The sequence below is a fragment of the Kribbella sp. NPDC005582 genome (assembly GCF_040605415.1).
GTDB lineage: Bacteria > Actinomycetota > Actinomycetes > Propionibacteriales > Kribbellaceae > Kribbella.
Window position 1 is genome coordinate 339,544 of record NZ_JBEXCU010000005.1, and the last position, 57,671, is coordinate 397,214.

The window sequence follows — 57,671 nt, forward strand, 5'->3', positions numbered from 1 at the left end:
GACGGTCGGATCGGGGCGCACGAAGTGGCGTGCGGTTCCGGAGTGGCGGCAGGCAGTTGGTCGCTGGGAGTGCCCGGGCGGTCGCGATCTGGTCGCAATCTGGTAGAGATACCGCGTTGATCTGGACGGGGCGCGGGAGCGCCCTTCATGATCTGGAACCGACGTTCTGTCCACTATCTCCCGGACGCACTTCCCCGGCGTCCGGTCGGTGACCACGGAGGCTCGTTTGCCCGACCCTATTCGGCTGTTGCTGGTCGACGACCAGATTCTCAGCCGAGGCGTCCTCAGAAACGGTCTGGAGCGCGAACGCGACCTCAAGATCGTTGCCGAGATCAACAGATCTGACGATGTCGTCGCCGCCGCGAAACGGCATCGGGCGAACGTCGCTCTGCTGGACGCCGCCGGTCCGGGGACCGCGAGCATCGCCGTCACCGCCGAGCTCCGGACGCTGATCCCCGAGTGCCGCGTCGTCATCCTCACCACCTACGGCCGCCCCAACCACCTCCGCCGCGGACTCGAAGCCGGCGCCAAAGGCTTCGCCCTCAAAGAGTCCCCGGCCCCCCAACTCGCCGACGCAGTACGCCGGGTGCACCTCGGCCTCCGCGTCGTCGACGCCAACCTCGCCGCCGAATCCCTCAAGTATTCCGACACCCCCCTCACCCACGAGGAGACCGACACCCTCCGCGCCGCCCGCGACGGCGGCTCGGTCGCCATGATCGCCCGCTCCCTCCACGTCTCCGAACGCGAAGTCCGCCGCCGCCTCTGGTCCGCCATCGGCAAAACCGGCGCCCGAACCCGCTCCGACGCCATCCAAACCGCCGACCACAACGGCTGGCTCCTCGACTGAGAGACTGCTAGGCCCAGGCGCGATCGCCGGGATCCCAGCGGCCACTGGTGCGTCGTCCATCCAGGACCTCGTTCAAACAGTTCCCGCAGAACGCCAGGGCCGCGGGCAAGTCCCAGAACTCTCGTGGGTACTCTGCGTACCCCGCAGCTGCTCGGGGAAAGCCGGTCGCCCACTCGGCGCTCGGAGCCTCGAACATCGGCGGCAGACTCATCCGGCGCCGACCCGCCTCTCGCTCGAGAACAAGCGCGAGGCGAGCGGCGTCGAAGGGGATTGCCCCGACGATTCGAACGATGTCGGCCAGGTCGCGGTGTCGGGTTGACGCCTTTGCCCCGCCGGCTCCGTGGCGCTCGTACAGTGCGCAGATCTTGTCGGCCAGATGGTTCTCGATCGGCGTCGTCGGGACTGCAGGCAGCTCTCGGAGGGTCTCGTGATCGATGATCGGTTTCAGCTGCACCGCGTCGACTGCGCCGTCTACATGTCGGCGAGTTGTGAGATCGATGCTGAACCGCTCGAACTCCTGCCCCGCCAGCAGCGCCGTCGCTTTGATCTTCGCAGTCTCCGCGCCGTAGCCGAACGGATCCGCATCCGCCTGGATCTCCGCCGAGTGCAGATCGAACTCGAACGGATCGTCGCGGTGCGGGCGGCTGGACAGCAGTCGAAGCTCAGCTACTGCATCGTCCAGGCTCGCCCACGGTGTCTCCCGCGCTAGGTCGACGTCCTGGGTGAACCTGCCACCGCCGATGCGGATCAGCAACGCATTGCCACCCAATAGCACCCACGGAGCGGTGTCATCTTGAAAGATGCGGCTGAGGAAGATCGTGAAGATGTACTGCTTACGAACCACGTCCGCGGTCACTCCGCGACGTCGAGCCTCGTTAGCCAGCTTCGCCCCTAGAGACGCTCTGAGCCGGCTCGCCTCGAGGGGCGTCATCGGATGTGCCATCGTCGGAATCCTTGTCCTGCCGGTCCGCGGCATCTGAGAACGGCGCAAGCTGGCGAAGCTGTTCGGCCAAAGCACGCGTCATGACGTTTCGGAGCTGGGGTACTAGCTGCTCGAGGAGCCTCTCTTGCAGCTCGGGAATCATCAGCTCCAGCAGCCCAGGTGGCGGCCGGTAACCAGATGCCTTGAGTGCCGCGTTCAGCACAGCACTTCCGTCTGCAGGACCAGACCTACCGGCTGCTGGTTCGAGAGCACGCATCAGGTCGATGGACGCCGCATCACTCATACTCACAGCGTCGCGAACCGCGACCGACAGGTGGTCGAAATCCGTACCGGCAGCCACTAGGTCTTTGAGTGTCCGGGCAACGGTCGTCACCGGCAGCCCATTGACCCAGGCGACATCCTCGTCCGGCAGATCACGCTTGCGATAGCGGGTATCCGCTTGCGTCGTCTGCCGCCGTACCGCGGACGTGAACTCGTACTTCGAAGGCAATAGGTCGCCAAGCCCGTGAACAGCCGCCGCGGACTCGCCGGACACCACCGCCAGCGGCTGCTGGCCCGACGGTCGGCTACCAGTCGCGATCCATGCGGCACGTAGACCTTGCAAGGGCCCTGCATCAGCTGAGGGAAGCGCGTAGATGCCATGCCGGACTCGCTGGAGCGTGCCGCGCTCAGTGAGGCGTGACAGCTGCATCTTTGTCACACCAGCCTCATCGGCCTGACCGGTAGTCACCAGCCCCCACTGGGTCGAGCCAATACGCTCCAAAGACTCCAACACGTCCAGTGCCTGCACGCCGATCACCTCCTCTGCGCTTCCATAGTAACCATCTACTTCGTTACTATCGAAGCATCTCCTTCAAGTCTTGTTACTTCTAAAGTAACCAGTCTCTAGAGGTTGTCTAGTTGGGTCCATAGCCAGGTGGGGCCGGTGGTGGTGGCGCCTAGGGGTTCTACGCGTTGGCGGAGGCCTCGGTCGGCGGTTACTACGGTGACGGTGGGTGGGGGTTGGGGAGTGAGGGCTTCTGCGGTGACTTCGGTGATGGTGTCGTCGCCGGAGGCGGGGGCGAGGACTACGCGGAGGGGGCCTAGGTCCGGGGTGGGGAGGGCGGCGCGGGCGGCGCCTTCGAGGATGACGACGATGGTGGTGTGGGGGAGTTGTTGTTGGAGGGTGGCGAGTTTGAGCAGGAGGCGGCGGGCGGCTCCGGGGCGGTCGCGCCACCAGCCGTCGGGGCGGGAGCCGATCACGTTGGCGGCGTCGACCACGATGACGTGTTCGTCCGGGGTGCTCATGGCTTCAGTTTGCCCTCGAGCGGACCGCCGCCACTCACCAACGTTCGCTGGACCCGCGTTGCCACGCTCAATCTGCGGCTGGGAACCGCGGCTGGATGAGGTTGGTGAGTGGGGCAGGTCCGCCTCAGAAGCAACTCGACAGGAACTCGCCGTCGTGAGTTACCAGCGTGTGCGGTCCTGGTACGGCGGGGAGGCGGTGGATGGCTGAGGTGACGGGGTGGCGGGTGCAGTCGGGGGACAGGACGAGGGTGTTGGGGGCGTCGAGGGCTAGCAGGGTGTCGTCGACGCGGAGGAGGACGGGGGCTGTGTAGGTGGTGGAGATGGCGGTGCGGCCGGCGGCTAGGGCTTGAAGGGTGGCTTCGACTAGCTCGGCGGGAGTTTCGGCGGCGGCGTCGACGGCGAGCCAGGTGGTGGGGGTGCCGATGGGGGTGGGGGAGGTGGGGTTGTGCCAGTCGCTGCCGCCGATGGGGACGGTGTCGAGGCCCCAGGACTGCCACCAGGCGATGGGCCCGCCCCAGTGGTGGTCGAGCCAGGAGGAGTGCCAGATCTCGGCGAGTGGTGGGTGTTCGGTGAGGGGGTGACGCCAGGAGCAGTCGCCGCCGAGGGGGTGGTTGATCGAGAGGAGACCGCCTTGGCGGGCTACTTCGGTGACCCAGGTGGAGGCGGGTTGGCGGAAGTCGATCGCGGTGAGGTGGCCGAAGGCGTTGGCGTGGCCGGTGTCGGTGGTGACTTCCTGGCCGGGGATCAGGCCGATGCCGAACCGATCGCTCAGGCCGGGAAGCTCGAGGTGGTGGGCGACCGTGTTGTGGTCGGTGATCGCCAGTACGTCGAGACCGGCCGCAACGCCGAGCGCGGCCAAGTTCGCGATCGGGGTGGAGCCGTCGGAGTGCAGCGAGTGCGCATGGAAGTCACCCGCGATCCACTTCAAGCCGGACCCGGCCGGCAGTGTGCGGCGGGTCGGACGGGCCGGTACGGCGATCGCCGCCGAAGCCTCGGCGTACGCGGTGAGACCGGGGATCTCCGCGACCGGCCCGGTGACCGCCTCGACGATGAGTTCGGCGCCCTCGACCGGGAGCCGGTGAAGTCCGAGGACGACCCACCACGTGCCGGCCTCGAGTTCGCCGGCGACATAGCCGGGCGTCGCCGCGGTCGGTGTGATCGCGAACGTCTGCCGCGCGCCGCCGGACCAGCCGCGCCAACCGCCCGCGCCTTGGCAGCCGAGGTCGATGACGACTCCGTCGATCGACGGGATCGTCAACGTGACAAGGAGTCCAGGGCAACCAGCCGGTACGTCGACCGGCAGCGAATGCCAGACGGACTCGGCCCGGTCGTCGAGGGTCCAGCGTCGCCGGTACGACGTGACTGCCATCAGGAAACCGTCTGCCGCGCGAGGAGTTCCCCGGACTCGCGGTCGTAGAGCAACACACGTTCCGGCGGCGCAGTCAGGAAGGCCGGCTGACCCGGCGAAGGCTCCTGCTCCTCAGGAACGGTGACACCGATCAACGTCCCGTCGCAGTCGACGCTCACGAGTGACTGGACACCGAGGTTCTCGGTGACGACGACGGTACCGCGAACGCCGGGGCCGGTCGTGTCGCCGGTGGACAGCGTGAGGTACTCCGGGCGGACGCCGACCGTCACCTCGGCCCCTTCGGGGATGGAGCCGGTCGTCGGCAGTGTTCCGCCCGCGACCGAAACTCCGGTCGGCGAAAGCACGCCGGGGAGGAGGTTCATGGGGGTGGAGCCGATGAAGTTGGCCACGAAGGTGTTCACCGGCCGGGCGAAGACCTCTCGTGGCGTCCCCAGTTGGCGGAGCTTGCCGGATTCCATCACAGCGATTCGGTCAGCGAGAGCGAGGGCCTCAGCCTGGTCGTGCGTGACGAAGACTGTCGTAATGCCCAAGTCGCGCTGAAGCTTCTTCAAGAAGGTGCGCGCCTCCAGTCGCAGCCGCGCGTCCAGGTTGGAGAGCGGCTCATCGAGCAGCAGCACCTTGCCCTGCGACGCGATAGCCCGAGCAAGGGCGACGCGCTGCTGCTGACCGCCCGAGAGCTGCCCGGGACGGCGTTCCAGCAAACCGCCGAGGGACAGTTCGCCGGCCGTGCGCTCGGCGGTCTCGGCCCGCGTGGCGGCAGCGACCCGCCGTACCTTCAAGGGATAGGTGATGTTCTCCGCGACGCTCATGTGCGGGAACAACGCGTAGTCCTGGAAGACCATCGCGACGCCGCGCTTGCCGGGTTCGGTGCGGGTGACGTCGACGGCGTCGATCCGGACCGTTCCCTCGGAGGCACTCTCCAGGCCGGCGATGGTGCGCAGCAGGGTCGTCTTGCCGCAGCCGGACGGGCCGAGCAGCGCGAAGAACTCACCGTCGGCGACGTGCAGGTCGAGGCCGTCGACGGCGCGGACGCCGTTCGGATAGACGGTCGCCAGACCCTCGATGTCGATACCGGCCATCAGGACTTGATCCCTCCGTGGAAGCGGAACCCGTAGCGCGAGTTCACCAGTAGGTACAGCACAACGACCGGAATCGAGAACAGCAGCGAGAAGACCGGCAGCACCTGCAGGTTCACGCTGCCGCCTTCGTCGGTGAGCGTCTGCATCAGGACGGCGCCGGGTTGCAGGTCGATCGAGCGAATGAGCAGGAACGGCACCAGGAAGTTGCCCCAGGAGTTCACGAACGCCCAGACCATGATCGTGGCCAGCCCCGGCCGTGCCACCGGCAGTACGACGTCGCGCAGGATCTGCAGCGTGGACGCGCCGAAGACCCGCGCCGACTCCTCGTACGACTTCGGCACCGCGTCGACGAAGTCCTTCAGGATGAAGATTGCCGCCGGCAACAACCCGCCGGTCATCACCAGCGCGACCCCGAACCGCGAGTCGATCAGGCCGAGCTGGTAGATCATCACGAAGATGGGCACCATCGCCGCCGTACCGGTGACGACCGACGAGAGCAGCAACAGCCCGTACAGCAAGGCATCCCGACCAGGGATCCGCACCCGCGACAAGGCGTAGCTGGCCAGCGCCGCGAACGCCGTCACGGCCAAGGCAGTCGTGATGCAGATGATCAGCGAGTTGACCATCGAGTGCAACGCGTACGGGTGGTCGAGCGTCTTCCGGACGTTCTCGAGCGTCCAGTCCGGCCAGTGCACGCCGAGACCGGGGTTCTTGTCGAACGGCGCGGATGCGATCCACAACATCGGTACGGCGAAGAACACCGTGATCGCGCAGATCAGCACGTAGAAGCCGATCCGCCGTACCACGTAGGCCGGAGTCACGCGCGCCTCCTCAGCAGTCGCAGGTAGACCAGTGAGATCAGCAGATTCGCCAGCAGTAGCAGGAACGAGATGGCCGACGAGTAGCCGAGCTCACCGCCTTGCAGCGCGACGTTGTAGATGTACACAGGCACGGTCTCGGACTCGTGGTTCGGTCCGCCCTTGGTGAGCAGGAACGGCGAGAAGTCGTTGGCTGTCCACAGGGAGATCAACAGGGTGTTGGTAAGTACGTGTCCGCGGATGTGCGGGAACACCACGTCCCGCAACGTCTGCCAGCCCGACGCCCCGACCATCCGCGCCGACTCCAGCTGCGACGGCGGTACGGCTTGCAGTGCGGACGAGTAGAGCATCATCGAGAACGCCGTACCGCGCCAGGTATTGAAGATCACCAGGCACATCATCGGATAGTCGATCAGCCACGCGGTCCCCGTCGTACCGAGGATGCTGTTCAGCGTGCCGGTGTCGCGGTCGAAGAACGCGACCCACAGGTACGCGACCACGGTCGACGGCAGGATCCAGGCCAGCAACGTCAGTGCTTCGACAGTACGGCGTACCGCCGGGCGCGCGCGGCGGAGAATCCACGCAAGCGTGAAGCCGAGGATGTTCTGCCCGATGATCGCGGAGCCGAGGACGAACAGCATCGTCAGCCACAACGCGTTGTGGAACAGGGCGTCGTTCAGCGCCCGGGTGTAGTTCGACAGCCCGACGATCGACGGCGAGACCGCCTCGACGCCGGTCAGCCGGTAGTTGGTGATACCGATGTAGATCGTCCAGATCGCCGGGAACACCAGGAACGCGGCGATCAGCAGCAGCGCGGGCGCGACGAAGGCGAGGGCACGGCCGACACCGAGCCCGGCAACGTCGCGCGCGGGCTGTTTGGCAGCGGTAGCCATCAGTTCGTGGTGACCTTGTCCTTGCCGCCGGCCGCGGTCTCGACCGCCTTCTGGTAAGCGGATGCGGCGGCGTCGGCCGTCTTGCCGCCGATCACGTCGGCGGTCGCCTGCTGCAGCGCGGCTGAGACCTTCGGGTACTCCGCAAGGCCTGGCCGGTACTGCGTGAGCGGCAGCACCTTGGTCGCGACGAAGTTCAGCATCGGGTCACTGGCGAGGACCTCGGTGTTGACGTCGGTCCGCTGGGTGATCTTGGCGGCGCCGTTCAGCGACTCCTTCACCATCTCGGCGGAGTTCATGAACTGCAGCAGTTCCCAGGCCTGCTGCGGGAACTTGGTGTTCGGGTTGATCACGGTCGCGCCGCCACCGGACATCGACACGAAGTCCTGCCCCTTCACGCCGCCACCAGGCTTCGACGCCGGAATCAACGCGTAGCCGACAGCGCTGTCGCGATCCGCCATCTTGGCCACGCCGGCCTTCGGCTCCACCACGCTGCGCCAGAAGTAGTCGCTCTCCAGCAGGATGCCGATCTTGTTCGCGGCGAACTCGGCGAACGACTTGTCCCGGCCCTTGGCCTCGCGCTGCAGCACCGGGTCACCAAGTCCCGTGCTGTAGACCTGGTGGTAGAAGTCGAGCACCTGCCGCAGTTGCGGTGTGTCGCCGAGCCACTTGCCGTCGGTGTTGATCGCAGCGCCGGTGCCGACCAGCAATGGCAGCACGCCCTGCATCGTGGTCGCCTCACCCATCGCGGTGCCGCCGTTGATCTGGATCGGCGTCACACCGGACAGCGCCTTCAGCTTCTGGCCGGCCTGGAGGATCTCGTCCCACGACTTCGGCTGCCAGTCGGCCGGCAGTCCGGCCTGCTGGAACAGCTTCTTGTTGAAGTACAGCACCCGGCCGTCGGTACCACCGGGAACGCCGTACCGCTTGCCCTCGAAGGTGCCGAGCTGCTGGACCGATTCGGGGATCTGGCCCCAGCCGTCCCACCCGTCCACCTTGGCGGCGTCGCCGACGGTGTCGGTGAGCGGCTTGATGTAGCCGGCCTGGGCAAACTCGCCGACCCAGATGCCGTCGATCGAGATCAGGTCCGGGCCGGACTTGTTGGACAGGTCCAGCGACAGCTTCTGCTTGTAGACCTCGTCGTCGGAGCCGTCACCCTGGAACTTCACGGTGACATCGACGCCCTTGGCCTTCTGGTCCGCGACGAACTTCGGGATCAGGACGTCCTCGGTGAAGGTCGCACCGGCGCTGCTCTTCCCGCCCTTGACGGCGTTCGAGCCGATTGTCAGCTCGACCTTCTTGGCGTCGGCGTTGCGGTTGGCGTCCTGGTCGCCGGATCCGGACGAACCGAGGCAGCCGGAGAGCAGCAGGGTGGCCGTGGCGCCGAGGGCGAGTGTGGTGGACAGCCGAAGTGATCGCATCAGGGGGCTCCTTGCGAGGTCGGTACTGCGCATTCCGGTAAAACCTTGACACCGCCAGGCGGGTTTGTGAAGACATTTGACCAAACGGTGTCAAGTCCGGGCCAGGCGGGCAGCATTGCGGGTCGGTTAAAGTGCGCTCAAGGTTCTGTCGCAACCTGTAGTTGAGTAGATACAGAACGTGAAAGTGCGAGGTAGCGTCATGCCCGTTCGGTTCATTCGGATCGGAGGTGACTGCGAATGCTGTACTCGATTCTCGACGCGGTGGACGGCCTGCTCTTCGGGCACCACCACCACTGGCACCACTGGCACGGGTGCTGGTGGTGACCGGCACCGACTGGTGATTCCCTGAACGGAAGGCCGGAACGGTGACGACGGCGTACGGCTCCCGCTGACGCGCAAGCAGCGGAATCCCGCGCAGTCCCCGAGCATCGATCCACCGGACCGACAACAGAACACCAGCCAAAAAGCAGCCGGCCCCGACATCGTCGGGGCCGGCTGTCAGTTGGAGCGAGAAGTTACTTCTGCGCCAGCTGCATCATCTGCTTGGGCAGCACCGTCATCTGCGCCGGGATCGGCAGCTTCGGCCGAACCAGCTCGAGCAGGCTGCCTGCGGCGTTCGCGATCGGCAGCGGCAGGGCCAGGCCCAGCGATGCCAGCAGTGCGTTCACCAGCGCCAGAACTGCGCCCAGGATGTCCAGACCCGGCAGCGGCAGTGCGCTCCAGCCCTGGACCGGCGTGCCGGTCGCACTCATGCTTCCGGTCGGTTGTGCCTGCTTGGCCTTCCCCTTGCCGAGCAGAGAAGTGAGAGCAAGTCCGCTCGCCTGGTTGACGAACGTGCCCGCGCTCTTGTCGTAGTTCCACTTCTGGCCGTCGCCGCTCCGGCACGGCAGGACCAGCAGCGGAGCCGCGGCCGGAACCTTGGCCAGGTCCGCACCGCTGTCCAGGCAGGCTCCGGTCCGGGCAAGGGCGCCACCGACGCTCTTGCTCATCGCGACCTGCAGCTGGCCGGACTCGGTGTAGATCCACTCCTGGGTCTTGCCTTCCTTGCCCGGAGCACAGGCCATCATGACCGCCATCGGGACCTTGGCGGCCGCGACGAAGGTCAGGCAGTACCGGGTGTCGGCGCGGGTGGCGATCTGCTTCGCCACGCCGATCTCGACGCCCGGCGTGGAGGATCCACGCTCGGTGGCGACGTTCGCGGCCTGGGCCGGGATGGCCGTGGCCAGCGCGACGCTGACGGCGAGGACTACGACGCCGGTGCGACTCAAAAGCTTACGGGTGATCAAGACAACCTCCGAAGATCGTGCCTGTCTCTGCTGGCGTCAGGTCGTCGGGACCCCGTTACGAGAGTCGGTCTTCTGTTCCGGGAACCGCTTCGCCACCCCTTGCGCGGTGGGCGGGTTGCGGGTCGATCCCCCGTGAGGAGGCGGTGTGGCCCGGAAGGCCGACAGTGACTCAACGCGACGTTGACGCCACGACCAGTAATGCACAGCTCGGTCGGAGGTGGTTATGGCAAGACGGCGGAACTTGATGCCAATGGCAACTAACTGCCAGGAAAAACTCGTTGCGCAGGGCATCGAAATGCCGCTGCGGGGTGCCCGTGCCCGGGCTGTGTTTCGATCGAGATGTTCTGGCAATCAACGGTAACTGGAGTAGTCCACCGTGCAGATTGATGCCATCGGCAACAGAGTGGTCAGTGGGACTGCTTGTGCTCGGTGGTGTCCGCGACCAGACGTTCTTCGGTCGCCGGACGCTCGGCAACCGTTGTCTCGTCAGCTACCTCTGCGTGGCGGTCCTCGGTGACCTCAGGAGTCTCGTCACGGTCCGTCACCTCGGGCTGGGTGGTGGCGACCTGGGCACGCAGCGCGCGCACCTCGCGGTGCCGGCGCCAGCCGCGGGCCGCGCCCTTCTTCGTCAACCAGAGTCCGGCGACCAGGGCGGCACCAGCGGCCGCGCCGAGGAAGAAGATGGTCGGCACGATCACGCCGAAGTCGATTCCGAAGACGGTCAGCGTGGTGGACTCGGCCGACGAGACCGAGACGCCCAGGCCGAACAGTACGGCGATGACGATCAGAACGATTCCGAGGACGAACATGGTGCACGCTGCCTTTCAGGCCTCACTACTGAGTAGTGCGGTGAGCAGCGCGACCGCGCCGCTCTTGTCGAGTGGGTTGTTCTGGTTCCCACACTTGGGTGACTGTACGCAGGATGGGCAGCCATCCGTGCACTCACAGTGTGCAATGGCCTCACGTGTCGCGGTCAACCACTCACGCGCTGCGGCATACCCGTGTTCGGCGAAACCCGCGCCGCCGGGGTGGCCGTCGTACACGAAAACGGTGAGGCGGCCGGTGTCGGCATGGCGGGCCGTGGAGACGCCGCCGATGTCCCAGCGGTCGCAGGTGGCGAAGAGCGGGAGCAGTCCGATCGAGGCGTGCTCGGCAGCATGAGCAGCCCCCGGTACGTCGTCCAGTCCGAGCGCCTCGACCGCTGCGTCGGGCATGGTCCACCAGACCGCCTTGGTTCGCAGTGTCCGCTCCGGCAGGTCGAGGGGCTGCTCGTCGAGAACGTCTCCGGTCGCGATCAGCTTGCGCTGGAAAGAGATGACCTGACTGGTCACCTGCACCCAGCCGCGGGACAGCTCGGCCGTGCCCCAGCTCCGCGACTCCTCCGTCGCCAGCACGCTGATCTCGGTCACGTCGCGGGCGAAGGTCGTGTAGTCCGGCGCGGCCGGCTCCACGATCGCAGCGTGCCCCTCCAAGTCGAGAGTGCGGACCAGATAGGACTCACCGGCGTGCACATAGACAGCGCCCTCGTGCACTGAGGCGTGCGCGGAGCCGCCGTCAACGGTGCCGAGCAGACGACCGGTCTGGTCCTCCACGATCTGCACTGTCTTCCCACCGGCCGACCGGATGTCGATCGCGTCGACAGCTCGTTCGCGCCGGGTCCAGAACCAGCCATGGGGCCGCTCGCGCAACGCCCCTTGCCGAACCAGCTGTGCGATGACGGTGGACGCCGTACCGCCGAAGATGTCGTAGTCGGCCGGGGTGAGCGGCAGCTCCTGGGCGGCCGCGCACAGCTGCGGCCCGAGAACGTAGGGGTTCTCCGGGTTGAAAACGGTCGCTTCAACCGGTCGTCCGAAGACTGCAGTGGGATGGCGGACCAGATAGGTGTCCAGTGGATCGTCCCGAGCAACCAGCAACGCAAGAGCATCGCCGCCGGCTCGCCCAGCGCGCCCGGCCTGCTGCCACAGCGAGGCGCGCGTCCCCGGCCAGCCAGACAGCAGTACGGCGTCCAGTCCGGCGATGTCGATCCCGAGCTCGAGAGCGTTGGTGGCGGCGACTCCGGTCAGCTCGCCGCTCTGCAGCATGCTCTCGAGCCGCCTGCGCTCCTCCGGCAGATAACCCGCCCGGTACGCCGACACTTGGTCCATCAGCGTGGGGTCGACCTCGGCGAGGTTCTCGCGCGCGGTCATAGCCACTGTCTCCGCACCACGTCTCGAGCGGACAAAGGCAACAGTCCGCACGCCCGACACGACCAGGTCGGTCAGAAGGTCGGCCACCTCGGCCGGAGCAGAGCGGCGTACCGGGGCGCCGTTTTCACCGCGGACAGAAGTCAGTGCCGGCTCCCATAGACCGAAGGCGATGCCGCCGCGCGGGGAACCGTCGTCGACAACCTCCACCATCGGCAGGCCGGTCAGCCGCTCACCCGAGACCGCCGGCTCGGCGACCGTCGCCGATGCGCAGACGAAGACCGGGTTGGCGCCGTAGTGCGCGCAGATGCGTCGCAACCGGCGCAGCACGCCGGCGACATGTGCGCCGAAGACACCGCGGTAGTGATGACACTCGTCGATCACGACGTACTGCAAGCAGCCGAGGAAGCGGGCCCAGCGTTGATGGTTCGGCAGGACCGAGCGGTGCAGCATGTCCGGGTTGCTCAAGACATAGGTGGCGTGGTCGCGGGCCCAGTCGCGCTCGGTGCGCTCGGAGTCGCCGTCCAAGGTCATCGGGCGCAGACCTGGCACGGTGTACGCCGAGACCGCGCGAAGCTGGTCGTGCGCCAACGCTTTGGTCGGAGACAGATAGAGCACCGAGGCAGTGCGTCGATGAGGTGAAGCGGCCTGCGCAATGCTCAGCGTCGCGAATGCCGGCAACAGATAGCCGAGCGATTTGCCGGATGCGGTCCCGGTCGCCACCACCACATGACGACCCGAGTACGCCGCCTCGGCCGTCGCGACCTGGTGGATCCACGGCGCCGAGATGCCGGCGTCGGTGAGCTGGTCGAGCACCTCGGCCGGAACCCAGCGCGGCCACTCGCAGGTCCGGCCGGGACGAGCCGGCACCGACTCGACATGGGTGAGCCGATCGGCTCGACCGGTAGCGAGACGTCGCAGTACGGCGGCTGCCTCACCCTCACGCATGCGCCGAGCCTAGTAGTCCCTCCGGACAGTGCACGGATTCGTGCACGGATCGCCTGCAAGTGCCGATGCACGGGGCATTTTCTGGACGAAGATCGACTTTCGATGCGGCGGGATGAAAGAGTTTTCCACAACGGCCCCTCTCACGGTCCGTACATGGTTGAATGCAGCAGTTCACGGGATCGGAGGCCGAAGTGGATCTGTCGCTGACCGCGCGCGCCGAGGGCGGGCGCACCGTCATCGAGGTGGCGGGGGAGATCGACGTCTACACCGCACCGAAGCTCCGCGAGAAGATCGCAGCGCTCGTCGACGACGGGGCCTACGACCTCGTCCTGGACCTGGAACGCGTTGAGTTCCTGGATTCCACCGGCCTCGGGGTGCTCGTCGGCGGACTGAAACGGGTGCGCACCCACGACGGATCGCTGTCGCTGGTCTGTACCCAGGAACGGCTGCTGAAGATCTTCCGGATCACCGGTCTGACCAAGGTCTTCGACATCCATCCCGATGTCGCCTCGGCGATCTGAGGCCGTCGCCGGGAAGCGAAAAGGTGTCCCTGTCGGCACGCTGCGTGACAGTCCCGCTTGACGGCTGCCGAATGACGTAGACCACCCTGTCGTCAGGTCTGGTCGAGAAGCCGCTAGAGTGACCCACCGCGCCATGTCCTTGGCGCTGTTTGCTATTTTCCCCAACCCTTCGGTTGCGGCAGACGGGGGCCGTCAAGCCTGGATGGGTTGCCTACAAGGAGGACGAATGTCTTCGCTGCTTGCTCAAGCGGTGGATCTTTCGTCGAGCAACACCACACTGGTGATCGTCGTCGGAGTGATCGCGATCCTCGCGGTTGCCATTGCGATGGTTTTCCGGGGCCAGGTGCTTGCCGCGAACGATGGTACCGAGAACATGAAGACGATCGCCGCTGCGGTCCAGGAGGGTGCATCGGCCTTCCTGAGCCGGCAGTTCCGGACGTTGTCGATCTTCGCCGTGGTGGCGTTCCTGCTGCTGTTCCTGTTGCCCGCACACACTGACGGCGACAACGCGACCACGCTGAAGATCTTCCGGTCCGTCTTCTTCCTGGTCGGTGCGGGCTTCTCCGCGCTGATCGGCTACCTGGGAATGTGGCTCGCGACGCGCGCCAACGTCCGGGTCGCCGCGGCCGCGCGCGACGAGGGTCGCGAGCCGGCCATGCGGGTCGCGTTCCGCACCGGTGGAACGGTCGGCATGTTCACCGTCGGCCTGGGTCTGCTCGGCGCCTCGGTCGTCGTGCTCCTGTTCAAGGGTGACGCTCCGACCGTGCTCGAGGGCTTCGGCTTCGGCGCCGCGATGCTCGCGATGTTCATGCGGGTCGGCGGCGGTATCTTCACCAAGGCCGCCGACGTCGGCGCCGACCTGGTCGGCAAGGTCGAGCAGAACATCCCCGAGGACGACCCCCGCAACGCCGCGACGATCGCCGACAACGTCGGTGACAACGTGGGTGACTGCGCCGGTATGGCCGCGGACCTGTTCGAGTCGTACGCCGTCATGCTGGTGGCGTCGCTGATCCTGGGCAAGGCCGCCTTCGGCGAGCAGGGCCTGATCTTCCCGCTGATCGTGCCGGCCATCGGTACGCTGACCGCGGTCCTCGGCGTCTTCCTGACCCGCCCGCGCACCGGCGAGAACGGTCTGCGCACGATCAACCGCGCGTTCTACATCTCCGCGGTGATCTCCGGCATCCTCTGCGCGGTGGCGGCGTTCGTCTACCTGCCGAGCAGCTTCGCCGACCTGACCGGCGCGGCCGGTACGGCGATCGCCAGCACCGACGGCGACCCGCGCGTCATCGCGACCGTCTCGGTCATCATCGGCATCGTGCTGGCCGCCGTCATCCTGGCGCTGACCGGCTACTACACCGGCACCGAGGACAAGCCCGTCAAGGACGTCGGCAAGACGTCGCTGACCGGTGCGGCAACGGTCATCCTGTCCGGTATCTCGGTCGGCTTCGAGTCCGCCGTCTACACCGCCGTGGTGATCGCCGCAGCCGTGTACGGCGCCTTCCTGGTCGGTGGCTCCGGTGTCGTGGCACTGTTCGCCATCGCCCTGGCCGGTTGTGGTCTGCTGACCACCGTCGGCGTCATCGTCGCGATGGACACCTTCGGCCCGGTCTCCGACAACGCGCAGGGCATCGCCGAGATGTCCGGTGACGTGGACGGCGAAGCGGCCCAGATCCTCACCGAGCTGGACGCCGTCGGCAACACCACCAAGGCCATCACCAAGGGCATCGCGATCGCGACCGCCGTACTGGCCGCGACCGCGCTGTTCGGTTCCTACACCGACGCGATCCGGACCTCGCTGGCCGGCAACTACGCCAAGTTCGAGGCCGAGGCACTGGTCTTCAACCCGGGCACGCTGGTCGGCATCATCCTCGGTGCGGCCGTCGTGTTCATGTTCTCCGGTCTCGCGATCAACGCCGTCGGCCGCGCCGCCGGTGCGGTCGTCTACGAGGTCCGTCGCCAGTTCCGGGACATCCCCGGGATCATGGACGGCACCGGCAAGCCGGAGTACGGCAAGGTCGTCGACATCTGCACCAAGGACTCGCTGCGTGAGCTGGCGACGCCTGGTCTGCTGGCGCTCTGCGCCCCGATCGCCGTCGGCTTCGGCCTCGGCGCCGCGGCACTGGCCGGCTACCTGGCCGGCGCGATCGGCGCCGGCACCCTGATGGCGGTCTTCCTGGCCAACTCCGGTGGAGCCTGGGACAACGCCAAGAAGCTGGTCGAGGACGGCAACCACGGCGGCAAGGGTTCGCCCGCGCACGAGGCCACCATCATCGGTGACACCGTCGGTGACCCGTTCAAGGACACCGCCGGCCCGGCCATCAACCCGCTGATCAAGGTGATGAACCTGGTCTCGGTGCTGATCGCTCCGGCCGTCGTCGGCCTGTCGGCCATCGGTGACGACACCAACACCGGCCTGCGGATCGGCATCGCGCTGGCCGCGGTCGTCGTACTGGCTGCCGCTGTCATCGTCTCCAAGCGCCGGGAGTCGGTCATCGCCGACACCCCCGCCGAGGCGAACATCGCCGCCTGATTCACCGCAGTACCCGCAACGGCCCGCCGGACCCTGTGTCCCGGCGGGCCGTTCCGTTTACGGTGGAGTGGTGAGACTTGCGCGAGTGCCGGCGTTCCTGCTGCTCGTCGCGGCCGGCGCGCTGGGAACGGCGCAGCCCGCCGGTGCGGCGACGCAGCCCGATGCCGAGTACCTGAGCCCGGCCCACGGGCTGAACCTGACGATCATCGCTGCCGCACACACCGCGTCCGGCCAGAGCACGTCGTCCTGTATCCGCAAGGTCGCCGCCCGGCTGGAACGCGACCACCGGAAGCTGGCCGCCCAGGAGAACGCGGTCGCCGCCCGGCTCGATCTCGAGCTGGCGACGACGGTGGCGGCCGATCAGCGCCGGCAGCTGGTCGCCCTGGCCGCGAAGGCCGGCAAGAAGGGGTACGACGCCGCCTGGCTGCAGTTCCAGCGGCAACAGCACCAGGAGTACCTGAAGCTGGTCACGAGCGACGTACCGAAGTCGGCGTCCCCTGCGGTCGAGTCGGTGGCCAACGGCGCGAAGCCGGTGATCGAGATGGACCTGCGCATGGTGACGGGCCAGTGCAAGGAAGCGACGCATACGCCGTCCGTCGACACCGGCGCCGGTGGCATGGTCGCGGACGCCCGCGAAACGCGCACGCGGGCCGCGCTGGGCCTGATCGTCCTTGGTCTGTTGCTGTTGCTGGTGGGCAAGTCCGTCCCGGTTCGCCGGCGCCTGCTCGGCATCGGCGCGCTGGGGGTCGGCCTGGTGATGATGCTCGGCGGTGCGGTGCACGACGCCGGCCAGGTACCGAAGGCTGCCGCCGGTCCGCAGGAGCGGGAGGCCGCCGTACCACCTGTCGAGCTGAAGGTGCCGGGCCTGCTCAATGTGCGGGTGCAGCCGGTCGCGGCCGGTGGGGACGGTCGCCTGCAGGTCCCGGCCGCCGCCGACGTGGGGTGGTGGGCCGCCGGTGCAGCGCCCGGTGCGCAGGGTGGGACCGTGCTCCTGGCCGGCCATGTCGACACCGCTCGCGGACTGGGCGTCTTCGCCAAGCTGGCCGAGGTCCCGATGGACACGCGAGTGGCCGTGACGGACGGTGCGGGCGAGCAGCACTGGTACCGGATCGTCGCGCGCCGCACGTACCGGCAGAACAACCTGCCGCCGGACCTCTTCAACGGCTCGCAGAAGCCGCGGCTGGCGCTGGTCACGTGCACCGGCTCCTACGACCACGCCGCCCACCGGTACAGCGACAATCTCGTCCTGTACGGCGTCCCGCTCGACTGACCCAGCTGCTCTCGGGGCCTGCTCAGGGGTTCAACCGATATCGCCCCGCACCCTTCGGCGGCCAGAATCAACCCACGGGTGGACACTCCGGGTCCGCCCCGGGTCCGATGATCTGGACCGGTCGGCCCTCGATACTGGGGGGACACAGCCCGCCCACCACACTGGCGTGCCACCGAACGAGGAGTACGGCGATGATCGAGGCACACGGCCTCACCAAGCGATACGGCGCCACGGTTGCCGTAGACAATCTGTCGTTCGAGGTGAAACCCGGCAAGGTGACCGGCTTCCTGGGCCCCAACGGTGCCGGCAAGTCCACCACCATGCGGATGATCCTCGGCCTCGACACCCCGACCGCCGGCGACGTACTGATCGACGGCAAGCACTACAGCGACCTGAAGCAGCCGCTGACCAAGGTCGGCGCGCTGCTGGACGCCAAGTGGGTGCACCCGAACAGGTCCGCTCGCGCGCACCTGGCCTGGATGGCGGCCTCCAACAACCTGCCGAAGAGCCGGGTCGACGAGGTGCTCGCGATCGTCGGGCTCACCGAGGTCGCGGGCAAGCGGGCCGGCGCCTACTCGCTCGGTATGTCGCAGCGGCTCGGCATCGCCGGCGCACTGCTGGGCGACCCGGAGATTCTGCTCTTCGACGAGCCGGTCAACGGCCTCGACCCCGAGGGCATCGTCTGGATCCGTCAGTTCATGCACCGGCTCGCCGACGAGGGCCGCACGGTCTTCGTCTCAAGCCACCTGCTGTCGGAGATGGCGCTGACCGCCGAGGAGCTCGTGGTGATCGGCCGCGGCCGGCTGATCTCGCAGACCAGCACCAAGCAGTTCGTCGACCAGGCCAGCGGCAGCAGCATCAAGGTGCGCAGCCCGCAGCTCGACCAGCTGCAGACCCTGCTCACCGCCGGCCCGATCACGACCCGGATCGAGGACGTCGAGGACGAGGGCAAGGTCCTGTTCGTCGACGGCAAGATCAGCACCGACCAGATCGGTGAGACCGCCGCGGCCAACAACATCGTCCTGCACGAGCTGACCCTGCAGCGCGGCTCGCTCGAGGCAGCGTTCATGCAGATGACCGGCGACTCGGTCCAGTACCACGCGCACGACCAGGTGGCACCGCCGGTGCCGCCGGCCGAGGTCGTCGTGGCAGAAGAGGAGAAGATCTGATGTCCCTGGTCACCGTGGAGCGGATCAAGCTCTTCAGTACGCGGTCGCCGTGGTGGTGCATGATCATCGCGCTGATCCTGGCCGACGGTTTCATCACCCTGGGCTTCCTCTTCGCGCCGACCGAGGTCAAGGCCGACTTCACGCCGGCCGCGACCCAAGGCACCTACCTGTTCGGGATGATCGTGATGATGGCGATGGCCTGCCTCGCGATCACGACCGAGTACCGGTTCGGCACCATCCGGACCAGCTTCCTGTCGGTGCCGAAGCGGATTCCGGTGCTGCTGTCCAAGACACTGGTCGCTGCCGTGCTGAGCGGCTTCGTCGGTCTCGTCTCCGCCTTCGTCGCCTGGGGACTGGGCTACATCCTGGTTCCGGACGCGGACCTCGCGATCAACTCCGGCGCCGAGTGGCGCGCCGTTCTCGGCGTACCGGTGGTCTACGCACTGGCGGCGGTCCTGGCGGTGGCGATCGGCACCCTGGTTCGCCAGAGCGCCGGTGCGCTGGCGATCGTGATCTGCTGGCCGCTGCTGCTCGAGGGCATCGGTCTGGCCATCCCGAAGGTCGGCGACTTCCTGAGCGACTGGGGCCCGTTCTCGCGGGTCAACTGGTTCCTGAACGGCGACCAGCCGGGCAGCGACCCGTCGGACGCGCTCATGGGCCCGACCTGGTCGCTGGTCTACTTCGCAGCCTGGGCGATCGGCTTGCTGGTGATCGCATTGGCGGTCGCGAAGAAGCGCGACGCCTGACAAGGCTCGGCCGGGCTGAGGGGTCCTGGTCGCTACGGCCCGTGGAACTTCGTGTTCCACGGGCCGTTCCTTTGTGCTGACCTGGTGACTCGTCTAGGGTCCCGCGCATGACTGACTGGGCAGCGATAACTGCTGACGACTTCGCCGTACCGAGTGATCGGCCGCTGGACGAGTTGGTGGGGGAGCTGTCCGAGCTGTTGCGGTCGGGGGATCCGGTGCAGCGGGATCGAGTCGCGTACTCGACGTTGGCGACCTGGATCGGGCGCGGGGTGCTGGCCGAGGCGCAGTTGCGGGAGCTCGGTGACGAAATGGTGCGGCGGTTCGGGGATGCGGAGATTCAGGCGCGGACCTTCGCGCCGTTGATCCTGGACTGCATCGTGTCGGCGGGTGTCTACGAGGCGAGCTGGGTGCCGCCGTTCGAGCGCTGGTACGTCGCTGAGACCGACCTGCGCGGGTACGACGCGGAGCTGGGCTGGCTGCACGCGGTGGCGCATGGGGCCGACCTCCTGGGGACTCTGGGGCTCTATCCGGCGGTGGAGCCGGTGGAGATGCTGCGGTTGGGCATCGGACGGCTTCTGACGCCCACTGAGTACGTGCTGCGGGACATGGAGGACGATCGGCTCAGCTATGCGCTCGCGGCCACTCTGACGCGTCCTGAGCTCACTGTGGAGGATGCGACCGAGTGGCTGGTCCCGGCGTTCACCGGGATCGTTCCGGTCGGCGTTTCGGTCAGTCCGGTGAACACCAACACCACTCGGACGTTGCGGGCGCTCTACGTGTTCGTGGACCGCGGTGTGCGGTTGCCTGATGCTAGTGAGGCCACGCAGATCCCACATGCCGTGGAGATCAAGGCACAGCTGGTCGAGGTGCTTCGGCTGGTGACGCGGAGCTATTTCTGAGGCATCCCGCGCAGCAGGGTCGTGAACTGCTGCAGACAGCTTTTGGCGGCTGAAACGGAGTAGCCGTCCCACCAGGCCGCAGGGTCGAGCCGCGCGACCCGGCCGGCCTTCACTGCGGGCAGGTGGGTCCAGATCGCGTTGCTGGTATACGACTTGAACGCTTGCTCTGCCTGGCCGCCGACAACGAAGAGGATCACGTCGGCGTCCGCCAGCACACCGACGTGTTCATGGCCGATCGGGTAGTACGTGTCGGTCCCGCCGGACGTGGTTGTCGACGGATTCCGCCGTACGCCGATCTCCTCGAGGATCGTGGCGCCGAAGATCGGGCCGCGGAGGATGCGCAGCTCTTCGGGGGTGAAGCGCAGCAGTGCGACGGAATGCTTTGCCAGGAAGGCTTTGTGCTCGGTCTGCACCTGGATGGCCCGCTCACGGAAGCTGCCGAGCGCGGCGTCCTGTTTGCCGGATTCACCGAGCAGGTCGGCGATCTGGCGTACCGACTCCTGCCAGGGCCTGCCCTTGCCGGCGTTCTCGTACGGGACGGTCGGGGCGATCGCGGAGAGCTGCGGGTACAGGTCCTTGATCCGCTGCAGGTTGCCGACGATGAGGTCCGGTTTGAGCTGTACCAGCTTCTCGAGACTGGGCTGGTCGATGCCGAGCGACTGGAAGCCGGCGGCCGGCCGTGGCAGGTAGCCAGGCACCGGTACGCCGCCGTCCAGGGTCTCGGAAGCGATCAGTGGTGCGCCGACCTCGAGGCTGACCTGCAGACCGCCGAGGGCGTCCAGTGAGACCACGCGCTGCGGGGAGACCGGGATGTCGGTGTTGCCGAGCGGATGCTGCACGCTCCGGGTCGCCGCGACCGACGGCCGGATGTCGCCGCCCGAACCGCAACCGGTCAGCCCGGCGAGGACCGCCGCGCTCAGCAGACCGGTGAATCCCCGGCGTCCCAGGAGTGCTTGGCTGTCGACGTCCGGCATGCGCGTAAGGCTACCCTTGCGGAGTGGAGTCCGGATCCCTCACAGGGCATCAGCCGACGGGTGGTTCGCGCATCCGACTTTCGGCTGCCTTTTCCCTGAACCGTCCCTTAGGTACGGTGTGCCGCTGTCCGGGGCCCGGTACAGGTTGATACCGGTGGCTGCAGAACCGTTGTCCATGACAAGGTCTGCACAGGCAGCATCGTGGCCCCCTCCCATGGTGGTGCCAACGCCACTACCCGAAGTAGTGCCAACACCATCAGATCTGGTCCCCGGCAGCGTTAGTTTTTAACTGACGGATGCAGTCGGGGGCAGCAGTTTGCAGAGAGGGCGCGTGGAAGTCATGGTTGCGACATACCTGAAGAGATGGGTCGGCAACCGGATCCTCAACAGGACCAGCCGTAAAGGTGGTCTCGACCTGTTGAAGATGCGGATGTTCCCACAGCAGGTGACGTTGCCGTTGCGCCGGCAGGGCCTGGACCCGTTGCCGGCCCTGGGTGAGGTGCGCGAAACGGATCCGGTGCACAAGCTGGCGACCGTGTTCGGGATCACCGTCTGGATGGTGACCGGGCACGCCGAGTCCAAGGCCGTGCTCGCCGACACCACGAACTTCAGCAACGACATCCGGCCGCTGGTCGGCTCGGACCCGAACAAGCCGTCCGAGGGGATCGGCGGTCTCGGGTTCACCGATCCGCCGGACCACACCCGGCTGCGCAAGCTGCTCACGCCCGAGTTCACCAAGCGCCGGCTGGCCCGGCTGGAGCCGGCGATCGAGAAGATCGTCAACGACCAGCTGGACCTGATGGAGGCCAAGGGCCCGGTCGCCGACATCGTCTCGGACTTCGCGTTCAACGTGCCGTTCCTGCTGATCGCCGACCTGCTCGGCGTCGAGGAGCAGGACCGCGACCGCTTCCGCGCCCTCGGCCCGGCCCGGTTCGACCTGTCCGCGGGCGGGATCGGCGTCTTCGGCTCGGCCAGCGAGTCGCGCGACTTCCTGTTCGAGATCGTCCGCAAGCAGCGCGCGAACCCGGGTGACGGCCTGATCGGCTCGATCATCCGCACCCAGGGCGACGACCTGGACGACGTCGAGCTCGGTGGTCTCGCCGACGGGGTCTTCCTCGGCGGCTACGAGACCTCGGCCAGCATGCTTGCTCTGGGCACTCTCGTGCTGCTCCGCAACCCCGAACACTTCGAGCGGATCCGCACCGAGCCCGGCGCCGTCGACGGCATCGTCGAGGAGCTGCTGCGCTACCTGACCGTCGTACAGGTTGCGTTCCCGCGGTTCGCGCGGCACGACCAGGAGCTGTTCGGCAAGCAGGTCAAGAAGGGCGACCTGGTCGCGGTCTCGCTCTCCGGCGCCGACCGCGACAAGCAGGTCTTCGGCGACGACGCCGAAGACTTCTACCCCCGCCGTGCCTCCTCGGCGGCCCACCTCGCCTTCGGCCACGGCATGCACCGCTGCGTCGGCGCCGAGCTCGCCCGGATGGAGCTCCGCGCCGCGTTCCTTGCCCTCGCCAACCGCTTCCCCGACCTGGCCCTCGCCGTACCGGAAGAGCAGCTCCGCTTCCGTGAACTCTCCATCGTCTACGGCCTCGACTCCCTCCCCGTCCAACTCCACGCCACCAAAACCCAGCAAGCCGTCGGCTGACGTTCGCCGAAGGCGGACCTGCAGGCCATCACAACTGAGCTTGTCGGACGGGCTCACGCGTGAGCCGGGGCGGCGGGGCTATTTGTGATGGCGTGGCGGTCCGCGTTGCTGCTGGAAACGGTGGGTTGTTGGCAGGTGGGCGGCTGGTTGGTGGGGTGGGTTTGGGGTGGAATGGCGAGCATGGTGATGGTTGGGGTTTTGGCGCCTTTGGGGGTGCCGGGGTGGGTTGAGGCGGGGCGGCAGCTGGTGGCGGGGGCGGAGGTGGCGGCTCGGGAGTTGGGGGTTGAGCTGGTGGTGCGAGATACCAGGGGGGATCCGGCGGCGGCTGTGGCGGCGGTGGATGAGTTGGTGGGGTTGGGGGTGCAGGGGCTGGCTGGGGAGTATCACAGTGTGGTGGCTCGGGCTGTGGCTGAGCGGGCGGCTGCGGTGGGGGTTCCTTATGTGTGTTCTTCGGCGGTGTTGGACGAACTGGTGGCGGAGCCTACGGATTGGGTGGCTCGGATTGCGCCGGTGCAGTCGCGGGGGTGGCGGATCTTTGCGGAGTATCTGCTGAGCATTGGGCACGAGCGGGTGGCGGTGGTCGCGCAGGCGAGTGTTTATTGGGCGGCTGGGATTGCGGTGCTGCGGAAGCAGTTGGATGTTGTTGAGTTGAGTTCGGTTGAGCCTGCTGTGGTGTGCGACGAGTTGGCGGCCAGCGGTGCGACGGCGTTGATTCTCTTGGTCGGTACGCCGACGCCCGGCGTACCGATTGCCGAAGCAGTACGGCGGGATCCGCGCCTCAACGACGTGGTGATCGGCGCACCGGCCGGCCAGCCGGAGTTCGCCGAGTGGCAAGGGCTGGCTGGGATTCCGTTCCTGCGTTACCTGCCTGAGGAATTGACGCCCCGCGGCCGCCGGGTCCACAAAGAACTCGGCGATTCGTTCGTCGCCTTCGAGGGGTACGACGCGATCGTCGTACTGGCTGACCGTATACAAGGTGCAGCTTGGAAAGACGTCGATCTCGAAGGCACGCGTGGCCGAATCCGGTTCTCCCAGGTGCTCGGGGTGTGGCAATGGGCCTGGGCCCCGATCCAGGTGGTCGAACGCGACGCGACCGGTTTCCGCGTTCTGCACTCCGGGTGAGGGAAATCTTTTCGGAGTTATAACGCTTTGTATGGAATTTGTGGCACTAAGTGGCACCTGGCCGAATCAGGGCGTGACAGAGAGCCGGGTGCATGGTCACAATGGGCGGTCCGGTTGGGGCTGTGGTGACGATGGGCGGTGATGGGCGACGTGGTGATGAGTGGCCCGCTGACCGGCCGGATCGCGACGGCGATGACCCAAGCCCAGTCGGGCGGCCATGCGACCGCGGCCGCCGAGGTCGAGCTGCTCCGCGCCGAGCTGGGGGACGAGCCCAGCTACCAGTTGGCGGCCGTCGAGTACGTGCGCGGCGTGACCGCACACCATGCGAGTGATGCGGACGAAGCCCTGCGGGCAGTCGATGCGTTGATCGCGGTGGCGAAGGCGATCGACGAGCCGGGGTGGGAAGCGAACGCGCTGCCGATCCGGATCATCAACCTCGCCCGGAGCGGGCGTGGCGGCGACACGGTCAACGATCTGGTCGCTGCGGAGCAGGCGCTGAGCCGGACGCGGGACGCCGGACTGATCGCGTGGGCCCATACCGGCTTGGGATACGCGTACGACGTACTGCGCCTCTTCGAGCTGTGTATCCCGCACTACGAGCGCGCGGCGCAGCTGGAAGACGACGTGTTCGAGCTGGCGGAGTCGACGGCGATCGACCGGCTGAATCTCGCCGAGACGTACTTGCGGTGGTCGCACGAGCTCGAGCGGCTCGGCGATCCGGCCTACGCGCAAGAGATCCGAGAGCGGCAGGCGTCGGCGGCGTACTGGGCTCGCGAGGCCGAGCGGGTGATCGTCGACGACGAGAGCCAGGAGTACTGGCGATTGAGCGCGCGGCTGTGGGTCGCGGCTGCCGCGGCGGAGTCCGATCCGACCGTTGCGGTCAAGGAGCTGACCGAGTGCCGCGATGAGATCAGCAAGCTGGGCGAGACAGAGCGGCTGGCCATCGCCGGCGCCTATCTCGCGCGGGCCTGGGCTGCGAAGGGCGATCTGGAGGCGGCGCGAGCGGCGGCTGAGCGGGCAGCCGCGGATCTGATTCCGCTGGCGGACCCGGCGACGAATCTGCTGGTGTTGCAGACCCAGTCGGAGATCGCGGCGGCGCGTGGTGAGCCAGGAGCCCTTGCAGGCTTGGAGTATGCGCAGTCGGTGACGCGCAGCTGGTGGAAGGAGCGGCAGCGGGCGCTGAACGCCGTTCGGCATGCGCTTACCAGCCACGATTTGTCCGCGCGCCACGATGCCGAGTGGCATGCCGCGCGGCAGGATCCGTTGACCGGCGTGGGAAATCGGCGGGCGCTCGACGAGCGGCTGACGGCCGCGCGGGATTCCGGGCGCGCGGTCACCTTGCTGGCCATCGATGTCGACGACCTGAAGATCGTCAACGACACACACGGGCACGCCTGCGGGGACCAATTGCTGCAGGTTGTGGCCAATCTCCTGGTAGAACAGGCGCGAGCGACCGATGCCGTGATTCGATCGGGTGGCGACGAGTTCTTCGTCGTGCTCGATCAGCCGGATGCCAAGGGCGGCGCGCAGCTGGCCGAGCGGATCCGGATCGCGGTCGCGGCGATCGCGGCGACCACGGATCAGCCGTGGTTGCGGCACCTGGGGCTCAGCATCGGGTACGCCGCAACGGCGGAAGGGGTCGGCGTGGACCACCTGGTGACCACCGCCGACCGGCGGTTGTACGACGACAAGCGCCGGCACAGAGTGAGGCAGTGAAGGAGATTCGGTGCGCGAGACGTCGGGGGTGACGGCGCGGATCGCGGCGGCGATGACCCGGGCTCAGTCCGGCAACCCGGCGGAGGCCGGTCAGGAAATCAATCGCTTGCTCGTCGAGCTGGGGACCGAGCCCAGCCACGAGCGTGCCGCCGCGGAGTACGTGCGCGCGGTCGCGGCGCATCATGCGACCGACGGCGTGGAGGCGCTGGACGCGGTCGACGGCTGTATCCGGGTGGCGCGAGCGATCGACGAGCCGGGCTGGGAGGCGAACGCGATCGCGATCCGGATCGTCACGCTGATCCGGACCGGCGAGGGCGGTGACTCGGTCGCCGACCTGGTCGCGGCCGAGAACGCGCTCTCGCGGACCCGTGACCTCGGGCTGGCCGGCTGGGCCCACACCGGCCTCGGCTATGCCTACGACCTGCTCCGCCTGTACGAGCTGTGCATTCCGCACTTCGAGCTGGCCGCGGAGGGCGATCACGTCCCGCTCGGCCTGGCCGAGGCGCCGGCGATCAACCGGCTCAATCTCGCAGAGTCCAACCTGCGCTGGGCGCACGAGCTCGAGCGGCTCGGCGACACGTCGTACGACGAAGAGATCCGTGAGCGACGGAGGGCTGCGCACCACTGGGCGGGTGAGGCGGTCGAGGTGATCGTCGCCGCGGACCTGCTCGGGTACTGGCCGATCGCCGGGCGGATGTGGCTGGCGGCCAGCAACGACGAGGCGGACGCAGGCGAGGCTGCGGTCGTGCTCAAGGACTGCCGCGATCAGCTGGCCAAGCTGGGTGACCTGGAGCTCGCGGCGATCGCCGGCACGTACCTAGCCCGCTCGTACGCCGCCAGCGGACGACTCGACGAAGCCATCGAAGCCGCACAGCGTGCCGGCAGTGACCTCCCGCCGACCTCTGATCCGCCAGTCGAGGCTCTGGTCCGGCACACTGCGGTCCAGATCGCTGCTGAGACAGGCGATTCCGGAGCGGTGACCGGACTGCAGTACGCGCGCGCGATCTCCAGAGGCTGGTGGGCCGAGCGCCTCCGCGGCCTGTACGCCGTTCGCAGCGCGCTGGCCAACCACGAGCTATCGATCCGCCATGACGCGGAGTGGCGTGCAGCACGGGAGGATCCGCTGACCGGGGTGGGCAATCGGCGCGCACTGGACGAGCGCATGTCCGTCGCGCACGACGCCGGCCGATCGATTGCCGTGCTGGCGATCGACGTCGACAACCTGAAGGTCATCAACGACAGCTACGGCCATGCGTGCGGTGACGAGGTACTGCGCCGCGTCGGGCAACTGCTGCGCGAGCAGAGCCGGGCAGAGGACGTGGTGGCTCGAGCCGGTGGTGACGAGTTCGTCGTCGTACTGGACAACCCGGACGAGCGTGGCGCGCGAGAGCTGGTCGAGCGGATCAAGGCAGCCGCAGAGCGCGTTGCTGCGCAAGCAACGGAGCCCTGGTTCGCCATGCTGCAGCTCAGCATCGGTCAAGCGAGCAGCAAGGACGGTACGCCGGTCAGCGAGCTCATGACTATTGCCGATCAGCGCATGTACGCCGAGAAGCGCCGCCGCCGCAGCTAGTACTCGAGGAAGCCCTCGATGAGCAGCTGCCGGATCTGCGGCAGGTACTCGGTCAGTACGTCGACCAGCTGGCGATCCAAGAGATCGGCCAACGCTGCGAGGATCTGGCCGACGCTCAGCTCGCCGTCACACGCGCCGACGAAGCCCGCCATCACAGTGTCCACCTGCTCGGCTCGCCGCATGCCACGCTGGCGCCGCAGCACGATGGTGGCCGGATCCTCCGCACCTGGCTGCCCGGTCGTCTCCTGGATCACGTCGTCGGCGACAACGAGGTGCAGACCGGTCAGGTCGCTCGGCAGCCCTTCCTGGCGCTCGAAACGACGCAGTACGTGCGGTCCGATCGGACGCTCGATCTCGTACGGCCATTCCTCCGCTTCGAGTACGCCGGGCACGTTGTGCAGGGTGATCCAGCCCATGCCGATCGCCTCGACGTTCTGGTCGTCCAGCCAGCGCATCCACTCGTCGTACCGGCTCTGGTACGCCGGTGTGCCGTGCAGACCCGCGTCGCGCAGCCACAGCTCGACGTACTCGGAGGGGTCGAGTTGTTCGCGCTGGACCACCCAAGCGGAGCGATCGCCGGTCCAGGTCGCGAGGCGGTCGCGCCAGTCCTGTCCGCGGACACAGGTCCAGTTGGCGAGCAGTTGGCACCAGCCGCCGTCGGTGAGGTGCACTGGCGCCTGCTGGACGAGCTGCTGCACCAGACTGTCGCCGGCAAAGCTCGTCTCGCGGTAGGTGAGCTGTGAGTTCGGTGGTGAGATCACGTACGGCGGGTTGCTGATGATGAGGTCGAAGCGCTCACCGTGGACCGGTTCGAAGAGGCTGCCGGTGCGGACGTCGAGATCGATCCGGTTCAAAGCTGCCGTGGCGCGGGCCAGCTCGAGCGCGCGCGGGTTGACGTCGGTCGCGACGATCTGGTTGACCCGATTCGCCAGATGCAGCGATTGGATGCCGCAGCCGGTGCCGATGTCGAGCGCACGCTCGGCTTTGATCGGGACGGTCAGGTGGACGAGGCTGAGGCTTGCCGGTGCGATCCCGAGGACGTAATCGGACCGCATCACCTCTCGACGACCGTCGAGGCCGGGCGTGAGGTCGGCGACGACCCACCACTGCTGGTCGTCCTCCGCGAACGGGCGGATGTCGAGGATCGCGCGGTCGTCCGCAACGATGCCGAGCGCAACCAGGTCGATGCCCGGGAAAGCCTTGTCTACAAGGGGTTGAGGCACAGTCTGCTGCAGCAGGAACAGCCGGATCATCGTGTCGAGCGCGTCGCCGGTGCCAGTACGCCGTACCGCTAGCGTCGTCTCGTTCCGCGCGAGTGCCGCGTTGGCCTGCGCTCCCAGCCGCTCGGCCACACCCTCAACCGTGTACCCAGCGTCGGTGAACGCCGCCCGCAGTGCCTCAACAACAGTCCCCGTCAGTTCCACCCCCACATCCTCCCACCTCATCACGAGGTGGGAGGCGTGAGGCAGTCCTACGGGTTGCAGCTCACCTTGGCGTCGGCCCAGTCGGCGTGGTCGCTGGTGACACCGTCACCGCCGTCCGTGACCTGGAGGGTGAGGGTTTGGGCGCCGGTCACGTCCACCGAGACGGTGGCCGTGGGGGAGGTGCCCGTGAGCAGGTCGGACGTGTGCTTGGCGACGCCGTCGGTGAGGACCTTAAAGGAGACCTTGCCGCGGTCCTCCATCTCGTCGTCGACGCCCACCTTGGCGGTGAACGTCGTGCAGTTGCCGCCGAGACGGACGCTGACGACCGAGGGAGCGTGCGTGCCAAGGCCCTTGGCGTACGTCGTTCCGTCGAGGGTCAGCGCGGCGCCGTCGCCAGGCGCGTCTTCGCCGTTGCTGTGGTCCCGTTCGACCGGGCCCCAGCCGTTGGTGGAGTCGAGGAACTCCAGGTCGCTGACCCACTGCTCGCCCTTGGGCGCCGGAGGCAACGGCTTGTCGGCGATCGTGGCGGCGAAGAAACCGAGTCCGCCACCGGGCAGCTTGATCGCCTGCACGGTCTTGCCGGCATCAAGCGGTACGGCGGTGTAGAAGACCCGGTAGTCCGTCGTGGTGTTCGCCAGTCCGGCCGGGGTGTAGCGGCCCTTGACCGCGACCGCCAGATTCGCGCCGCCGGTGGTCGCGTCCTGGCAACACCAGTTGGGCAGCTGGAACGTCGACTGAGACGAACTGCCGTCGGTGTAGAGAATCGTCACCGCGCCACGTGCGTTCAGACTGGCCCCGGCTCCCAGCAGTGCAAGGTGCGAACCGGTGCCCGACACCAGGATCGGCGCTGACTGGTTCTTCACCAGGTTCGGCGTACCGGGTGCTCCGGTCGGCCAGGTGAACTGCGCGTCCTGCACCGTGACCGTTGCTCCGGGCTTGTAGCCTGCCGCGGCCAGCGCCTCGCCGTTGAAGCTGTTTCCCGACCCGTCGAAATTGCCCTTGGCGTACGTCGTCGCGTCGGTGATCCCGACTGTGTTCGCAGCCTGCGACAGTGACCCGTACGGCAGCTGCGCCGTCGCAACCGCGTTCTGCACATAACGTTTGCCGCCAGCAACATAACTGGCCGCGAGTGACAAGGTGAAGCTCGCCGGCTGGACGTCTGCACCCGGAGTCACCTGAAGCTTCGTGGTGACGGTCTGACCCGCACCCACCGACGGGAACGACGTCACGCCGGTAGAGGTCCACCCCGCCGGCAGCTGCAGGTCCAGGTTCACATTGCGAACAACAGAGCCGGTGTCGTTGCGGAAGGTCGCCGTCACCTCAGTGGCCTGCCCCGGGGCGTTCCACAGCGCTGGTGTGTTGAGTTCCGGCGTACCGAAGGTGTTGGCGACGTCCGGCCCGCCGACGGACGAGGTGCCGAGCAGGCGGACCGTGGAGCTCTTCGAGGTGGAGACAGCTGCGGTCTGCACGGTCACCACGCCGTCCTGGTAGCTCCACTTGGCCGGACGGCCGTCGATCAGTACGGCGTGCGGGGCCGAGCCCGTGTGCACAGTCAGCTCGTACGGACGGGAGGCCGGCTTACCGGCGTACGAGCCGTTGAGTGCGCCGATGCGAACGGTCACATCGCCGCGGCCGTTCACCGGAGCGTCGACAGTGAACTCTTGCTGGGCCGACTGCTTGGCCCGCGTGACCCGGTCGTCCTCGAACAGCTTGAACGACGACTTGCCCTGCGGATAGATGTCCACCGTGAGCCGGTCACCGGGCGCCTGCTCGGCGGCCGCGTTGATCCCCGGCTTCCACATCGGTACGACGGCGCCCGCCTTCACGAACAGCGGCAGCGTGTCGAGACCGGCGTGGTACCCGTTGACCGTGGTCGGCCCCTGGTAGACCCGCCCGGTCCAGTAGTCGACCCACCGGCCCGCCGGCAGGTAGATACCGCTCTTGACCTCGTCCGCACCCCACATCGGTGCGACCAGGAACTCCTTGCCGGCCAGGAACTCGTACTTGGTGGTGTCGTCCCACGTCTTCGGGTCGTTCGGGTACTCCAGCACCAGCGACCGGTTGAGCGGAGCGCCGGTCCGGTGCGCCTCAGCGGCGTACGTGTAGAAGTACGGCAGCAGGCGCTCGCGCAGCTTCAGGTACTTGCGGTTGATATCCGTGTACGGCGCTCCGTACGCCCACGGCTGCTTGATCGCCGGAGTGGCCCAGCCCGACATCGTCATGAACGCCGGGTTGAACACCTTCCACTGCAGATCCCGCACGTACGACTGCGCGGAGCCGCCGAAGATGCCGTCGACGTCACCGGCGCTGTAGGCGATACCGGAGTTGCCGGAGCCGGTGATGGCCGGGATCTGCCACTTGATGGCGTCCAGCGAGCCGCTGTGGTCACCGGTCCACTGCACTGCACACCGCTGCGCGCCGGCCCAGCCCTCGACCATCCAGGCGAACCCGCGGGCGTTGCTGTACTGCTCAATACCGTCATGCGCCGTGTCACAGGCGCTCAGTGCGTACCGGTAGCCCGGGCCGACCCAGGCGACGTCCAACTTGCGGACGCGCACTCCGGCGTCACCCACCTCGGCCGGCTGCCGGTCGAGCGAGGACTGCGTCCACAGGCCCATCTCGATGTTCCGCTTGCGCAGCTCGTCACCGGTCTGCTTCAGAGCAGGAATGTCCCGCTTGCCCCAGTAGGTGCCGTCGACCTTCTCGAACTCGGTGTTGTCGGAGTAGCCGCAGCCGTAGTCGTCGTTGACGAGCATCCAGCCGCCAGGCATGTCCTCGTCGCGGAACCGCTGGGCGACCTTCACCGCGTCCAGAGTGGTGACCTTGTCCGGGTTCACCTTCCAGTCGTTGCTCGGGTCCGGGTCCTTCGCGTAGTGACCGCGGTTGTAGCAGTCGGAGTCGCCGTACTCGAGTCCGTAGATCGGCGGCATGAACGGCCGGCCGGTCAGCTCGGTGTAGCGGTCGAGTGAGGTCTTGAGGTCGCCGATGAAGTAGTACGCGTCAAAGCGCTTCTCGTCGTGCGTCACCTCGACCGGGCTGGTGAAGCTGTAGCTCCCGGGGCTGAACGTGTTCCGGAGGACGCCGTACCCGGCGGTGCTCATGTAGTACGGCGACGCGTTCGGGTTGCCGCCGTCCTCCCAGTTGAAGTCCTTGGAGATCTTGATCGTCTCGTCGCGGTGCGAGAAGCGGCCGTTCTGCATGCCGCCGCCGAAGAACTGCTCGTTCGCACCGCGGGTCAGCGACTGGGTGGTGGAGGTGTCGGTCCACGACAGCGGCGCCGCCTCGGCCCAGACCAGCCGGCTGTCGCGGTAGACGCTGAACTTCAGCGGCTTCTTCTGCGCCCGGACCTCGATCTTGCCGGTCGTCAGCGAGTAGTACTGACCGCGGTCGCGCCACGACGTCTTCGGGGTGCCGTAGTCGGTCTTCGTGACGATGGTCGACGCCGGGTCGCCCGGGTTCTCCGGTGGCGCGCTCGCGGGGTCGGTGAAGGTTCCGTCCGGTGCCAGCCAGAGCCGGAACACGTCGTCCTTCAGGAACGCGACCCGCACCTTCGCGGTCCCAGCGCTGAGCGTGTACGTCGCCCTGTCGGCTGAGAACCCGGTGACGTCACCGAGCGTGGTGCCTGCGGCCTGCGCCGAGGTGGTCGTGCTCACTAGTGCGCCCGCAAGGAGCGCTACCGCGACTACTGAACGTTTCATACGAACAAAGATGCTCACTGGGCCTCACTTCACGCATCTATGAACAAGATGCGCTCATTGAAGCTCACCGCGTTCGTCTTGTCACCACGTCGGCCGTCACGAAGTTGAGACGAGGTCTCCATCACAGAGTGAAAACCGGCGGTGACGATGAGTCGCATGGTGAACTCCGGTCACAGCAGTCACATCCGTCACACCCTCGGGCGCCGGGGGCTGCTGGCCGGCGGGCTCGTGGCCGGGCTCGGCGCCGCACTGCCGGGCGTCGCGCAGGCGCGGCTGGTCGACCCCGACCGCCCGCGAGGCGCCGCCCCGCAGCAGGCCGCCGCCCCGGCGCGCGGCGTACAAGCACAGGGGGACCCCAACTTCCACCCCGTGCAGTTCCGGCTGCCGAAGCCGACCGGCCGCAAGTACCTCGGTACGACGTCGTTGCACCTGATCGACGACAAGCGACCGGACCCGACGATGCCCAGCGGCAAGCGCGAGCTGATGATCACGCTCTGGTACCCGTCGTCGCTGGTGGGCGGCTCGCCGCTGGCCAAGTACATGCCGCGGCGGACCGCGATGGAGGTCGACGACAGCTGGACCGGTGAATACGGCCTGGCCCTGCCGACCGGGACGTTCGACTTCGCGAACACCGAGACCCACAGCCGGCTGGACGCGCCGATGCAGAAGATGAAGCATCCAGTACTGCTCTTCTCGCCCGGCTATCAGTACAGCCGGTTCGTGAACACCGCGCTCGCCGAGGACCTGGCCAGTCGTGGCTACGTGGTGGTGGCGATGGACCACACCCACGAGACCCCGACCGAGTTCCCGGGCGGGCGGTTTCTGCCCGGCGTACCGGCGACGCAGTTGCCTGATCCGCTCTTCACCCGCCAGTACGTCGAGACGCGGGTCGCCGACGCGCGGTTCGTCCTCGATCAGCTCACCGAGCTCGCCGCGGGGCGCAATCCCGTCGCGAAGGACAGCGAGCTGCCGTCGGGGTTCGGTATCGGTCTGGACGTGCGCCGGGTCGGCATGTTCGGCGTCGGGCTGGGCGGCTATGCGACCGCTGCCACGATGCGCGCGGACCAGCGGATCTCTACTGGTCTGGACCTGGACGGCACACTCCAGGACGACCGGCGCAAGGGCCCGCTGGCCGAGGCCGCGAAGAAGGGGCTCAAGCAGCCGCTGCTGCTCTTCGGGTCGGATGAGACGCAATTCACCGATCCCAAAAAGGACTACTTCGACCTCTCCTGGGCGACCTTCTGGGCGGTGCAGAAGGGCGGCAAGCTCAACCTCAACCTGGCCGGGGCCAAGCAGAAGGCGTTCACCGACTACCAGTTCGTCTTCGACCAGGTTTTCCGCGACATCTACGGCGACGATCCGATCATCACCTCGGTCATGACCGCGCTGGTCGGCAAGGTCGATCCGGCTCAGAGCGTCCGCGCGCAGCGCGAATACATCGCCGCGTACTTCGACACCACTTTGCGGCGCCGCCCGAACGAGCTGCTCCGCCAGGACTCGCCGGAATTCCCTGAAGTTCACATCCGTTGGTAAGCCTGAACGGCCCGGTCGCGACGCGCGGACAAGCGAGGTTTCCGGCCACTTTCTGAAACCCTGAGAGGGCTGCCCGCCCCCGGACCGGTTACGGTGCGTGGACAAATACGTTGTCGACGGCCGTACTCTGTCTGCGGACGGGCCGATCGGGCACGGGGGAACACGACGGGTGCGAGAGGAGCACGGTGGCAGGGGCAACAGGGACGAAAGCCGCGACGACGGGGACGTCGTCGTCGGGTGGTCGACGTCTGGTGATCGTCGAGTCGCCGAAGAAGGCGCGGATGATCGCGGGCTTCCTGGGCGCCGGGTACGTGGTGGAGTCGAGTTTCGGCCACATCCGGGACCTGCCGAAGGGCGCCGACGAGATCCCGGCCAAGTACAAGGGACTGCCCTGGGCCCGGCTCGGCGTGAACATCGAGGACCACTTCGACCCGCTGTACGTCGTCCCGGCCGACAAGAAGGCCCAGATCCGCAAGCTGAAGGATCTGCTCAAGGAGGCCGACGAACTCTTCCTCGCCACCGATGAGGACCGCGAGGGCGAGGCCATCGCGTGGCACCTGCTCGACGAGCTGAAGCCGAAGGTCCCGGTCAAGCGGATGGTCTTCCACGAGATCACCCCGAAGGCGATCCAGGACGCGGTCGGCGCGGCCCGGGACATCAACGAGTCGCTGGTCGACGCCCAGGAAGCCCGCCGCATCCTGGACCGGCTGTACGGCTACGAGGTCTCGCCGGTGCTGTGGAAGAAGGTCATGCCGAAGCTCTCGGCGGGCCGGGTGCAGTCGGTCGCGATCCGGATGGTGGTCGACCGTGAGCGCGAGCGGATCGCGTTCCGCTCCGCGTCGTACTGGGACCTGGACGCCAAGCTCGACGCCGGCGAGGGCAAGACGCCGCGGATCTTCCCGTCCCGCCTGGTCTCGGTGGACAGCCGTCGGGTCGCGCAGGGCCGGGACTTCGCCTCCACGGGTGAGCTGAAGAACGCGAGCACCGTCCACCTGGACGAGTCGACCGCCACCGCGCTCGCCGCGGCGCTGCGGGACTCCACGTTCAAGGTGCGCTCGATCGAGTCCAAGCCGTACACGCGCAAGCCGTACGCGCCGTTCCGGACCACGACGCTGCAGCAGGAGGCCGGGCGCAAGCTCAACATGTCCGCCTCGCAGACGATGCAGATCGCGCAGCGGCTGTACGAGAACGGCAACATCACCTATATGCGTACCGACTCGGTCACGCTGTCCGACACCGCGATCACCGCGGCCCGGGCGCAGGTCCGCGAGCTGTACGGCGCGTCGTACCTGCCGGACAAGCCGCGGGTCTACACCTCCAAGGTGAAGAACGCGCAGGAGGCCCACGAGGCGATCCGGCCGGCCGGTGAGCACTTCCAGACGCCGGCGCAGACGGGCCTGTCGGGTGCGGAGTACCGGCTGTACGAGCTGATCTGGATGCGCACGATCGCGTCCCAGATGAAGGACGCGGCCGGGAACAGCGTCTCGATCAAGATCGACGCCAAGGCCTCGACCGGGGAGAACTGCGAGTTCACCTCGTCCGGCCGGGTGATCACCTTCCACGGCTTCCTGAAGGCGTACGTCGAGGGTGCGGACGACCCGTCCGCCGAGACCGACGACCGGGAGACGCAGATCCCCGACGTCTCCGAGGGTGACGAACTGCCGGCCACCGAGGTGCTGGCCTCCGGCCACGAGACGAAGCCGCCGGCCCGCTTCACCGAGGCGACGCTGATCGCCCAGCTGGAAGAGCGCGAGATCGGCCGGCCGTCGACGTACGCGTCGATTCTGGGCACGATCCAGGCCCGCGGTTACGTGTACAAGAAGGGCACGGCGCTGGTGCCGGCCTGGCTGGCGTTCGCGGTGGTGCGGCTGCTCGAGCAGCACTTCACCCGGCTGGTCGACTACACGTTCACCGCGTCGATGGAGGACATCCTCGATGAAGTTGCCGCTGGCAACCTTCAGCGCGAGGGCGTGCTCGGGAACTTCTACTTCGGCGACGGCGACACCGAGGGCCTGCAGTCGATGGTCACCGACCTCGGTGACATCGACGCCCGCGAGATGTCGACGTTCCCGGTCGGCGGTGACGACAGCGGTGTGGTCGTCCGGGTCGGCCGCTACGGGCCGTACGTCGAGGACAAGGACGAGCGGCGTGCGAACGTACCGGAGGACCTGCCGCCGGACGAGCTGACCGTCGAGAAGGCCCAGGAGCTGCTGGAGCAGCCGTCCGGGGTCGAGATCGAGCTCGGCGAGGCGCCGGACACCGGTCTGAAGGTGGTCGCCAAGGCGGGCCGCTTCGGGCCGTACGTCACCGAGGTCCTGCCCGAGGACGCGCCCAAGAGCGCCAAGCCGCGGACCGGGTCGCTGCTGAAGTCGATGCAGCTGGACAGCATCGGGCTCGACGACGCGATGAAGCTGCTGTCGCTGCCGCGGGTGGTCGGCAAGGACCCCGAGAGCGGTGACGAGATCACCGCGCAGAACGGGCGCTACGGGCCGTACCTGAAGAAGGGCACGGACTCGCGGTCGCTGGCGACCGAGGACCAGATGTTCGACATCACCCTCGAAGAGGCGCTGAAGATCTACGCCGAACCGAAGCAGCGGGGCCGCCGCGCGGCCGCACCGCCGCTGAAGGAGCTCGGCGCGGACCCGGAGTCCGGTCAGCCGGTCGTGGTGAAGGAGGGCCGCTTCGGTCCGTACGTCACCGACGGGGAGACCAACGCGACGCTGCGCAAGGACGACTCGGTCGAGACGATCTCGCTGCTGCGCGCGGCTGAGCTGCTGGCCGACAAGCGGGCTCGCGGGCCTGTGAAGAAGAAGGCGCCGGCGAAGAAGGCAGCGGCCAAGAAGACGGCCGCGAAGAAGACCACGACGAAGAAGACCGCCGCCAAGAAGACGGCTGCCAAGAAGACGACGGCGAAGAAGACCACCGCCAAGAAGACGACGGCGGCAAAGAAGTCCTGAGGGTCTCCCATGACTGCATCGATGCCACGCCTCCGGCGAGGCGGGTCAAGGGGCCGTGACTCTCTCCCTACGCTCCTCAGTCCAGGTCGGGAGGCCTCATGACCAGTGCGGTTGAGGTCAGTGCGCAGCGGTTGCGGGATCGGGGTGAGCGGGTGACCCCGGCCCGGCTCGCGGTGGTCGAGGTGCTCGCCGGGACCGAGGAGCACCTCAGCGCCGAGCAGATCGGCGAGCGGGCCGAGGCGCTCCGGCCCGGGATTCACCGGGCCACGGTGTACCGGGCGCTGGACGCGCTCGGCGAGTTCGGGCTCGTGACGCACGTCCACCTCGGCCGCGCCGGGACGACGTACCACCTGGCCGGGGATCTGGCGCCGCGGCACCTGCACCTGCGGTGCTCGGAGTGCGGGACCGTGTACGACGCTCCTGGCGACATCTTGGAGTCCGCCCGCAAGAAGGTCCTCCGGGAGCTCGGATTCCACCTCGCGCCCGAGCAGGTCGCGCTCGTCGGCGTGTGCAAGGAGTGCCGACCGTAACGCAAACTGTCCATATCTGTTGATCGGTGTGGATTTGTGCGCAGGTGTGGGCTTAGGCTCATGACCTGTGACCTATGTCGAGGACTTTGCCCCCGGTGAGAACGTGCTGCCGCCGCGCGCCTGGCTGGATGACGACGCCGCGCGCGTCCCGCTGACCGGTGACTGGAGCTTCCGGCTGTCGCCGACCGTGGCGGATGCGCCGGACGACCTGAAGGACCCGGACACCTCCGGCTGGGACACCCTCGCGGTGCCCGGGCACTGGCAGCTCAGCGGGTACGGCGCTCCGGCGTACACGAACATCGTGTATCCGTTCCCGCTGGAGCCGCCGTACGTGCCGACGGACAACCCGACCGGCGACTACGTGCGGACGGTCGCGGTGCCTGCCGAGTTCGCGGGTGCGCGGATCGTGCTGCGGTTCGAGGGCGTCGACTCGCGGTTCGCGGTGTGGGTGAACGGCTCGTTCGTGGGCTGGTCCTCGGGGTCGCGGCTGCCGAGCGAGTTCGACTTGACCTCGCTGGTGACGGCGGGCTCCGAGGCGCGGATCGCCGTCCGGGTGCATCAGTGGTCGGCCGGCTCGTACGTCGAGGACCAGGACATGTGGTGGCTGTCCGGGATCTTCCGTGAGGTCAACCTGCTGGCGCTGCGGCCGGATGCCGCGACCGACGTCTTCGTGCACGCGTCGTACGCCGACGGGGTCGGGACGCTGCGGGTGGACGCCGACGTGGCCGGGACTGTCGTCGTACCGGAGTTGGGTTTGTCGGTGGCGACCGGCGAAGAGGTCACGGCGCCGGTCGAGCCGTGGAGCGCCGAGAGCCCGCGCCTGTACGACGGTGTGCTGCGGACCGACGGCGGTGAGGTTCGGCTGCGGATCGGGTTCCGGACGATCGCGATCGTCGACGGCGTGTTCACGGTGAACGGGAACCGGGTGCTGTTCAACGGCGTGAACCGGCACGAGTTCCACCCCGACCGCGGTCGCGCGCTGACCGAGCAGGACATGCTGGACGACGTACTGATCATGAAGCGGGCCGGAATGAACGCGGTCCGGACGAGCCACTACCCGCCGCACCCGCACTTCCTGTCGCTGTGCGACGAGTACGGGCTGTACGTCGTGGACGAGTGCGATCTGGAGACGCACGGCTTCGGGTACGAGCCGCAGCCGCCGAACCTGCCGAACCCGGTGATGGACCCGCGCTGGCGCGACGACCTGGTCACCCGGATGCAGCGGATGATCGGCCGGGACAAGAACCACCCGTCGATCGTGATCTGGTCGCTCGGCAACGAGTGCGGGATGGGCGAGAACCTCAAGGCGATGTACGACGCGGCGAAGGAGCTCGACCCGTCGCGGCCGGTGCACTACGAGCGCGACACCGAGGCCGAGTTCGTCGACATCTACTCGCGGATGTACACCGACCCGGCCGGGTGTGCGGAGATCGGGGCGGATCGCTCGAAATACCGGAACCTGCCGTTCATCCTGTGCGAGTACGGGCATGCGATGGGTAATGGACCGGGTGGGCTGCTCGACTACCGCGAGGTGTTCGAGAAGTACCCGCGCTGCCAGGGCGGCTTCATCTGGGAGTTCATCGACCACGGTCTGCGGACGACGATCGACGGCCGCGAGGTCTACGCGTACGGCGGCGACTTCGGCGAACCGATCCACGACGGCAACTTCGTCTGCGACGGCCTGCTGTTCCCGGACCGCACGCCGTCGCCGGGCATGCTCGAGTTCAGCAAGGTGATCGAGCCGCTGCGCATCGTTGCCGACGGCAAGGGTGGGGTCACGGTCACCAACCACTACGAGGTGCTCGACACCTCGCATCTGACGTTCCGTCTCGTGACTGAGGTCGAAGGCGAGCGTGTCGGCTCCGGCACGCTGACTGTCCCGCCGATCGCTCCGGGCGAGACGGTCACGCTCGACCTCCCGCCGATCGACGCCTCCCAGCCTGAGACCTGGCTGACGGTGTCGGCCGAGCTCACCGAGTCGACGCCGTGGGCAGAAGCGGGCCACCGAATCGCGTGGGGCCAGGTCCGCCTCGACGAGCCGGCTCTCCGGCCGGCTCCCCGAGCCGGTGCTGCGGGTGACACCCAGGCGGCCGCGGGTGTGCCGGCAGATGTTGTCGCGGGCATGCGTGGGATCAGCTTCGGTTCGGTTGCTGACGCTCGGCTGGAGGTTTGGCGGGCGCCGATCGACAACGACGCACAGCCTGGCGTTGCCGACGCTTGGCGCGAGGAAGGTCTGCACCGCGTGCAGCACCGCGTCGTGTCAGCCGGTGAGCGCGACGGCGCGTGGGAGGTCGTCACGCGGACGGCTCCGCCGGCACTGCAGTGGGGTCTGCGCAGCACCTGGCGCTGGACTTCTGTCGACGGCGGTGTGCAGCTCGAGCTGAACGTGGAGCCGGAAGGCCAGTTCCCGAAGGTACTGCCGCGGCTGGGCATCACGTTCGAGGTACCGAAGGTCGACCGCGTCGAGTGGTTCGGCACCGGCCCCAACGAGGCGTACGTCGACACCCGCGAAGCCGCCGCGGTCGGCAAGTACGCGTCCACGGTCGCCGGCCTGCAAACGCCGTACGTGCGTCCGCAGGAGAACGGTCACCGCATCGACACCCGCTGGGCGCAGCTCGACGGCCTCCGAATCGATGCCGTAGGCACCCTTTTCGGCCTCACCGTCCGCGACTGGACCACCGAGGACCTGGAAACCGCCACCCACACGGCGGCCCTCCAGCCCCACGACAAGACCTACGTGACGTTGGACATCGCCCAAACCGGCGTAGGCACCGCCGCCTGCGGCCCCGCCCTCCCCGACCGCGACAAACTCCACACCGCCCCCGCCACCCTGGTCCTTCGCTTCACCCAGTAGGCCGGCACCGTACGGACCGACTGTTAGTAGTGCTGCAATTCCGCCCGCCTGGGGTTTCTCCAGGCGGGCGGTTCGCTGTGCCGACCGACTACTAACAGTCCTTCGGTACGGGTTCAGATGGCGATGGCGGGGCGGGCGGGGATGGGGGCGGTGGTGGGGGCTCGGTAGGCCTGCCAGGCGTTGGTCAGGCGGGCTACTGATTCGGTGAGGGTGGCCTCCGGGGTGTGGAAGTGGAGGCGGATGTGGTCGGCGCTGGTGTTGGTGATGTCCAGGCCGGCGCCGGGGAGGACGGCGATGCCGTGGCGGAGGGCGGTTTGGGCGAAGGAGGTGCCGTCGCCGGAGGGGAGCTGGATCCAGAGGACCTGGCCGCCGGTGAGGGTCGGGTAGCGCCAGGTGGGGAGGTGTTCCGAGAGGAGCGTTGTCAGGTGGGCGTGGCGGGACTGGAGGGTGGCGCCTACGTTCAACGAGTCCAAGAGAGGGACTAGGTGCGCAGCGGCTAGTTGGGCGGGGACGTTGCCGCCTAGGTCGTGGACGGCGCGGAGGCGTGCCAGGCGGCTGATGAAGGGCGCCGCGGCGCGGATCCAGCCGATGCGAAGGCCGCCCCAGATGCTCTTGCTGAGCGAGCCGATCGAGATCACCGAGGGCCCGTACGCCGCCAGCGCGGTCGGTCGGTCCTGGCCGGGGAAGCCGAGGCCGGCCGGTACCTCGTCCTCGATCAGCGGTACGTCGGCCGCTGCCGCGGCGCGGGCGAGCCGCTGCCGGTCCAGTCGAGGCAGCACCGCTCCAGTGGGGTTGTGGTACGTCGGAATCACGTACGCCAAGGCTGGACGCCGCTCCCGCACCGCAGCCTCGAAGCCGTCCAACCCAACTGGCAGCCCACGCAACACCGCACCCTGCTCCCGGAACACCTCCAGCGCTCCCGGAAACGTCGGCGCCTCCGCCAGCACTTGATCACCAGGCGACACCAGCGCATGCGCCAGCAACGACAGTGCCTGCTGACCGCCGTTCGTGACGAGCACCTGCTCGGCCACGGTCGGTACGCCGTACTGCGTGTAGCGGGCGGCGATCGCCGTACGGAGAGCGAGGTGGCCGTAGGGGTAGTAGCCGATGTCGCCGCTGATCGCAGTGAGCTCCGGGATGATCCGGCTGTATGCCTCGGCCAGCTCCGGCGGTGGTTCACCGGGTGCTGCACAGATAGCAAGCAGTACGCCGTCGTCCCGCGTCTCCAATGAGCCCAAGAAGATCGGATCGGCCGGCAGGTCCTCGGACGCCACCGGCGTACCGGCGACACGCGTCCCACTGCCCTGGCGGCGGGTGATGCGGCCTTCTGACCGCAGCAGGTCGTAGGCGGCGACCACGGTCGTGCGGCCGACGGCGAGTGCCTCGGCCAGGGTGCGGTCGGGCGGTAGCAGTGCGCCGGCTGGCAGTTCACCGTCGTCGATGAGTTGCCGCATCCGGGCAGCGAGCAGCACATACAGAGGCCCTCGACCGGATGACCACCGGCCGAGACGGTCACAGAGCTCGATTGGTCTCATTGCCAAACCAATTCTGCCGGATTGGCTCTGGGGTGACCAGCCCTCGCACCAGACGATGAAAGGCATGGCGACCTTCCCACGCAACCCCATCCAGTCCCTGTCCGATTCGCACCCGCAGTACGACCTCGGTGAGAGCTACGGCCCGGAGCTGCGCCTCTCCGACCTGCTCACACCGGAGCTCGCCGAGCTGGACCTCGGCTATGGCACTGGGCAGGGCGATGAGCGTCTGCGGGCCGCGATTGCTGCTGTCCACAACGTCGACGCCGACCAGGTCGTCGTCACGATCGGCGGTCAGCATGCGATCTTCCTGCTGGCGTACCTGACTGCTGATCATGGACAGGTCGTGACCACTGCACCCCTGTTCCCCGCTGCCCGCAACGTGTCTGAGGCGGTCGGTGCGGAGGTCAGAGTGGTCCCGTTGACCTTCGACAACGGCTACCGGTTGCAGGCGGCCGATGTCGTCGCCCAGCTGACCCCCGACACCAACCTGGTCAGCCTGGCGAGCCCCCAGAACCCTTCCGGTGTGGCCATCCCGCTGGAGGTCTTCCGCGAGATCTATGAAGCCATGGCAACCATCTGCCCAGCGGCGTACCTGCTGGTCGACGACACCTACCGCACCGCCTCGTACGGCGACGATCCGATCGCAGAGTCCGCTCTGTCGCTCGGCGACAAGGTGGTGACGGTGGCATCGCTGTCGAAGTGCCACGGAGCGGCCGGCCTACGCACCGGCTGGGCGATCAGCAAGGATCCGGACCTGATCGAGCGACTGATCACCGCGAAGTTCAGTACCGTGGTGACAGGCTCGCCCTTGACGGAGGCGCTCGCAGTGCGGGTGTTCGACCTGCAGGACGAAATCCTCGCGGTACGTCGGCCTTGGCTCGCGGAAGGCGTGGCCGCGACGGAGGAATGGGTGCGAGCGAACGACGACTTGGTGGAGTGGGTGCGTCCGGATGCCGGGGCGCTGTGCTGCATCCGGCTGAAGCCGGCGGTCAATCTGAACCGGTTCCGCGCGGTGGCGGCGGAGCTGAGCATTCGGCTGGCCGAGGGGGAGTGGTTCACCGACGAGCCCCGGGTCTTCCGCCTGGGGTTCGGCTACCCGCCGCCGGTGGAGCTCAAGACGGCCCTCGACGTACTGACGACTGCGCTGCACAAAGCTGTCCATCCGTCCGACTAGTCTTGGCGGCGTGCCGGAGGTATATGACCCGCTGACCGATCCTGCACCGGCGCACGATGTGCGCGCGGTGTTGCGGATCCGGGCGTTCCGGCGGCTGTGGATCGGGTTCGGGCTCTCCAGTCTGGGTGACTGGATCGGGCTGCTGGCGCTGACCGCGATGGCGAAGTCGTTCGCCGGTGACGATTACCAGGCGGCGAACTTCGCGATCGGCGGCGTGCTGTTCCTGCGGGTGCTGCCGGCGCTGGTGATGGGTCCGGTGGCCGGCTGGGTGGCCGACCGCCTGGACCGGCGCGCGACGATGATCATCGGCGACCTGATCCGGGCGGCGTTCTTCGTCAGTATTCCGATCGTCGGCACGCTCACCTGGGTGCTGGTGGCCACGGTGCTGATCGAGATCGTCAGCCTGATCTGGGGACCGGCCAAGGACGCCAGCGTGCCGAACCTGGTGCCCCGGCACCGCCTCGAGGCGGCCAACCAGCTCAGCCTGATCACGACGTACGGGACGGCCCTGCCGGCCGCGGCGATCTTCACCGCGATCACCCTGGTCAGCCGTTGGGCCGGCGATTTCGCCATCGACCTCGCGGTCTACGTCAACGCCGCCACCTTCGCCATCTCGGCGGTCGCGATCATTTCGGTCTCCGAGATCGGCCGTGCGGTCCACGACCACGAGGACCACCCGACGCTGTGGCGGACCATGGTCGAGGGCTGGTCCTACGTCACCGGTACGCCGGTCGTCCGCGGACTCGTGGTCGGGATCTCCGGCGCGTTCGCGGCCGGCGCGGTCGTGATCGGCCTCGGCCGCACCTACGTCGAGGACCTCAAAGCCGGCGACCCCGGGTACGGCGTTCTGTTCGGTGCTGTCTTCGGTGGTCTCGCACTCGGGATGGGGTTCGCGCCGCGGATCTTCTCCGGACTGTCCCGGCGGCGGCTGTTCGCGGCCGGTCTGGTCGGCTCGGGGATTTGCCTGGCCGGCCTGGCGCTGATCCAGCAGATCGAGATCGCCACGATGATCGCGATCCTGCTCGGCTTCAACGCCGGTGCGTCGTGGGTCTCCGGTTACACGCTGCTCGGTCTCGAGGTTCCGGACGCGGTCCGCGGGCGGACGTTCGCGTTCGTGCAGTCCGCCGTACGGACCGTGCTTGCGGTGACACTGGCGATCGCGCCGTTCGCGGCTGGTGCGATCGGGCGGCACACCTACTCGATCTCCGGTTACTCGGTGACGTACAACGGCGCCTCGATGACGATGCTGATCGCCGCGGTCGTGGCGGGCGTGATCGGCTTGCTGGCTTGGCGGCAGATGGACGACCGGCCCGGCGTACCGTTCTGGCGGGACCTGCGGCGCAGCTTCGGCAAGACGCCCGGGGTCTATCCGACGACCGGGTTGTTCATCGCCCTCGAAGGCGGTGAGGGCGCCGGGAAGTCGACGCAGTCCGCGCTGCTCGTGAAGTGGCTGGAGGAGCAGGGCCAGCAGGTTCTGCTGACCCGGGAGCCGGGTGCGACCGACCTCGGGCAGAAGCTGCGCGAGATCATCCTCGATCCCGCCACCGGTGACATCTCGCACCGCGCCGAAGCGCTGATCTATGCGGCCGACAAGGCCGAGCACGTGGACTCGATGATCAAGCCCGCGCTCAAGTCCGGCACCGTCGTGATCACCGATCGGTACGTCGATTCCGCGCTCGCCTACCAAGGCTCGGGGCGCGACCTGGACCTCTCGGACGTCGAGCGGGTCAATCGCTGGGCCACCGACGACCTGCGACCGAACCTGACCATCGTGCTCGACCTGCCACCGAAGAGCGGTCTCGGCCGGTTCACCGAGCGGGACCGGATCGAGGCCCAGTCCGCCGAGTTCCACGAACGCGTGCGGACGGCGTTCCTCGAACTCGCCGCCGCCGAACCGCAGCACTACCTCGTCCTCGACGCGACCCAGGACCGCGAGCAGATCGCCCAGCAGATCCGCGCCCGCCTGCAACCGCTACTCCCGAAGGTGACCTGACATGACAGTGTGGGACGACCTGGTCGGGCAGGAGCCGGCGGTCGCCGTACTGCGGAAGGCGGTGGGTGGCGCGTCGGCAGCGGTGCGGGGTGAGTCCGGGGCTGCCGTGGTCGGGATGACGCATGCGTGGCTGATCACCGGGCCGCCGGGGTCGGGGCGGTCGAACGCGGGGCGTGCGTTTGCTGCCGCTCTGCAGTGTCCGAACGATGGCTGTGGCGAGTGCAAGGACTGCCAGACGGTGCTCACCGGAGCACATCCGGATGTGTCGCTGATCCGCACCGAGCTGTTGTCGATCCGGGTCAGTGAGATCCGAGAGCTGGTTCGCCGGGCCGCGATGAGCCCGACGCAGGGCCGCTGGCAGGTGATGGTGATCGAGGACGCCGACCGCCTCACCGAGCAGGCCGCGGACGCGCTGCTGAAGAGCATCGAGGAGCCCGCGCCCCGGACGGTCTGGGTGCTGTGTGCGCCGACGGTCGAGGACGTCGTACCGACAATCCGGTCGCGGTGCCGGTTGCTGGTACTGCGGACCCCGCCAGTGAACGCGGTCGCGCAGATGCTGGTCAGCAAGCTAGGGATCGACGCGGACCTGGCCGGGTTCGCGGCGCGGGCCGCGCAAGGGCACATCGGGCGGGCCCGGGCGCTGGCGCGAGACGAAGAGGTTCGGGCGCGGCGGTCGAAGGTGCTGGAGGTGCCGTTCGCGCTGCGGGATCTCGGGGCTTGTCTAAAGGCTGCGCAGCAGCTGGTCGAGGCGGCCAAGGAAGAAGCCAAGGCGAGCGCGGAGAAGGTCGACGAGAAGGAGCGCGCCGCGCTCGAGCAGGCACTCGGCGTCGGGACCAAGGGCGCCAAGCCGCGCGAGGCGAACGCAGCGCTGAAGGAGCTCGAGGACCAGCAGAAGGCCCGCGCCAAGCGCTGGGAACGCGACGTGCTCGACCGGTCGCTGGTCGATCTGATGGCGTTGTACCGCGATGTGCTGGTGGTGCAGACCCGAGCTGGGGCCGAGCTGATCAACGCCGAGCTGACCCGGCAGATCGAGGGTCTGGCCGGTCGTACGACGCCGGAGCAGACGGTTCGGCGGCTGGCCGCGATCACCGGTTGCCGCGAGGCGATCGAGACCAACGTCGCGCCGCTGCTGGCGCTCGAGGCGATGACGATCGGGCTCTTCGAAGGCTGAGATGGCGGTCCGGTGAGCGGACAGCCCTTGTAACACCGGCGCTGGTCGGCGCGATGTCCGTATGTCCGAGCAAAACAGCGCGCTCGGTCGAACGGCCCCGAACGGACACACATGACCCAGCCGCCCTCCCCGATCCAGCCTGCGCGGCCGTCGCTTCCTTCGGCCGAGTCGTGGTTGGCCGGCGTACCGACGCCTGCGCAGCAGCGGCAGGACCGCTATGCCGTCGCGGCGTTGGTGACGAGCCTGCCTGGGCTGGTGCCGGTTGCCGTGGTGCTGGCCGGCATCGCGCTGCGGCGGATCAAGCGCAACGGCGGCCGCGGCAAGCGGTTCGCGTACGGCGCTCTGGTGGTCTGCCTGTGCTGGGGAATCTTCACCGGGGTCGCGGTCGCGCTCGGGTTGTACGGGCAGTTGCGGGACGGGATCGGGCGGACGGTGCCGATCGCGCAGGTCGAGGTCGGGCGGTGTTTCGACGCGGACCTGGAGGCGGCGACGCTGCGGATGGCGCGGATCGCGAACTGCAAGACCGAGCACAGCGGTGAGGCCTACGCGAAGGTGCGGGCCGACCTGGCCGGGCGGACCACCGCGGAGACCCAGACGATCGCGACCGGAGCCTGTACGACGGCCTTCGGGGCGTTCGTGGGCAAGCCGTACGAGCAGTCGGACCTGGACATGTACTACGTCGTCCTGGAAGATCGTGCTGTTGCTGACGGCAACGTGTTGTGCCTGGTCGGGATGCCGGGAACCCGGTTGAGCGGTAGCATGCGCGGGTCGCAGCGGTAACTCGGTGCGCGGGGGAAATCAGCTGGGGGAACTGTGAGTCAACCACCGTACGGTCCGGACCCGGACCGGCCACAGGACACGCCAAGGTCCTTCCCGACCTACGCGCGCCCGGACGACGACAGCACGCAGCCCCTCCCCACCTCCGACCCCACCGTGCCGCTGCCGGTGCAGCCGGGAACGGGTCAGCCGGGAACGGGCTATCCCGGGAGCACGCCGCCCACCTACCCCCGTCCCCACGACACTCCGCCGACCCAGCCTCTGCCCACCCAGTCCGGGTGGGCGGCGCCGGGGCAGCCGGTCGGTTCGACGCCTCAGGTGTCGCCGTACGGGCAGTCGCAGCCGGGCTACGGGCAGCAGCCTCCGGCAGCGCCGTACGGGCAGCAGCCGGTCTACGGTGGTCAGCCGCCCGCGCAGCCGCCGTACGGACTGCCGGTCTACGGGCAGCCGCCGTACGGGCATCCCGCGTATCCGGCGGCGTACGGGTACGGCTATCCGGGCGGCGGCAGGAAGACGAACGGGTTCGCGATCGCCGCACTGGCGTGTGGACTCGGCGGGCTCGCCACCGGGATCTCCGCCCCGTTCGGTGTCGGCTTCGGGATCGCGGCGCTGGTGCAGCTCAAGCGCCGGCCGAACGAGGACGGCAAGGGAATGGCGATCGCCGGCCTGATCACCGGCGGCCTGCTGACGCTGTTCTTCGCCGCGCTGATCGTGGGCTTGATCGCGCTCGGAACCTGGGCCGACGACCAGGACTACGGTGCGTCCGACCCGGGCTCGAGCTCGTCGTCCTCCGGCACGTACGTCGAAGACCTGGCCATCGGCGAGTGTTTCAACGGCGACGACCCCCAGGATGAGGTGACCCGGCAGGACTGCGCGAACGCGCACGACGGCGAGATCATCTCGAACCCCACCCTCCCCGACGGCCCGTACCCGGGTGACCGGCAGGTCGACCGGACCGGGCAGTCCCGCTGTGCCACGGACTTCCGCACCTACGTCGGCAAGTCTGTCGACGACTCCGAGCTCACGCTCGGCTGGACGGTCCCGGACGAGGAAAGCTGGGAGGACGACCACGACCGCCTGGTCGTCTGCGCCGCCTACGCGCCCGAGGACGAGCGCGTCACAGGGACCGTCAAAGGCACCAAACGCTGATCATCCGCAGCCCGGCCCAGTACGCTGACGGCGTGGGCATGGTGATGGCGGTGTCGTTCGAGCGGTACGGGCGGCTGTATTACCTGGACCCCGGTCCGCACCGGCCGCGGGTCGGGGACAAGGTGCTGGTCCCGACCGACGACGGTCCCGAGGTCGCCGAGTGCGTGTGGGCGCCGCAGTACGTGACCGAAGAGATCGGCGGCCTGCCGCTGTGTGACGGGATCGCGACCGCCGCCGACCTGGACCGGGACGAGCAGAACCGGCAGCGCCGGGCCGACGCGCGGGTGATCGCGAAGCGGCTGATCCGGCAGCACGACCTGCCGATGAAGGTGGTCGGGATCGACTTCGTCGACCGGCGGGCCGATGTCGACCAGTTGGTGATCGTGTACTTCTCCGCGCCGCACCGGGTGGACTTCCGTGAGCTTGTGCGCGACCTGGCCCGCGGACTGCGGGCGCGGATCGAGCTCCGGCAGGTCGGCGCCCGCGACGAGGCTCGGTTGCAGGGCGGGATCGGTCCGTGCGGACGGGACCTGTGCTGTGCGACCTTCCTGAAGGACTTCGAGCCGGTCAGCGTGCGGATGGCGAAGGACCAGGACCTGCCACTGAATCCGCTCAAGATCTCCGGTGCCTGCGGCCGGCTGATGTGCTGCCTGAAGTACGAGCACCCGCTCTACCAGGAGTACAACGCCAAGGCTCCGGCTGTCGGGACCGCGGTGGAGACCCCCGCGGGTGATGGAGTGGTGGTAGGGCACAACGTGCCGAGCGACACCGTCGTGGTCCGGCTGGCGGCTTCCGGCCGGCGCTGCGCCTGCAGCCGCGCGGACGTCTGCTCGCCGCGCCAGCAGTACGAAGCCTCCAGTACGACGACACCTGACGCCGTACCGGTGGAGCTCCCGGCCCCCGTCGTACGGCGGGAGCCCGAAGCAGAACCGCACGCCGCCGAACCGTCCGTGGAACCGGCGGCCGAGACGGCCGAGGAGCGACGGCAACGCAAACCCCGGCGCCGGCGCCGCCTGAACACCGACGAGGGAGACACCCCGCAGTGAGATTCCGCAAGACGACCGCGATCATGGCCGCGCTGGCGGTAGTGCTGAGCGGGTGTGGTGTGGCGAGCCGGGCGCAGGACGCGGACGCCGGTGGCTCCGGCGGGACGAGCACCCGCCCGTCGACCGGTCCGGTCGGACCGATCCCGGCCGGGCTGGAGCAGTTCTACAACCAGCGGCCGGACTGGGAGCGCTGCGGCAGCAACCAGCAGTGCGCGACGATCAAGGTGCCGCTGGACTACAGCAAGCCCGACGGCAAGACGATCGAGCTGAGCGCCCGCAAGGTGCTCGCCCGCGACCGCGTCGGCCGGATCGGCACGCTGTTCATCAACCCCGGCGGACCGGGTGGCTCGGGCGTGGAGTTCGCCGCCTCGGCCGGCTTCGTGCTCGGCGCTTCGCTGCTGCGCAAGTTCGACGTGATCGGCTGGGACCCGCGCGGGGTCGGCCAGTCGACGCCGGTGAAGTGCCTGGACACCGAGCAGTTGGACAAGTTCATCGCGGCGGACGGCAGTCCGGACGACGAGGCCGAGATCACCGAGCTCAACAACGAGGCGAAGACGCTGGCCGACGGCTGCCAGCAGCGCGCGGGCGAACTGCTGCCGCATGTCGGCACCAAGGACGCTGCCCGCGACATCGACGTCCTGCGCGGCATCGTCGGGGACGCCCAGCTGAACTACCTGGGCATGTCCTACGGCACCTTCCTCGGTGCGACCTACGCCGAACTCTTCCCGAAGAACGTCGGCCGGCTGGTGCTCGACGGCGCGGTCGACCCGGCGAAGACGTCGGAGGAGAACAACATCGCCCAGGCGAAGGGCTTCGACACCGCACTCGACGCGTTCGCCGAGGAGTGCGCGCAGCGGCAGTGCCGGCTGGGCACCAGCAAGGACGAGATCCTGGCCAAGGTCGACAAGCTGATCAACGACAGCGACGCACACCCGCTGCCGGGCAGCGGCGATCGCGAGGTCACCCAGGCGCTGGTCGTGCTCGGCGTCATCTACCCGCTGTACGCCAAGGACCTGTGGCCGCGGCTCGAGGACGCGGTGCTGGATGGCCTCGACGGCAAGGGCGCACGACTGCTCGCGCTGGCCGACCAGTACACCGAGCGGGAGAAGTCCGGTTACGCGAGCAACCAGAACGAGGTGATCTACGCGGTGAACTGTGTGGATCGCCCGGACATCGCCTCGGTCGCGCAGGCCAAGGCCCAGGAGCCGAAGTACAAGGCGGCCTCGCCGCGGTTCGGCTCGTTCCTGCTCTGGGGTTCGCTGGCCTGTGCGAACTGGCCGGTGAAGCCCGAGGACAAGCCGCACCCGATCAAGGCCGCCGGCGCGAAGCCGATCATCGTGGTCGGTACGACGCGGGACCCGGCCACGCCGTACGACTGGGCCGTCGGGCTCGCGAAGGAGCTGGACAGCGGCGTACTGGTCTCGCGGGACGGCGACGGTCACACCGGCTACAAGGCGGGCAACCCGTGCGTCGACAACATCGTGGAGACCTACCTGCTGCAGGGCCAGGCGCCGACCGCCGACATCAACTGCTAGCTAGTTGGGACGGTTGTCCGGGAGCTGCAGCGTCTTGGTGGCTCGATCGAGCACGGCCCGCAAGGCGGCCTCGTCCTGCGGGCGGCCGCCGACGGTGATCTCGAGGGCGGAGCTCTCGCCGTTGTCGGTGGAGATCCAGTGGGACAGGCCCATCCGCGGGCCGCGGGTGTCGTCGACGTACGTGTAGACGAGGGTGCCGTTGTCGCGGCTGAGCACGTTGAGCTGCTTTTCCTTGATGCTGCGCTCGCGGTCGCTGACCTGACGCTCCGGGGACTTGCTGCTGCCCCGGGTGTCGAAGCGGATCTGCCAGACGCCGGTCGGATCCATGAACCGCGGCCGCTGGCCGTCCTGGGTGGCCTTCCAGGTCGCGGGAACCTCGGCCGTGACCGGTGCCCGGTCGGTGCCGAAGGTCTGCGCCGTGTACTGCAAGGAGTCGGCCTGGAGGCCGTCGCCGCGAGGTGTCGGACTCGAGGGGGTCTGACTGACCACGACGTCGGTCGCACGCTTGTCGTCGTCCCGGTGGCTGTTGATCGCCAGCACAGTGCCGAAGACCGCGACGCCGACGGTCATCCCCGCCAGCGTCATCAGCAGTGCCTGGTGCCTGGGCGTGAGCATCCCGACCTCGCTTTCTTCTCGGTGCGATTATCGTCCACGAAGGGGGCGTCCCCGCAATTGCGCGTACGCTGACACGTCGTGAACACGCCTTTCGAACAGGCCCTGGAGCGGTACGACGCGGGGTCGGCCGAGCGCCCCGACCTGAAACTGCTGACCAAGGAACTGCTGAAACTCCTGGTCGCCAAGGCGCCCGGCCATGCGGTCGAGGTCCGGGTCCCGCCGTACGGCGCTGTGCAGTGCATCGAGGGTCCGCGGCACACGCGCGGGACACCGGGCGCGGTCGTCGAGCTGCCGCCCGAGCTGTGGATCGAGCTCGCCCTCGGCCGGACCACCTGGTCCGAGGCCCGCGGTACCGGCAAACTGCGCGCGAGCGGCGAGCGCACCGATCTCAGCGAATTGTTGCCCTTGGTAACCAACTGATCACCGATCCGGGCCGGCTGCGGACAGAAAGAGGCCGCGACACCCCGCCCCGGGTGCCGCGGCTACTTACAAGACGCACCGAGAAGCCGGAAAGTTCGCTTCTGGACGAAAAAACTTTTCAGCGGCCGGCGGTACCGGTGTGCCAGACCACCGTCCGGCCGAGCACGATCTGGACGTCACCGGTGTTCTGCGCGACCAGGACGGCGCCCTTGCGCGTGGTCTTGCTGGACCACAGCGGCTTCTTGGCGGCGCTGTAGACGACCAGGTTGCCGTCGGTCTGCATGGCCGCGAAGGCGCCCTTGCTCTGCGTCTTCGTGCTCCACAGTGCGGTCTTGCCCTTGTAGAGCACCAGGTTTCCGTCACCCTGCATGGTCAGGCGGTAGGTGCGGTTCACCGAGGTCAGGTACTCCGGGTACTTCAGCACTCGGCCCGCGCCGAGCGTGCCGACCACCATGTAGCGGCTCCAGTTGGGCTTGCCGCGGGTGTTGTAGATCACCAGGTTGTTGTCGTTCTGGACCGCCAGGATCGCGCCCGGGCTGGTGCCGGTGTTGCTCTGCCAGACGACGGTCTTGCCGGAGACGACCTCCAGGTTGCCGTTCTTCTGCATCACCAGCACCGAGGCCTTGCGGTTGGTGACGGTCGACCACAGCGCGGTCTTGCCCTTGTAGAGCACCGCGTTGCCGTCGGACTGCATGATGAAGACATACTGGCCGTTCTTGGAGCGGATGTAGTTACCGGCCTTCAGCTTCTGACCCGGCTTGAGCAGGTCCGAGACCGCGGCGGCCTTGGTCACCGCGGCGGGCGCCGTGGCGGTGGTGGGCGCGGCCTGCGCGGCCACGGGAGCAAGCAGGGCGCCACCTGCGGCGAGGGTGGTGACCATCAAGGTGGCTACCGACTTGGTCGAGATCATCCGGTTCTCCGTCTGGCTGGTGGATCGTGGCTGGGAGATTGACGCCGAGGGCAACCAATCGGTTCCACGGTAGGAAGAAAAGGGGTTCTTCCCCGGGCGGTCGAGCTGACAGGATGTGGCGGTGGCAGCAAGTTTCCGATCGCGGCTGGCCCAGCTGCGTGTCGATCTGACTCCGTGGCGTAGTTCCCGCGACTTCCGGATCCTGACGATCTCGGGCACCGTCTTCTTCCTCGGCAGCATGTTCGGGTACGTCGCGCTCCCGTTCCAGCTCTATTCGCTGACCCACTCGAACTTCGCGGTCGGCGCGATGGGTCTGGTGAACATCCTTCCGCTGGTCGTCTTCGGCCTGTACGGCGGCGCGCTCGCCGACCACGTGGACCGCCGCAAGATGCTGATCTTCACCGGCATCGCGCAGGTCGCGGTCTGCGCGGTCCTGCTGAGCAACGCGCTGCTGAGCAATCCGCAGGTGTGGATCATCTACGTCTGTGGCGCCCTGAACGCGATCGCCGCGTCACTGCAGCGCCCGAGCCGCGACGCGCTGTTCCCGCGCGTGGTGAAGCACTCGGAGCTGCCGGCCGCGGTGGCGCTGAACGCACTGACCATGCAGGCCGGTCAGCTGGTCGGCCCGGCGCTGGGTGGTGTCCTGGTCGGTACGGCGGGAATCAGCTGGGCGTTCGGCATCGAGCTGGCCGGGTTGGCGATCGCGACGTTGATGTACCTGCGCCTCAAGCCGTACCGGGTTGGCGAGCACTCCCAGCCCCCGAGCCTGCGCGTCATCGGCCAAGGCATCACCTACGCCGCGCGCCGCAAGGACCTGCTCGGCACGTACGTCGTCGACATGGTCGGCATGTTCATGGCGATGCCGATCGTGCTGTTCCCGGCCTTCGCGACCGAGGTGCTGAAGGAACCGAAACTGCTCGGCGCTTTGTACAGCGCGGAAGCGGTCGGCGCGATGATCGCGACGCTCACCAGCGGCTGGACCCGCCGGGTCCATCACCATGGCCGTGCTGTGGTGATGGCGGCCGCCTGCTGGGGCGCGGCGATCGGGATCGCCGGACTGGCACCGAACATCTGGTTCGCGTTCGTCTTCCTCGCGTTCGCCGGTGCTGCCGATATGGTCTCCGGCCTGTTCCGGGGAGTGATCTGGAACCAGACGATCCCCGACGAAATGCGCGGCCGGCTGGCCGGAATCGAGATGCTTTCCTACATGCTCGGCCCGCTCGGTGGTCAGGCCCGGTCCGGTCTGGTCGCCGACCTGACCAGCGTCCGGACGTCGATCGTCAGCGGCGGCATCCTCTGCGTGGCCGGCGTCGCCGCCACCGGCGCCGCCCTGCGCGACTTCTGGCGGTACGACGCCCGCACCGACGAGCACGCCGTCCGCGAACGCGATCTCCGGGCCGCAGCCGAGGCCGACGAACCCTAACCCCCCGCCCCGCCCCACCCCGCCACCGAAGCCACCCTGCCCCGCCACCGAAGCCACCCTGCCCCGCCACCGAAGCCACCCTGCGAATGCGGGGAGTTGGCGGGCGAGTGTGAGAAGTGAGTTGCTGGTAAGGGTTTTCCGGCGACCATCTCCTCGCATTCGGTGGGTTTCCCGGTGTTTGGTGACTGAAGCCACCGTGCCGCGCGACTGAAGCCACCGTGCCGCGCGACTGAAGCCACCGTGCCGCGCGACTGAAGCCACCGTGCCGCGCGACTGAAGCCACCGTGCGGCGCGACTGAAGCCGGCGTGCGGCGCGACTGATGTCACCGTGCGGCGCGACTGAAGTCACCGTGCGAGCGGGGGGAGTTGGGGGCGAATGTGAGGAGTGGGGTGCTGGTAAGGGGTTTCCGGCGACACGGACCCCGCACTCGGGGGAGGCGGACGCGGCGTAGGCTTTGGCGCACTATGCGTATTCGTCCGGTAGTGCCGTTCGCTCTCGTTGCAGTGCTCGCATCTGGGTGCGGCGGTCCTGGGCAGGAGACCGCGCCGAGCGTGCCGCCGCTGGTCTCGATCAGTACGACGCCCACGGAGACGCCGTCTCCGTCGGAAACACCCAGCACGCCGCCGACCTCGAAGGTCGCCGACACGTTGTGCGTGCGGATGGATCAGCAGCTGGTGCAGACGACGCTGGGTGCTCCGATCGTGCAGATTCAGCCGAAGACGCCGCCGGCGGACTTCGGCGTACCGGCGACGTACGACGTGTGTCAGCTGGGGCTGAGCGCGAGTCCGAATGGGCCGGTGCTGCGGGTCGGAGTGTCGGTGCAGGCAGCCACCAAGGCGACGCTGGCCGCCGCGCAGAAGGCCCAGAAGTCTCAAATGGCGGTGGTTGGTGATGGTGGCTTCGGGGCTGACACGTTCGTCGTGTTCCTGCTGAAGGATCGGCTCTTCAAGGTCGCCGGACCCAAGGCCACACTCGCCAAGTACGTCGTACTGGCGCAGGAAGTGGCTCGACAGGCGGCGGGTCTGCCTGAGGCGGAGCCGTTGATCGCGCGGCCGGAGTGTGAGCGCGGTTCGTCGGCCGCCGCGAAGGTGATGGGGGCGCCCGCGTCGATCCGCCGGGATGGTCAGACCGAGCTCGGCGACCTGGTCTGCGGCTGGATCTCCGCGGACAGCGTGCTCTCCACCTCGGTACGCCGTACTCCGAAGGCGATCGCGCTGATGACGGCGATGCGGAAGACGCCGACCGCACAGGCGATCCCGCTCGGTGACGAGGGATATGTGGACACGGCGACCGGCCGGACCACGATCCGGATCGGCGACGACAAGCTGGTCGACCTGGTGCCGTTGCCGGCGCGGGCGATCAACCCGGACACGATGACGCAGTTCGCGCTCGCGATGCTCTCGCAGTACCGCTGAACCTGCGACTGAGTCGCCGATGTTACTGTGGCGGCGCCGTGGTGCTCGGGAAGCCGGTGTGATGCCGGCGCGGCCCTCGCCACTGTGATCGGGATGTCCGCCAGCCGTGTCCAACGCGGAAGTCACTGGCTATGCACTGCAAAGAGCAGGGTGCTGGGAAGACCAGGCCGGTGGACGCTGTACCCGTAAGCCAGGAGACCGGCCACGGCATGTGATCCGTCCACGAGGTGTTGGAGGAGCGGTCCCGTGCTGCGTAAGTCCCTTGTCCTTGTCGTGTTGCTGAGCCTGCTCGCCGGCTGCGGCACCGCCACCGCCGTCAATCCGCCCGGATCGACGACCACCGTGTGGAACTGCGGGATCGACGTCACCGTGAGCGGTCCGCCGAAGCGCGTCTTCGCGGCGTACCAGCCGGCGATCGAGATGGCACATGCGCTCGGGATCTCCGATCGCCTGGTCGGTACGGCGTACCTGGATGCCGAGGTGCTGCCGGAGTACGCGAGTGCTCAGGCCAAGGCGAAGTACTACAAGAACCTGCCCAGCCGCGAGGAGCTGCTGGCGGCGAACCCGGACTTCGTGCTGTCCGGCTTCAACGACGTATTCAGCGCCGGCGGTGGCAGCGACGAGAGCTTCGGGAGCCGCAAGAGCCTGGCCGAGCTCGGTGTCCAGACCTGGATCTTCAGCCCGCTCTGCCCGACCGCGGACGGCAAGGGTGACGAAGCGATCGACCCGGCGAGCGTCACGATGGACAACGTGTACGCCGATCTGCGCGGACTCGGCAAGCTGTTCGGGGTCGAGGCCCGCGCCGAGGACGTGATCGCGGACCAGGAGAAGCGGATCGCCGCGGTGTCGGCGAAGGTGAAGAACGCACCGAAGCCGACGGTCGCGATCCTGAGGCCTGGACTGGAAGGCGGCGGATTGACCGTCTCCGGTGGGCCGGACTTCGGGACGGTGCTGATCAAGCAGGCCGGCGGAATGAACGTCTTCGCCGATCTGACGGCCAAGCGGAACGTGAAGATCGGCGTCGAGGAGCTGATCAAACGCAACCCGGACTACATCCTGATCAGCGGGTGCTGCGATGCCGCGTTGACGCCGGCCTCTTCGCAGCCGGAGGTCGCGAAGATCCTGGCGAACCCGGCGTTGGCGAATCTCAAGGCGGTCCGCACCAAGCACGTCGTGCCGTGGCTGTTCGCGAATCACTCCGCCGGGGTGCGCGGTGCCTATGCGACCGAGGACATCGCCAAGACGATTCACGCCGACCTGTTCCAGTGAGGTGGCGTGCGGTCGGCCTGCTGCTCTGCATCGCCGTACTCGCGGTCTCGGTGCTGCTGTCGTTGAGTGTCGGGAACCAGCACTTCGGTGCGCATGACGTGTATCTGGCCTTGGCGGATTTCCGCGGGAGCGACAACGATCGGGTGATCCGGTATCTCCGGATGCCGCGGACGGGCGCTGGGTTGCTGGCCGGCGCGGCGCTCGGGTTGGCGGGTGCGTTGATGCAGGGCGTGACCCGCAATCCGCTGGCCGATCCGGGGATTCTCGGTGTGAACGCTGGTGCTGCGCTGGCAGTGGTTGCGGCCATCGGGGTGCTGGGCGTGCACAGCCTGACGGGGTATGTGTGGTTTGCGATGGGTGGCGCGCTAGTGGCGACAGTGGTCGTCTACCTGGTCGGCGCGATCGGGCGCGGTGGCGCGACACCGGTGAAGCTGGCGCTGGCTGGGGCGGCGATTTCGGCGTTGCTGGGGTCGGTCACATCGGCGATCACGTTGCTCGATCTGTCGACGCTGAACGAGTTCCGGTTCTGGGTGGTCGGGTCGCTCACGATGGCGACCGGTTCGGTGATCGGTCAGGCCGGACCATTCATTGCCGTGGGCATCGTTCTGGCGGTGGTGCTGGGGCGGTCGCTCAATCAGCTGGCGCTGGGTGACGAGTTGGCTCGTTCGCTGGGTACCCGGGTGATGGTGGTGCGCGTGGTGGCCGGGCTGGCTGTCGTTGTGCTGGCCGGTACGGCGACCGCGATCGCGGGGCCGATCGGGTTCCTCGGGCTCGCCGTACCGCATGTGGCGCGGACGCTCGTCGGTGCCGACTATCGGTGGATTCTGCCGTGGTCGATGGTGCTGGCGCCCGCCGTACTGTTGCTTGCTGATGTGGTCGGGCGATTGGTGGCGCGGCCGGATGAGCTGCAGGTCGGGATCATCACGGCGGTCATTGGCGCTCCGGTCTTCATCGCGCTGGTACGGCGGCGTCGGTTGGCGGCGCTGTGAGGACTGTGCGTCTCGGGCCG

44 protein-coding genes and 1 riboswitch are annotated in these 57,671 nt (G+C 68.0%); of the genes, 27 read left to right on the top strand and 17 right to left on the bottom strand.

Going from position 1 to position 57,671, the window contains the following annotated elements; genetic code table 11:
* Positions 1 to 226 precede the first annotated feature (226 nt).
* The gene (locus ABZS29_RS28070; protein ID WP_355466164.1) at positions 227 to 847 is read left to right on the top strand and encodes a response regulator transcription factor; all 621 of its coding nucleotides are present in this window, start codon (positions 227 to 229) and stop codon (positions 845 to 847) included.
* Between the two features lie 7 nt (positions 848 to 854).
* On the opposite strand, the gene ABZS29_RS28075 is transcribed toward ABZS29_RS28070, so the two are convergent.
* The 11 genes from ABZS29_RS28075 to ABZS29_RS28125 form a co-directional block, all read right to left on the bottom strand.
* The gene (locus ABZS29_RS28075; RefSeq protein ID WP_355466166.1) at positions 855 to 1,703 is read right to left on the bottom strand and encodes a nucleotidyl transferase AbiEii/AbiGii toxin family protein; all 849 of its coding nucleotides are present in this window, start codon (positions 1,701 to 1,703) and stop codon (positions 855 to 857) included.
* Positions 1,704 to 1,722: 19 nt separating this feature from the next.
* Positions 1,723 to 2,580, bottom strand: coding sequence for a type IV toxin-antitoxin system AbiEi family antitoxin domain-containing protein (locus tag ABZS29_RS28080; protein ID WP_355466168.1), 858 nt, complete (start codon positions 2,578 to 2,580; stop codon positions 1,723 to 1,725).
* 95 nt (positions 2,581 to 2,675) lie between these two features.
* The gene (locus tag ABZS29_RS28085; RefSeq protein WP_355466170.1) at positions 2,676 to 3,077 is read right to left on the bottom strand and encodes a hypothetical protein; all 402 of its coding nucleotides are present in this window, start codon (positions 3,075 to 3,077) and stop codon (positions 2,676 to 2,678) included.
* Positions 3,078 to 3,201: 124 nt separating this feature from the next.
* Positions 3,202 to 4,446: a CehA/McbA family metallohydrolase gene (locus ABZS29_RS28090; RefSeq protein WP_355466172.1), complete on the bottom strand. Its 1,245-nt coding sequence runs from the start codon at positions 4,444 to 4,446 to the stop codon at positions 3,202 to 3,204.
* On the bottom strand, positions 4,446 to 5,525 hold the full coding sequence (locus ABZS29_RS28095) for an ABC transporter ATP-binding protein (RefSeq protein WP_355466174.1): 1,080 nt from the start codon (positions 5,523 to 5,525) through the stop codon (positions 4,446 to 4,448). Before ABZS29_RS28095 ends, ABZS29_RS28090 begins: the two co-directional genes overlap by 1 nt.
* On the bottom strand, positions 5,525 to 6,346 hold the full coding sequence (locus ABZS29_RS28100) for a carbohydrate ABC transporter permease (protein ID WP_355466176.1): 822 nt from the start codon (positions 6,344 to 6,346) through the stop codon (positions 5,525 to 5,527). The genes ABZS29_RS28095 and ABZS29_RS28100 overlap by 1 nt, the downstream gene beginning before the upstream one ends.
* Positions 6,343 to 7,236: a sugar ABC transporter permease gene (locus ABZS29_RS28105; RefSeq protein WP_355466178.1), complete on the bottom strand. Its 894-nt coding sequence runs from the start codon at positions 7,234 to 7,236 to the stop codon at positions 6,343 to 6,345. Before ABZS29_RS28105 ends, ABZS29_RS28100 begins: the two co-directional genes overlap by 4 nt.
* Positions 7,236 to 8,654, bottom strand: a complete 1,419-nt coding sequence (locus ABZS29_RS28110; protein ID WP_355466180.1) for an extracellular solute-binding protein — start codon at positions 8,652 to 8,654, stop codon at positions 7,236 to 7,238. Before ABZS29_RS28110 ends, ABZS29_RS28105 begins: the two co-directional genes overlap by 1 nt.
* 515 nt (positions 8,655 to 9,169) lie before the next feature.
* The gene (locus ABZS29_RS28115; RefSeq protein ID WP_355466182.1) at positions 9,170 to 9,940 is read right to left on the bottom strand and encodes a hypothetical protein; all 771 of its coding nucleotides are present in this window, start codon (positions 9,938 to 9,940) and stop codon (positions 9,170 to 9,172) included.
* A gap of 407 nt (positions 9,941 to 10,347) precedes the next feature.
* Positions 10,348 to 10,749: a hypothetical protein gene (locus tag ABZS29_RS28120; protein WP_355466183.1), complete on the bottom strand. Its 402-nt coding sequence runs from the start codon at positions 10,747 to 10,749 to the stop codon at positions 10,348 to 10,350.
* Between the two features lie 15 nt (positions 10,750 to 10,764).
* Positions 10,765 to 13,071: a DEAD/DEAH box helicase gene (locus tag ABZS29_RS28125; RefSeq protein WP_355466185.1), complete on the bottom strand. Its 2,307-nt coding sequence runs from the start codon at positions 13,069 to 13,071 to the stop codon at positions 10,765 to 10,767.
* Positions 13,072 to 13,262: 191 nt separating this feature from the next.
* Here ABZS29_RS28125 and ABZS29_RS28130 point away from each other — a divergent pair, with 191 nt between their 5' ends.
* The 6 genes from ABZS29_RS28130 (at position 13,263) to ABZS29_RS28155 (ending at position 20,206) form a co-directional block, all read left to right on the top strand.
* On the top strand, positions 13,263 to 13,592 hold the full coding sequence (locus tag ABZS29_RS28130) for an STAS domain-containing protein (protein ID WP_355466621.1): 330 nt from the start codon (positions 13,263 to 13,265) through the stop codon (positions 13,590 to 13,592).
* 226 nt (positions 13,593 to 13,818) lie between these two features.
* Entirely contained in the window at positions 13,819 to 16,122 is a 2,304-nt protein-coding gene (locus tag ABZS29_RS28135; RefSeq protein WP_355466187.1) for a sodium-translocating pyrophosphatase, read from the top strand.
* A 70-nt stretch (positions 16,123 to 16,192) separates the two neighbouring features.
* Positions 16,193 to 17,392, top strand: a complete 1,200-nt coding sequence (locus tag ABZS29_RS28140) for a DUF4142 domain-containing protein (RefSeq protein WP_355466189.1) — start codon at positions 16,193 to 16,195, stop codon at positions 17,390 to 17,392.
* Positions 17,393 to 17,583: 191 nt separating this feature from the next.
* Complete coding sequence (locus ABZS29_RS28145) at positions 17,584 to 18,561, top strand: ABC transporter ATP-binding protein (protein WP_355466191.1); 978 nt, start codon at positions 17,584 to 17,586, stop codon at positions 18,559 to 18,561.
* Positions 18,561 to 19,307, top strand: a complete 747-nt coding sequence (locus ABZS29_RS28150) for an ABC transporter permease subunit (RefSeq protein WP_355466193.1) — start codon at positions 18,561 to 18,563, stop codon at positions 19,305 to 19,307. The genes ABZS29_RS28145 and ABZS29_RS28150 overlap by 1 nt, the downstream gene beginning before the upstream one ends.
* 107 nt (positions 19,308 to 19,414) lie before the next feature.
* A complete protein-coding gene (locus tag ABZS29_RS28155; protein ID WP_355466195.1) occupies positions 19,415 to 20,206 on the top strand; it encodes a DUF2785 domain-containing protein in 792 nt (263 codons plus the stop codon).
* Here ABZS29_RS28155 and ABZS29_RS28160 read toward each other — a convergent pair.
* Positions 20,197 to 21,180: an iron-siderophore ABC transporter substrate-binding protein gene (locus ABZS29_RS28160; RefSeq protein WP_355466197.1), complete on the bottom strand. Its 984-nt coding sequence runs from the start codon at positions 21,178 to 21,180 to the stop codon at positions 20,197 to 20,199. The genes ABZS29_RS28155 and ABZS29_RS28160 overlap by 10 nt on opposite strands.
* A 340-nt stretch (positions 21,181 to 21,520) precedes the next feature.
* On the opposite strand from ABZS29_RS28160, the gene ABZS29_RS28165 reads away from it, so the two are divergent.
* From ABZS29_RS28165 to ABZS29_RS28180, 4 genes are all read left to right on the top strand, one after another.
* Entirely contained in the window at positions 21,521 to 22,825 is a 1,305-nt protein-coding gene (locus ABZS29_RS28165; RefSeq protein WP_355466623.1) for a cytochrome P450, read from the top strand.
* Between the two features lie 186 nt (positions 22,826 to 23,011).
* A complete protein-coding gene (locus tag ABZS29_RS28170; protein ID WP_355466625.1) occupies positions 23,012 to 23,947 on the top strand; it encodes an ABC transporter substrate-binding protein in 936 nt (311 codons plus the stop codon).
* 141 nt (positions 23,948 to 24,088) lie between these two features.
* Positions 24,089 to 25,663, top strand: coding sequence for a GGDEF domain-containing protein (locus ABZS29_RS28175; protein WP_355466199.1), 1,575 nt, complete (start codon positions 24,089 to 24,091; stop codon positions 25,661 to 25,663).
* A 10-nt stretch (positions 25,664 to 25,673) separates the two neighbouring features.
* On the top strand, positions 25,674 to 27,233 hold the full coding sequence (locus ABZS29_RS28180) for a GGDEF domain-containing protein (protein ID WP_355466201.1): 1,560 nt from the start codon (positions 25,674 to 25,676) through the stop codon (positions 27,231 to 27,233).
* Here ABZS29_RS28180 and ABZS29_RS28185 read toward each other — a convergent pair.
* Positions 27,230 to 28,657 (bottom strand): class I SAM-dependent methyltransferase, encoded by a 1,428-nt coding sequence (locus ABZS29_RS28185; RefSeq protein WP_355466203.1) that lies wholly within the window; start codon positions 28,655 to 28,657, stop codon positions 27,230 to 27,232. The genes ABZS29_RS28180 and ABZS29_RS28185 overlap by 4 nt on opposite strands.
* Before the next feature lie 47 nt (positions 28,658 to 28,704).
* Complete coding sequence (locus ABZS29_RS28190) at positions 28,705 to 32,355, bottom strand: NPCBM/NEW2 domain-containing protein (protein ID WP_355466205.1); 3,651 nt, start codon at positions 32,353 to 32,355, stop codon at positions 28,705 to 28,707.
* Between the two features lie 156 nt (positions 32,356 to 32,511).
* Between ABZS29_RS28190 and ABZS29_RS28195 the strand changes: the two genes are divergently transcribed.
* The 4 genes from ABZS29_RS28195 (at position 32,512) to ABZS29_RS28210 (ending at position 40,229) form a co-directional block, all read left to right on the top strand.
* Positions 32,512 to 33,888: a hypothetical protein gene (locus ABZS29_RS28195; RefSeq protein WP_355466207.1), complete on the top strand. Its 1,377-nt coding sequence runs from the start codon at positions 32,512 to 32,514 to the stop codon at positions 33,886 to 33,888.
* Positions 33,889 to 34,073: 185 nt separating this feature from the next.
* The gene (gene topA / locus ABZS29_RS28200; RefSeq protein WP_355466209.1) at positions 34,074 to 36,845 is read left to right on the top strand and encodes a type I DNA topoisomerase; all 2,772 of its coding nucleotides are present in this window, start codon (positions 34,074 to 34,076) and stop codon (positions 36,843 to 36,845) included.
* Positions 36,846 to 36,943: 98 nt separating this feature from the next.
* Positions 36,944 to 37,375, top strand: coding sequence for a Fur family transcriptional regulator (locus ABZS29_RS28205; protein ID WP_355466211.1), 432 nt, complete (start codon positions 36,944 to 36,946; stop codon positions 37,373 to 37,375).
* A gap of 67 nt (positions 37,376 to 37,442) precedes the next feature.
* Positions 37,443 to 40,229, top strand: a complete 2,787-nt coding sequence (locus ABZS29_RS28210) for a glycoside hydrolase family 2 TIM barrel-domain containing protein (RefSeq protein WP_355466213.1) — start codon at positions 37,443 to 37,445, stop codon at positions 40,227 to 40,229.
* Between the two features lie 113 nt (positions 40,230 to 40,342).
* On the opposite strand, the gene ABZS29_RS28215 is transcribed toward ABZS29_RS28210, so the two are convergent.
* Positions 40,343 to 41,683, bottom strand: coding sequence for a PLP-dependent aminotransferase family protein (locus ABZS29_RS28215; RefSeq protein WP_355466215.1), 1,341 nt, complete (start codon positions 41,681 to 41,683; stop codon positions 40,343 to 40,345).
* A gap of 145 nt (positions 41,684 to 41,828) precedes the next feature.
* Here ABZS29_RS28215 and ABZS29_RS28220 point away from each other — a divergent pair, with 145 nt between their 5' ends.
* The 7 genes from ABZS29_RS28220 (at position 41,829) to ABZS29_RS28250 (ending at position 50,609) form a co-directional block, all read left to right on the top strand.
* Entirely contained in the window at positions 41,829 to 42,938 is a 1,110-nt protein-coding gene (locus ABZS29_RS28220; RefSeq protein WP_355466216.1) for a pyridoxal phosphate-dependent aminotransferase, read from the top strand.
* Positions 42,939 to 42,948: 10 nt separating this feature from the next.
* Positions 42,949 to 44,931, top strand: a complete 1,983-nt coding sequence (gene tmk / locus ABZS29_RS28225) for a dTMP kinase (protein WP_355466218.1) — start codon at positions 42,949 to 42,951, stop codon at positions 44,929 to 44,931.
* A 1-nt stretch (position 44,932) separates the two neighbouring features.
* Positions 44,933 to 46,102: a DNA polymerase III subunit delta' gene (locus ABZS29_RS28230; protein ID WP_355466220.1), complete on the top strand. Its 1,170-nt coding sequence runs from the start codon at positions 44,933 to 44,935 to the stop codon at positions 46,100 to 46,102.
* Positions 46,103 to 46,213: 111 nt separating this feature from the next.
* Positions 46,214 to 46,882, top strand: a complete 669-nt coding sequence (locus ABZS29_RS28235; RefSeq protein ID WP_355466222.1) for a DUF4190 domain-containing protein — start codon at positions 46,214 to 46,216, stop codon at positions 46,880 to 46,882.
* A gap of 33 nt (positions 46,883 to 46,915) precedes the next feature.
* Positions 46,916 to 48,028 (top strand): DUF4190 domain-containing protein, encoded by a 1,113-nt coding sequence (locus ABZS29_RS28240; RefSeq protein ID WP_355466223.1) that lies wholly within the window; start codon positions 46,916 to 46,918, stop codon positions 48,026 to 48,028.
* A gap of 38 nt (positions 48,029 to 48,066) precedes the next feature.
* Entirely contained in the window at positions 48,067 to 49,074 is a 1,008-nt protein-coding gene (gene ricT / locus ABZS29_RS28245) for a regulatory iron-sulfur-containing complex subunit RicT (RefSeq protein WP_355466627.1), read from the top strand.
* Entirely contained in the window at positions 49,071 to 50,609 is a 1,539-nt protein-coding gene (locus ABZS29_RS28250; protein ID WP_355466225.1) for an alpha/beta hydrolase, read from the top strand. The genes ricT and ABZS29_RS28250 overlap by 4 nt, the downstream gene beginning before the upstream one ends.
* Here ABZS29_RS28250 and ABZS29_RS28255 read toward each other — a convergent pair whose 3' ends face one another.
* Positions 50,610 to 51,224: a hypothetical protein gene (locus ABZS29_RS28255; protein ID WP_355466227.1), complete on the bottom strand. Its 615-nt coding sequence runs from the start codon at positions 51,222 to 51,224 to the stop codon at positions 50,610 to 50,612.
* Between the two features lie 78 nt (positions 51,225 to 51,302).
* Here ABZS29_RS28255 and ABZS29_RS28260 point away from each other — a divergent pair, with 78 nt between their 5' ends.
* The gene (locus tag ABZS29_RS28260) at positions 51,303 to 51,644 is read left to right on the top strand and encodes a sterol carrier family protein (RefSeq protein WP_355466228.1); all 342 of its coding nucleotides are present in this window, start codon (positions 51,303 to 51,305) and stop codon (positions 51,642 to 51,644) included.
* 118 nt (positions 51,645 to 51,762) lie between these two features.
* Here ABZS29_RS28260 and ABZS29_RS28265 read toward each other — a convergent pair whose 3' ends face one another.
* Positions 51,763 to 52,554: a hypothetical protein gene (locus tag ABZS29_RS28265; protein ID WP_355466229.1), complete on the bottom strand. Its 792-nt coding sequence runs from the start codon at positions 52,552 to 52,554 to the stop codon at positions 51,763 to 51,765.
* 121 nt (positions 52,555 to 52,675) lie between these two features.
* Between ABZS29_RS28265 and ABZS29_RS28270 the strand changes: the two genes are divergently transcribed.
* The 4 genes from ABZS29_RS28270 (at position 52,676) to ABZS29_RS28285 (ending at position 57,651) form a co-directional block, all read left to right on the top strand.
* A complete protein-coding gene (locus tag ABZS29_RS28270) occupies positions 52,676 to 53,977 on the top strand; it encodes an MFS transporter (RefSeq protein ID WP_355466231.1) in 1,302 nt (433 codons plus the stop codon).
* 465 nt (positions 53,978 to 54,442) lie between these two features.
* Positions 54,443 to 55,393, top strand: coding sequence for a hypothetical protein (locus ABZS29_RS28275; RefSeq protein WP_355466233.1), 951 nt, complete (start codon positions 54,443 to 54,445; stop codon positions 55,391 to 55,393).
* An 11-nt stretch (positions 55,394 to 55,404) separates the two neighbouring features.
* A riboswitch (cobalamin riboswitch) is annotated at positions 55,405 to 55,615 on the top strand.
* Positions 55,616 to 55,639: 24 nt separating this feature from the next.
* A complete protein-coding gene (locus tag ABZS29_RS28280) occupies positions 55,640 to 56,662 on the top strand; it encodes an ABC transporter substrate-binding protein (protein ID WP_355466235.1) in 1,023 nt (340 codons plus the stop codon).
* Entirely contained in the window at positions 56,659 to 57,651 is a 993-nt protein-coding gene (locus tag ABZS29_RS28285; RefSeq protein WP_355466237.1) for an iron chelate uptake ABC transporter family permease subunit, read from the top strand. Before ABZS29_RS28280 ends, ABZS29_RS28285 begins: the two co-directional genes overlap by 4 nt.
* Positions 57,652 to 57,671: the final 20 nt, after the last annotated feature.

Bases quoted from the DNA above. Each gene is read 5' to 3' on its own strand.
- ABZS29_RS28215 (WP_355466215.1), bottom strand. From the start codon at position 41,683: ATGCGGCAACTCATCGACGACGGTGAACTGCCAGCCGGCGCACTGCTA.
- ABZS29_RS28150 (WP_355466193.1), top strand. From the start codon at position 18,561: ATGTCCCTGGTCACCGTGGAGCGGATCAAGCTCTTCAGTACGCGGTCG.
- ABZS29_RS28165 (WP_355466623.1), top strand. From the start codon at position 21,521: ATGGTTGCGACATACCTGAAGAGATGGGTCGGCAACCGGATCCTCAAC.
- ABZS29_RS28120 (WP_355466183.1), bottom strand. From the start codon at position 10,749: ATGTTCGTCCTCGGAATCGTTCTGATCGTCATCGCCGTACTGTTCGGC.
- ABZS29_RS28090 (WP_355466172.1), bottom strand. From the start codon at position 4,446: ATGGCAGTCACGTCGTACCGGCGACGCTGGACCCTCGACGACCGGGCC.
- ABZS29_RS28085 (WP_355466170.1), bottom strand. From the start codon at position 3,077: ATGAGCACCCCGGACGAACACGTCATCGTGGTCGACGCCGCCAACGTG.
- ABZS29_RS28220 (WP_355466216.1), top strand. From the start codon at position 41,829: ATGGCGACCTTCCCACGCAACCCCATCCAGTCCCTGTCCGATTCGCAC.
- ABZS29_RS28135 (WP_355466187.1), top strand. From the start codon at position 13,819: ATGTCTTCGCTGCTTGCTCAAGCGGTGGATCTTTCGTCGAGCAACACC.
- ABZS29_RS28155 (WP_355466195.1), top strand. From the start codon at position 19,415: ATGACTGACTGGGCAGCGATAACTGCTGACGACTTCGCCGTACCGAGT.
- ABZS29_RS28195 (WP_355466207.1), top strand. From the start codon at position 32,512: ATGGTGAACTCCGGTCACAGCAGTCACATCCGTCACACCCTCGGGCGC.
- ABZS29_RS28160 (WP_355466197.1), bottom strand. From the start codon at position 21,180: ATGCCGGACGTCGACAGCCAAGCACTCCTGGGACGCCGGGGATTCACC.
- ABZS29_RS28175 (WP_355466199.1), top strand. From the start codon at position 24,089: ATGGGCGACGTGGTGATGAGTGGCCCGCTGACCGGCCGGATCGCGACG.
- ABZS29_RS28095 (WP_355466174.1), bottom strand. From the start codon at position 5,525: ATGGCCGGTATCGACATCGAGGGTCTGGCGACCGTCTATCCGAACGGC.
- ABZS29_RS28230 (WP_355466220.1), top strand. From the start codon at position 44,933: ATGACAGTGTGGGACGACCTGGTCGGGCAGGAGCCGGCGGTCGCCGTA.
- ABZS29_RS28190 (WP_355466205.1), bottom strand. From the start codon at position 32,355: ATGAAACGTTCAGTAGTCGCGGTAGCGCTCCTTGCGGGCGCACTAGTG.
- ABZS29_RS28145 (WP_355466191.1), top strand. From the start codon at position 17,584: ATGATCGAGGCACACGGCCTCACCAAGCGATACGGCGCCACGGTTGCC.
- ABZS29_RS28105 (WP_355466178.1), bottom strand. From the start codon at position 7,236: ATGGCTACCGCTGCCAAACAGCCCGCGCGCGACGTTGCCGGGCTCGGT.
- ABZS29_RS28265 (WP_355466229.1), bottom strand. From the start codon at position 52,554: ATGATCTCGACCAAGTCGGTAGCCACCTTGATGGTCACCACCCTCGCC.
- ABZS29_RS28110 (WP_355466180.1), bottom strand. From the start codon at position 8,654: ATGCGATCACTTCGGCTGTCCACCACACTCGCCCTCGGCGCCACGGCC.
- ABZS29_RS28170 (WP_355466625.1), top strand. From the start codon at position 23,012: ATGGTTGGGGTTTTGGCGCCTTTGGGGGTGCCGGGGTGGGTTGAGGCG.
- ABZS29_RS28255 (WP_355466227.1), bottom strand. From the start codon at position 51,224: ATGCTCACGCCCAGGCACCAGGCACTGCTGATGACGCTGGCGGGGATG.
- ricT (WP_355466627.1), top strand. From the start codon at position 48,067: ATGGTGATGGCGGTGTCGTTCGAGCGGTACGGGCGGCTGTATTACCTG.
- ABZS29_RS28205 (WP_355466211.1), top strand. From the start codon at position 36,944: ATGACCAGTGCGGTTGAGGTCAGTGCGCAGCGGTTGCGGGATCGGGGT.
- ABZS29_RS28235 (WP_355466222.1), top strand. From the start codon at position 46,214: ATGACCCAGCCGCCCTCCCCGATCCAGCCTGCGCGGCCGTCGCTTCCT.
- ABZS29_RS28125 (WP_355466185.1), bottom strand. From the start codon at position 13,071: ATGCGTGAGGGTGAGGCAGCCGCCGTACTGCGACGTCTCGCTACCGGT.
- ABZS29_RS28275 (WP_355466233.1), top strand. From the start codon at position 54,443: ATGCGTATTCGTCCGGTAGTGCCGTTCGCTCTCGTTGCAGTGCTCGCA.